Annotated in this window: 54 protein-coding genes (1 of these 54 running past the window's edge); 12 read left to right on the top strand and 42 right to left on the bottom strand. The window is 49.4% G+C overall.

What is annotated here, in order from left to right; all coding sequences use genetic code 11:
• Together dapA and yidD are read left to right on the top strand one after the other, a co-directional pair.
• Positions 1-468 carry the 3' portion of a 4-hydroxy-tetrahydrodipicolinate synthase gene (gene dapA / locus ACTTK6_RS02100; protein ID WP_094908062.1) on the top strand. 420 nt of this gene lie to the left of the window's left edge, so the window shows 468 of its 888 coding nt (coding positions 421-888); its start codon lies off the left edge, out of view; the stop codon is at positions 466-468.
• A gap of 106 nt (positions 469-574) precedes the next feature.
• The gene (gene yidD / locus ACTTK6_RS02095; RefSeq protein WP_079476524.1) at positions 575-817 is read left to right on the top strand and encodes a membrane protein insertion efficiency factor YidD; all 243 of its coding nucleotides are present in this window, start codon (positions 575-577) and stop codon (positions 815-817) included.
• Here yidD and ACTTK6_RS02090 read toward each other — a convergent pair.
• The 7 genes from ACTTK6_RS02090 to ACTTK6_RS02060 form a co-directional block, all read right to left on the bottom strand.
• Entirely contained in the window at positions 801-1,742 is a 942-nt protein-coding gene (locus ACTTK6_RS02090; RefSeq protein ID WP_094908064.1) for a DMT family transporter, read from the bottom strand. The two genes, yidD and ACTTK6_RS02090, sit on opposite strands and share 17 nt — an antisense overlap.
• A 21-nt stretch (positions 1,743-1,763) precedes the next feature.
• Entirely contained in the window at positions 1,764-3,137 is a 1,374-nt protein-coding gene (locus ACTTK6_RS02085) for a hypothetical protein (protein ID WP_462832504.1), read from the bottom strand.
• A 129-nt stretch (positions 3,138-3,266) separates the two neighbouring features.
• Positions 3,267-4,490: a M24 family metallopeptidase gene (locus ACTTK6_RS02080; RefSeq protein ID WP_079476527.1), complete on the bottom strand. Its 1,224-nt coding sequence runs from the start codon at positions 4,488-4,490 to the stop codon at positions 3,267-3,269.
• Between the two features lie 35 nt (positions 4,491-4,525).
• Entirely contained in the window at positions 4,526-5,965 is a 1,440-nt protein-coding gene (locus tag ACTTK6_RS02075) for an aldehyde dehydrogenase family protein (protein ID WP_462832503.1), read from the bottom strand.
• Positions 5,966-5,977: 12 nt separating this feature from the next.
• On the bottom strand, positions 5,978-7,018 hold the full coding sequence (locus ACTTK6_RS02070) for a homoserine dehydrogenase (RefSeq protein WP_079476529.1): 1,041 nt from the start codon (positions 7,016-7,018) through the stop codon (positions 5,978-5,980).
• A gap of 16 nt (positions 7,019-7,034) precedes the next feature.
• On the bottom strand, positions 7,035-8,249 hold the full coding sequence (locus tag ACTTK6_RS02065) for a M20 metallopeptidase family protein (RefSeq protein WP_462832502.1): 1,215 nt from the start codon (positions 8,247-8,249) through the stop codon (positions 7,035-7,037).
• A gap of 15 nt (positions 8,250-8,264) precedes the next feature.
• Positions 8,265-9,470 carry a cystathionine gamma-synthase family protein gene (locus ACTTK6_RS02060; RefSeq protein WP_079476531.1) on the bottom strand — a complete coding sequence of 402 codons (1,206 nt, stop codon included), beginning with the start codon at positions 9,468-9,470 and terminating at the stop codon, positions 8,265-8,267.
• 202 nt (positions 9,471-9,672) lie between these two features.
• Here ACTTK6_RS02060 and ACTTK6_RS02055 point away from each other — a divergent pair, with 202 nt between their 5' ends.
• A complete protein-coding gene (locus ACTTK6_RS02055; RefSeq protein WP_462832501.1) occupies positions 9,673-11,382 on the top strand; it encodes a PucR family transcriptional regulator in 1,710 nt (569 codons plus the stop codon).
• Positions 11,383-11,421: 39 nt separating this feature from the next.
• Here ACTTK6_RS02055 and kapB read toward each other — a convergent pair whose 3' ends face one another.
• The 6 genes from kapB to ACTTK6_RS02025 all read right to left on the bottom strand — a co-directional run bounded on the left by kapB (position 11,422) and on the right by ACTTK6_RS02025 (position 19,734).
• Positions 11,422-11,799 carry a sporulation phosphorelay system protein KapB gene (gene kapB / locus ACTTK6_RS02050; RefSeq protein ID WP_094908067.1) on the bottom strand — a complete coding sequence of 126 codons (378 nt, stop codon included), beginning with the start codon at positions 11,797-11,799 and terminating at the stop codon, positions 11,422-11,424.
• Between the two features lie 19 nt (positions 11,800-11,818).
• Positions 11,819-12,043 carry a hypothetical protein gene (locus tag ACTTK6_RS02045; RefSeq protein ID WP_079476534.1) on the bottom strand — a complete coding sequence of 75 codons (225 nt, stop codon included), beginning with the start codon at positions 12,041-12,043 and terminating at the stop codon, positions 11,819-11,821.
• Between the two features lie 123 nt (positions 12,044-12,166).
• On the bottom strand, positions 12,167-13,651 hold the full coding sequence (locus ACTTK6_RS02040; RefSeq protein ID WP_094908069.1) for a glutamate synthase subunit beta: 1,485 nt from the start codon (positions 13,649-13,651) through the stop codon (positions 12,167-12,169).
• A gap of 89 nt (positions 13,652-13,740) precedes the next feature.
• Complete coding sequence (gene gltB, locus ACTTK6_RS02035; protein ID WP_094908070.1) at positions 13,741-18,348, bottom strand: glutamate synthase large subunit; 4,608 nt, start codon at positions 18,346-18,348, stop codon at positions 13,741-13,743.
• A 191-nt stretch (positions 18,349-18,539) separates the two neighbouring features.
• Positions 18,540-19,349, bottom strand: coding sequence for an NRDE family protein (locus ACTTK6_RS02030; RefSeq protein WP_094908071.1), 810 nt, complete (start codon positions 19,347-19,349; stop codon positions 18,540-18,542).
• Positions 19,309-19,734, bottom strand: a complete 426-nt coding sequence (locus ACTTK6_RS02025; RefSeq protein ID WP_462832500.1) for a DUF2203 family protein — start codon at positions 19,732-19,734, stop codon at positions 19,309-19,311. The genes ACTTK6_RS02030 and ACTTK6_RS02025 overlap by 41 nt, the downstream gene beginning before the upstream one ends.
• Before the next feature lie 267 nt (positions 19,735-20,001).
• Between ACTTK6_RS02025 and ACTTK6_RS02020 the strand changes: the two genes are divergently transcribed.
• Genes ACTTK6_RS02020 through ACTTK6_RS02010 form a run of 3 tightly spaced genes read left to right on the top strand, consistent with a single transcriptional unit; the run spans position 20,002 to position 22,988 of the window.
• Positions 20,002-21,057, top strand: coding sequence for a toxic anion resistance protein (locus tag ACTTK6_RS02020; protein WP_462832499.1), 1,056 nt, complete (start codon positions 20,002-20,004; stop codon positions 21,055-21,057).
• A gap of 35 nt (positions 21,058-21,092) precedes the next feature.
• Positions 21,093-22,004, top strand: a complete 912-nt coding sequence (locus tag ACTTK6_RS02015; protein ID WP_462832498.1) for a hypothetical protein — start codon at positions 21,093-21,095, stop codon at positions 22,002-22,004.
• A 21-nt stretch (positions 22,005-22,025) separates the two neighbouring features.
• Positions 22,026-22,988, top strand: a complete 963-nt coding sequence (locus ACTTK6_RS02010) for a DUF2777 family protein (protein WP_079476541.1) — start codon at positions 22,026-22,028, stop codon at positions 22,986-22,988.
• 36 nt (positions 22,989-23,024) lie between these two features.
• Here ACTTK6_RS02010 and ACTTK6_RS02005 read toward each other — a convergent pair whose 3' ends face one another.
• The 4 genes from ACTTK6_RS02005 to ACTTK6_RS01990 are packed head-to-tail and all read right to left on the bottom strand — an operon-like array spanning position 23,025 to position 26,387.
• Positions 23,025-24,503, bottom strand: a complete 1,479-nt coding sequence (locus ACTTK6_RS02005; protein ID WP_158219082.1) for a PH domain-containing protein — start codon at positions 24,501-24,503, stop codon at positions 23,025-23,027.
• Positions 24,496-25,017, bottom strand: a complete 522-nt coding sequence (locus ACTTK6_RS02000) for a PH domain-containing protein (RefSeq protein ID WP_094908077.1) — start codon at positions 25,015-25,017, stop codon at positions 24,496-24,498. Before ACTTK6_RS02000 ends, ACTTK6_RS02005 begins: the two co-directional genes overlap by 8 nt.
• A complete protein-coding gene (locus ACTTK6_RS01995; RefSeq protein ID WP_079476544.1) occupies positions 25,014-25,223 on the bottom strand; it encodes a hypothetical protein in 210 nt (69 codons plus the stop codon). The genes ACTTK6_RS02000 and ACTTK6_RS01995 overlap by 4 nt, the downstream gene beginning before the upstream one ends.
• Before the next feature lie 24 nt (positions 25,224-25,247).
• Positions 25,248-26,387, bottom strand: a complete 1,140-nt coding sequence (locus tag ACTTK6_RS01990; protein ID WP_462832497.1) for a conserved virulence factor C family protein — start codon at positions 26,385-26,387, stop codon at positions 25,248-25,250.
• Between the two features lie 165 nt (positions 26,388-26,552).
• On the opposite strand from ACTTK6_RS01990, the gene ACTTK6_RS01985 reads away from it, so the two are divergent.
• Positions 26,553-27,278 carry a metallophosphoesterase family protein gene (locus ACTTK6_RS01985; protein ID WP_462832496.1) on the top strand — a complete coding sequence of 242 codons (726 nt, stop codon included), beginning with the start codon at positions 26,553-26,555 and terminating at the stop codon, positions 27,276-27,278.
• Positions 27,279-27,324: 46 nt separating this feature from the next.
• Here the strand turns inward: ACTTK6_RS01985 and ACTTK6_RS01980 are convergent, their stop codons facing one another.
• From ACTTK6_RS01980 to ilvA, 5 genes are all read right to left on the bottom strand, one after another.
• Positions 27,325-27,750, bottom strand: a complete 426-nt coding sequence (locus ACTTK6_RS01980) for a TlpA family protein disulfide reductase (protein WP_079476547.1) — start codon at positions 27,748-27,750, stop codon at positions 27,325-27,327.
• Positions 27,704-28,093 carry a thioredoxin family protein gene (locus tag ACTTK6_RS01975; protein ID WP_079476548.1) on the bottom strand — a complete coding sequence of 130 codons (390 nt, stop codon included), beginning with the start codon at positions 28,091-28,093 and terminating at the stop codon, positions 27,704-27,706. The genes ACTTK6_RS01980 and ACTTK6_RS01975 overlap by 47 nt, the downstream gene beginning before the upstream one ends.
• A 78-nt stretch (positions 28,094-28,171) precedes the next feature.
• The gene (locus ACTTK6_RS01970; RefSeq protein WP_079476549.1) at positions 28,172-28,696 is read right to left on the bottom strand and encodes a type 1 glutamine amidotransferase domain-containing protein; all 525 of its coding nucleotides are present in this window, start codon (positions 28,694-28,696) and stop codon (positions 28,172-28,174) included.
• Between the two features lie 31 nt (positions 28,697-28,727).
• Positions 28,728-29,474 carry a DUF3891 family protein gene (locus tag ACTTK6_RS01965; protein WP_462832495.1) on the bottom strand — a complete coding sequence of 249 codons (747 nt, stop codon included), beginning with the start codon at positions 29,472-29,474 and terminating at the stop codon, positions 28,728-28,730.
• Positions 29,475-29,507: 33 nt separating this feature from the next.
• Positions 29,508-30,755, bottom strand: coding sequence for a threonine ammonia-lyase IlvA (gene ilvA / locus ACTTK6_RS01960; RefSeq protein WP_079476551.1), 1,248 nt, complete (start codon positions 30,753-30,755; stop codon positions 29,508-29,510).
• A 285-nt stretch (positions 30,756-31,040) separates the two neighbouring features.
• Between ilvA and ACTTK6_RS01955 the strand changes: the two genes are divergently transcribed.
• Positions 31,041-31,349 (top strand): phasin family protein, encoded by a 309-nt coding sequence (locus tag ACTTK6_RS01955; protein WP_079476552.1) that lies wholly within the window; start codon positions 31,041-31,043, stop codon positions 31,347-31,349.
• 32 nt (positions 31,350-31,381) lie between these two features.
• Positions 31,382-33,058 (top strand): ABC1 kinase family protein, encoded by a 1,677-nt coding sequence (locus ACTTK6_RS01950; protein ID WP_079476553.1) that lies wholly within the window; start codon positions 31,382-31,384, stop codon positions 33,056-33,058.
• A 60-nt stretch (positions 33,059-33,118) separates the two neighbouring features.
• On the opposite strand, the gene ACTTK6_RS01945 is transcribed toward ACTTK6_RS01950, so the two are convergent.
• Genes ACTTK6_RS01945 through ACTTK6_RS01935 form a run of 3 tightly spaced genes read right to left on the bottom strand, consistent with a single transcriptional unit; the run spans position 33,119 to position 34,658 of the window.
• The gene (locus ACTTK6_RS01945; RefSeq protein ID WP_462832494.1) at positions 33,119-33,961 is read right to left on the bottom strand and encodes a sulfurtransferase; all 843 of its coding nucleotides are present in this window, start codon (positions 33,959-33,961) and stop codon (positions 33,119-33,121) included.
• A 15-nt stretch (positions 33,962-33,976) separates the two neighbouring features.
• Positions 33,977-34,336: a DUF1798 family protein gene (locus ACTTK6_RS01940; RefSeq protein ID WP_079476555.1), complete on the bottom strand. Its 360-nt coding sequence runs from the start codon at positions 34,334-34,336 to the stop codon at positions 33,977-33,979.
• A gap of 55 nt (positions 34,337-34,391) precedes the next feature.
• Complete coding sequence (locus tag ACTTK6_RS01935; protein ID WP_079476556.1) at positions 34,392-34,658, bottom strand: DUF370 domain-containing protein; 267 nt, start codon at positions 34,656-34,658, stop codon at positions 34,392-34,394.
• Positions 34,659-34,804: 146 nt separating this feature from the next.
• Between ACTTK6_RS01935 and recU the strand changes: the two genes are divergently transcribed.
• Positions 34,805-35,407 (top strand): Holliday junction resolvase RecU, encoded by a 603-nt coding sequence (gene recU / locus ACTTK6_RS01930; protein ID WP_079476557.1) that lies wholly within the window; start codon positions 34,805-34,807, stop codon positions 35,405-35,407.
• 87 nt (positions 35,408-35,494) lie between these two features.
• The gene (locus tag ACTTK6_RS01925; RefSeq protein WP_462832493.1) at positions 35,495-38,032 is read left to right on the top strand and encodes a transglycosylase domain-containing protein; all 2,538 of its coding nucleotides are present in this window, start codon (positions 35,495-35,497) and stop codon (positions 38,030-38,032) included.
• A gap of 40 nt (positions 38,033-38,072) precedes the next feature.
• On the opposite strand, the gene ACTTK6_RS01920 is transcribed toward ACTTK6_RS01925, so the two are convergent.
• From ACTTK6_RS01920 to ACTTK6_RS01840, 17 genes are all read right to left on the bottom strand, one after another.
• The gene (locus ACTTK6_RS01920; RefSeq protein WP_462832492.1) at positions 38,073-41,615 is read right to left on the bottom strand and encodes a dynamin family protein; all 3,543 of its coding nucleotides are present in this window, start codon (positions 41,613-41,615) and stop codon (positions 38,073-38,075) included.
• 14 nt (positions 41,616-41,629) lie between these two features.
• The gene (locus ACTTK6_RS01915) at positions 41,630-42,154 is read right to left on the bottom strand and encodes a YpoC family protein (protein ID WP_462832491.1); all 525 of its coding nucleotides are present in this window, start codon (positions 42,152-42,154) and stop codon (positions 41,630-41,632) included.
• The gene (gene nth / locus ACTTK6_RS01910) at positions 42,148-42,810 is read right to left on the bottom strand and encodes an endonuclease III (protein WP_079476561.1); all 663 of its coding nucleotides are present in this window, start codon (positions 42,808-42,810) and stop codon (positions 42,148-42,150) included. The genes ACTTK6_RS01915 and nth overlap by 7 nt, the downstream gene beginning before the upstream one ends.
• Positions 42,811-42,821: 11 nt before the next feature.
• Positions 42,822-43,553 (bottom strand): DnaD domain protein, encoded by a 732-nt coding sequence (locus tag ACTTK6_RS01905; RefSeq protein WP_079476562.1) that lies wholly within the window; start codon positions 43,551-43,553, stop codon positions 42,822-42,824.
• A gap of 33 nt (positions 43,554-43,586) precedes the next feature.
• Positions 43,587-44,876 carry an asparagine--tRNA ligase gene (gene asnS / locus ACTTK6_RS01900; RefSeq protein ID WP_094908083.1) on the bottom strand — a complete coding sequence of 430 codons (1,290 nt, stop codon included), beginning with the start codon at positions 44,874-44,876 and terminating at the stop codon, positions 43,587-43,589.
• Positions 44,877-44,914: 38 nt separating this feature from the next.
• Positions 44,915-46,084, bottom strand: coding sequence for a pyridoxal phosphate-dependent aminotransferase (locus tag ACTTK6_RS01895; protein ID WP_079476564.1), 1,170 nt, complete (start codon positions 46,082-46,084; stop codon positions 44,915-44,917).
• A 90-nt stretch (positions 46,085-46,174) separates the two neighbouring features.
• Positions 46,175-46,651, bottom strand: coding sequence for a PepSY domain-containing protein (locus tag ACTTK6_RS01890; RefSeq protein ID WP_462832490.1), 477 nt, complete (start codon positions 46,649-46,651; stop codon positions 46,175-46,177).
• Positions 46,652-46,662: 11 nt separating this feature from the next.
• On the bottom strand, positions 46,663-46,836 hold the full coding sequence (locus ACTTK6_RS01885) for a YpmA family protein (protein WP_022792243.1): 174 nt from the start codon (positions 46,834-46,836) through the stop codon (positions 46,663-46,665).
• Between the two features lie 21 nt (positions 46,837-46,857).
• A complete protein-coding gene (locus ACTTK6_RS01880; RefSeq protein WP_179124125.1) occupies positions 46,858-48,165 on the bottom strand; it encodes an amidohydrolase in 1,308 nt (435 codons plus the stop codon).
• 13 nt (positions 48,166-48,178) lie between these two features.
• Positions 48,179-50,983, bottom strand: a complete 2,805-nt coding sequence (gene dinG, locus ACTTK6_RS01875; RefSeq protein ID WP_462832489.1) for an ATP-dependent DNA helicase DinG — start codon at positions 50,981-50,983, stop codon at positions 48,179-48,181.
• A gap of 21 nt (positions 50,984-51,004) precedes the next feature.
• Positions 51,005-51,988, bottom strand: a complete 984-nt coding sequence (locus ACTTK6_RS01870; RefSeq protein WP_462832488.1) for a biotin--[acetyl-CoA-carboxylase] ligase — start codon at positions 51,986-51,988, stop codon at positions 51,005-51,007.
• Positions 51,985-53,139, bottom strand: a complete 1,155-nt coding sequence (locus ACTTK6_RS01865) for a hypothetical protein (protein ID WP_462832487.1) — start codon at positions 53,137-53,139, stop codon at positions 51,985-51,987. Before ACTTK6_RS01865 ends, ACTTK6_RS01870 begins: the two co-directional genes overlap by 4 nt.
• Positions 53,139-54,266 carry an N-acetyl-alpha-D-glucosaminyl L-malate synthase BshA gene (gene bshA, locus ACTTK6_RS01860; protein WP_462832486.1) on the bottom strand — a complete coding sequence of 376 codons (1,128 nt, stop codon included), beginning with the start codon at positions 54,264-54,266 and terminating at the stop codon, positions 53,139-53,141. Before bshA ends, ACTTK6_RS01865 begins: the two co-directional genes overlap by 1 nt.
• A gap of 2 nt (positions 54,267-54,268) precedes the next feature.
• A complete protein-coding gene (gene bshB1 / locus ACTTK6_RS01855) occupies positions 54,269-54,979 on the bottom strand; it encodes a bacillithiol biosynthesis deacetylase BshB1 (protein ID WP_462832485.1) in 711 nt (236 codons plus the stop codon).
• Positions 54,969-55,388, bottom strand: coding sequence for a methylglyoxal synthase (gene mgsA / locus ACTTK6_RS01850; RefSeq protein WP_079476572.1), 420 nt, complete (start codon positions 55,386-55,388; stop codon positions 54,969-54,971). Before mgsA ends, bshB1 begins: the two co-directional genes overlap by 11 nt.
• Before the next feature lie 12 nt (positions 55,389-55,400).
• Positions 55,401-56,204, bottom strand: coding sequence for a 4-hydroxy-tetrahydrodipicolinate reductase (gene dapB / locus ACTTK6_RS01845; protein ID WP_079476573.1), 804 nt, complete (start codon positions 56,202-56,204; stop codon positions 55,401-55,403).
• Positions 56,201-56,542, bottom strand: coding sequence for a nucleotide pyrophosphohydrolase (locus ACTTK6_RS01840; protein WP_079476574.1), 342 nt, complete (start codon positions 56,540-56,542; stop codon positions 56,201-56,203). Before ACTTK6_RS01840 ends, dapB begins: the two co-directional genes overlap by 4 nt.
• Positions 56,543-56,669: 127 nt before the next feature.
• Between ACTTK6_RS01840 and ACTTK6_RS01835 the strand changes: the two genes are divergently transcribed.
• The gene (locus tag ACTTK6_RS01835) at positions 56,670-57,539 is read left to right on the top strand and encodes a YitT family protein (RefSeq protein WP_079476575.1); all 870 of its coding nucleotides are present in this window, start codon (positions 56,670-56,672) and stop codon (positions 57,537-57,539) included.
• The last annotated feature ends 132 nt before the right edge of the window (positions 57,540-57,671 follow it).

The following is a 57,671-nucleotide window of genomic DNA, read 5'->3' as shown; positions in this document are numbered from 1 at the left end:
GCGGCCGGCATGACCCCGGAAACGATTGTCCGTCTTTCCCATGTCAAAAATATATGCTCTATTAAAGAAGCTAGCGGCGATCTTGAAGCTGCTGCCTATATTCTGCAGCATGCGCCTCAGGACTTCACTTTGTACAGCGGTGATGACAGCCTTACACTTCCACTGCTGTCCGTCGGAGCTACAGGCGTCGTTTCTGTCTCTGCCCATGTAGCCGGAGAAAGCATGCAGGACATGATCCAGAGCTTCTTTAACGGCCAGCCGGTATACGCCGCTTCCCGGCACCGGGACCTGCTGCCACTCATGAAGTCCATGTTTGCAGCTCCTAGTCCGACACCGGTAAAAGCAGCCCTTGAAATGCGCGGCATCATTTCCGGCGATGTCCGTCTGCCGATGGTCCGTTTAAATGCCGAAGAAGAAGCGCAGCTTCGCCAGGTAGTGGCGCCAGCAGCTTCCTTTTATGTTGGCTGATACTGGCCAACAGCCTTAAACCCCGCTGTTTTAAGCGGGGTTTTTCTGTTTTGTTTCTATTTATGCTACGATGTAGAGGCAAAAATGATTATAGGAGTGCGTATGGATGAAAAAAATAATAATCGCGCTGATTCAACTGTATCAACGATATATTTCCCGGTTCACTCCACCTTCGTGCCGCTTTTATCCTACCTGTTCACAGTACAGCATCACCGCCTTTGAAAGGTTTGGATTTTGGAAAGGGGCCTTTCTAACAATTCGGCGCCTCGTCAAATGCCACCCTTTTCATCCAGGCGGTTTTGATGAAGTGCCAGAAAAAAAACAAGCGCCTGCTAAGAATGATGCTTAACAGGCGCTTGTTTTCGTTTTTTTAACAGCAGCTGGTCCACCCAGCCGGTACCAAGCAGCACGCCAGCAACAATAAATACGAAGCCTCCAAGCTGCGCTGGTGATACGTTTTCTCCGAGGATAAGCGCAGAACTCAATAAACCAAAAAAGGGAACGAAATTATTAAATATAGCGGTTTTCCCCGGACCGATTTTCGAAATTGAGGCGTTGTATAATATCTGGCCAAGGCCGGTGGCAAATATCCCGGAAAGCAAAAACACGAGCCATACCCAGCCGGGCGCCGTGATGTATGATTCCCAGCCGGACGGGGCGAGGATAAAGCTGACGGCAAACAATCCGACAGAACCGACCATCAGCGTATAAATCGTCAGCACTCTCGGGGCTACCAGCTCGGAGGCTTTTTTTATAAACAAAAAGCTGATAGCCTGTGCTGCCATTGCGGCAAAAATAAAAGCGTCTCCTGTAGCTGCGCCTTGAACTGCGCCCCCATCTTCTCCAGTAACATTGATGAGCACTGCCCCGGCGAACCCGGCAAATACACCGAGCCAGCGAAGCTTCGTAAAGGCATCACCTAAAAAAATCATAGCTAACAGCGATGTGGTAATAGGAAGAAGAGCCAGAATCAGGGAGCTTTTCACAGCGGTTGTTTCACTCAGCCCTACAGCCAAAAAGGTATGGTGGCCGGTCATGCCAAACACCGCAGCCAGCAGAATATACTTAATGGCGGCCCTTGGGACCCATTCAAACTCCCTGCGCAGAAAAACAAACAGAGCTACGGAAAGACCGGCGAGCAGGATGCGTGCTGCCTGCATGTAAACCGGGTTTATTTCCGCCACCAGCACCTTCAATGCCACCACGTTAAGCCCCCACATCAGCATAACAAGCATGACAGATCCATATAATTTTCCGGCTTCAAGTGGTCGCATTCCTGATTCTCTCCTTCTTTATTACATTATTGTTTCGCCTAGTATAAATAACACAAGACTCAATACTACGGCAGCGCTTAAAATAAATGCAGCATTTTTTCTTATTACCTGGATGGTGGTTGTCCCCATTAGATGAGAAGACATGAGGATGGCGCCTGTGAATGGAGACACCTGGACACCAAGCATCCAGGACATCAAAAGCAGTACAGCCATAAACGAAGCCTCCACCCCAAAAACTTCTGGAGAGAGAGCCCCGCCAAGTCCTGTAACGATGATCACTGGGTGAATCCCTAAGGTGGAGAGACCCATTACAATAGCCACCACCCAGGCAATCAGCAGAATCATATAGCCCTGGGATAAAAAGCTGACAGCCTCTGAAAGCCAAGCCCCGGCATCACTGCTTCGGAGCGCAACGCTAAAGAAACCGGCCGTTACAAAAATACCAATTTCATTATACAGGCGTTCAAACGACCCGCTCACGTGTTTCCAGGTGGACTGGGCAAATGAAGTGGCCTGTTTGAGCGCAAGAGCCCATGTCCACGGATACAATAGAGCCAGTATAGAAACAATTGTCAGCATATTATAAGGTAGAAGCATTTCAAGCAAAAAAGAAGCCCCAAGCAGTATGCCCAAAAATAGTAAAAACGTACGCATCGAAGTCATCGGAGGTCTTGCTTCTTTGTTTTTTTCTGGCGACGTCCAAGTATCATCAGCAAATGCGGAGGCCCGGAAGAATACAATAACCAGGGTAGTCAACACGGCAGCCATTATGATGCCGTATGGACCGACTTCGCTCCAGCTTAAATCATAGATACTTAAAATAAGGGCCATGTTTACAAAGTATGGCGACCAGAGCATACAGGAACCGAAGCCCCGCAGCACCGTCAATGCCATTCTTTTTTGTTCAAAAGATGGAAAGCTTTCCTTGGCAATACCGTACACAAGTGGCATGGAGCCGAGATTAAGTATGGCACCGATGCTTGCTGTTACTCCGTAGCCAAGCTGATGCGGAGGGACCGCTTTCTTTTCATTTCTCCGTTTAAGGTACTGCTGAAAAGCATGCAGGTGACCCGCTTCAGACATGTACGTGCCGATGAGAGGCACTGTTAGAAAAAGCGCCAGCAGTGAAAGGTTCTCCCCAAAGCTTGTCCATACAATATGCCAGGAAACTCCGTAAATCCAGAACAAAGCAATGCCGACAGCAAGCAGCACATAAACGATGCGGCGGTTCAATGCAGGCATAACAGGCAAGGAGGCCACAAGCAGTACTCCGGCAATAAAACTGTACGCGTATTCGACGTAAGGCACGTGTAAAAGCACTTCTAAAAAATAGCAAAAAACAGCCACAAAGGCAGCGGCTCCGAGTGTAGTTTTTATGCAGGCCTGATGGTTCATGTTCATACCTCTTTTTAGTCAAGTCATCGTTGCAAACATCTTTTATGCTATCACTATCCGGAAAAAATAGCCAACACCTGCCTCTCACAAAAAAGCAGGCCCCTTTAAAAGGAGCCCGCTTCCTGTATACTATCTGTAATTGGCATTCATCCTGCTTTCCGCAAAACCATCACCAAGCACTCCGGGTTCTTTAATATACATCTCCCTCGGCACGTGGCTTAGTAATTCACACCCGTTTTCCGTAATACGGATTGATTCCGTAATTTCCACGCCGTGGTCATCCAGCCATATGCCAGGCATGAGATGAAATGTCATGTTCGGCTGCAAAATAGTGTGGTCGCCTTTCCGGAAGCTGACGGTATGCTCGCCCCAGTCCGGGGGATAGCTGAGTCCGATGGAATAACCGAGACGGGATTCTTTAAAATATCCACGTCTTGCAATGGTCCGGCTCCAGACATTTTCCACTTCTTCCGCCGTCATTCCAGGCTTAATTGCGTCCATCGTTGTTTCGATCCCTTCAACCACTGTTTCCGACAGGTCGTACATTTTCTCCGGAGCCTGTCCGATCGCCATCGTCCGTGCCATCGGAGTATGGTAGCGCATATAGGCTCCGGCGATTTCAACTGTCAAAAAATCCCCATAGTTATATTTCCGGTCTGTCCATGTCAAATGAGGCGTTGCTGTGTTTTCATTGGCAGGAATCATCGGCACAATGGACGTATAGTCACCGCCGAATTCCTTCGTACCAAGAATTTGGGCGTTAGTAATGGCCGCGGCCACTTCATTTTCCCGAACGCCGACATCCACTGTATCAAACCCTGCCTGCATGGCATTTTCAAGTATTCGGCCGGCGCGGTACATACATTCGATTTCCGCGTCTGACTTCACGAGCCGGACCCAGTTGACGAGCGTGCTGAAATTACGGAATTCTGCATTTGGGAGACCAGCCTGAATTCGCTCGTAGCACATCGCGGTAAAGTAGAATGCATCCATCTCCAGGCCAATTTTCCGGTTGCCCTGTCCAATTTCTGTCAAAATATTCGCCGCGAAATCCATTGGGTGCTTGATTGTCGACTGTACAAATTCATCAGGGTACGGGATGATATGATCGTCATCGAGCCAGGTGGTGACTACTGCACTATGGGCATCCATTTCCCTGCCGATCCATAGCGGCTGATCTTCATCAATCATTACAATCACCATCTGATGCACATAAAACGACCAAGCATTGTATCCCGTTAAATAATACATATTGGACGGATTAGAGACCAATAGTACTTCAATCCCGTATTCCATCATTTTCATTTTTGTCTGGTTCATTCTCATCAGGTACTCATCTTTTTCAAACAACATGAGCTGATCCCCCCTTTTATCCCGTCTACATTTATTTATTCATCGATGGCAAAGCATACGAGCCGTTTTTCCGACATTTCCTCGATGGCAAAAGCCACGCCTTCCCGGCCGATCCCGGAATGTTTGACGCCGCCAAACGGCATGGCATCAATGCGGAAATCGCTGCTGTCATTTACCATGACGCCGCCGACATGGAGTTTACGTACAGCCTTCAGCGCAATATTAACATCTTTCGTATAAATGCCGGCCTGCAGACCGAAAGGCACGGCGTTTGAGCGGGTGATTGCTTCATCAAATGTGGCAACAGAAGCAAGTATGACGACCGGCCCGAACACTTCTTCTTTTACTATCGCCAAATCCTCCGGAACATTCGACAGGACGGTCGGTTCGATAAAGGCACCGTGCCGGTTTCCGCCGGCGAGTACTTTGGCTCCCGCCTCCACTGCTTCTTTTATCCAGCTTTCAATTCGCTTAGCCTCTTTTTCATTGATGACCGGCCCAATATCGGAATCCTTATCCATTTTCCTTCCGGCACGTACCTGTCTGGCCTTTTCCACAAATGAAGTCTCAAAAGCGTCGTAAATATCTTCATGAGCGTATACCCGCTGCACACTCAGGCAGTTTTGGCCAGCAGCCCCAAATGCTCCGTCTACGCCTGACTGGGCTGCTTTTTCAATGTCCGCGTCCTTCCAGACAATATATGGGGAATTTGATCCGAGCTCCATGGACAGCTTTTTCAGACCTGCTTTGTGGGCGATACTTTTGCCTGTTTCGTACCCACCAGTAAAGCTGATCATCTGTACATCTTCTGACTCCACCAGAATGTCGCCAATGTCACGGCCTCTTCCGGTAATCACCGTCATTACTTTTTTCGGCAGCCCGGCAGCGATAAATGCTTCGGCCAGCTTCAGGGCACTGAGCGGCGTTTCTGTCGCCGGTTTCACGATAACCGCATTTCCGGCAGCGATGGCCGGCGCTACTTTATGGGCCACTAGGTTCAACGGATCGTTAAACGGTGTAATAGCTGCCACGACTCCCACTGGAAAATGATAATAGTAGCCCATCCGGTGCGTATTGCCTTCCATCTGGTCAAAATTAATCGATTCCCCGGAAAGACGGCGGGCTTCTTCCGCCCCGAGACGAATAGTTTCGGCAGTTCTCCTTGCTTCACCGGAAGCTTCTGCTATCGTTTTGCTCCCTTCAAGAGCAATTATTTCCGCAAACTCCTCTGCATGGTCGAGCACGTAATCCGCCACTTTGTTTAATATATCCATACGTTCCCGTACACTCAAAGCTTCGGCAATCTCTTTACCTTCAACAGCAATACGCACAGCTTCGCGTGCATCGTCGCTGCTTGCCATCGGCACTGTGCTGATCACAGATTGGTCTTCGGGATTGACAACGTCCAGCGTCTGCTCACGGCCGACCCATTCTCCGCCGAGAAGCATTTTTTGCTCTGTAATTTTTGTGGTCATGTTATCCCGCCTTTATATAGTATTTCGATCCATGTTAATCAGGTCGATCAACAAGGCAAATCCTGTCTCCGGCACACCGGCTCCAGCCCCCATCAGCGTAATTGGACCGCTCAGGTCGCATTCATAAGTGACAGCGTTTACTGCACCTCCTACATTGGCGAGGGCGTCGTCTTCGGAGAGCAGCTCTGGTTTTACCGATCCTTTGATTGTGCCTCCATTGTTTTCAACACGCCCGATCAGCTTCCAGTGCTTGTTTTCATTTCTTGCCTTCTGCATATCTTCTGCAGAAAGAGCCGTAATTCCTTGGCGTTCCACATCGTCTTTTTTCAAATCCGCTCCCATCACAACATTGGCGAGAATAACTACTTTATACAGTACGTCATAGCCTTCGACATCGCTGGTAGGATCCGCTTCTGCATATCCACGGGACTGAGCTTCTTTTAAAGCTTCGCCGTACTCCATCCCCTGCTCCATCTGGGTGAGCATGTAGTTTGTTGTTCCGTTCATTATACCTTTAATTGAGGTAATCCGGTTCCCGGAAAGGCTTGTCAGCGGCATTCGAAGCGCCGGGGTGCCACTCATGACTGTCCCTTCGAATAAAAACCGTACGCCATTATCCTGGGCAAGTGCCTGAAGTTCTTTATAGGCAAGCGCCACTGGCCCTTTATTCGTAAGCACAGCATTTTTTCCAGCCTTAAAAGCTGTTTTGCAGTGATCAATCGCAGGCTGGCCTGTGTCCACATTGGTAAACGTGATTTCAATCACGGTATCTGCGTTTGACTGGGTGATTGTTTCGATGCTGTCCCAGCCGCGCACGAGCCCTTCGGTATCAGGGTAGTTTTCGACTGTTCCATCTCTTTTCAGACAATCAAGAACCTTCTGCATGTCAAGGCCTTCCGGGTGGTGAAGGGAGCCTTTATACAAATCGGACACGGAAACTACTAAAAAGTCGGAACCAAAGGTTTCTTTCAGCCAGCTCCCCCGTTCAAGCAGTATTTCTGCAAGGCCGCGGCCCACTCCGCCAAACCCGATAAAATCTAATTTATGCGGCATATTTTTTCCTCCCAGTCTAATCTGTCTTGTGCTTTGTCATATAGTGTACAGCTGCTCCTGCAAGCAAGGAAGCGCCAATTGGTAAAATGGTTTCTTCAATATCAAACTGGGGCATGTGCAGCCCACTGTCTGCACGATCATGATAACCTGCGCCGAGAAACATCATGCAGGACGGCACCTGGCGGGCCATGTAACTGAAATCTTCTCCGCCCATGCCGTAGGATTCTTCGTGGATCATTGTTTCCGGGTACAGTTCTTCAAGCACCGCCCGGTAAACCTTTACCGCTTCGGGACTGTTAACGAGTGCCGGCTCGCCTTCAGCAATCGTTACCTCCTGGGAGGCGTTCATTGATTCCGCTATGCGAAAGGCCTGCTGAAGCTCCTCGCGAAGCCGCTTACGGGTAGCATCTGAATAGCTGCGCATTGTGCCCCGGATACGGACTTCGTCCGGTATGACGTTGGTCGACGCTCCGGCCTTTAATTCACCGATACTTACAACCGCTGGTTCAAGCGGAGATGTCCGCCGTGACACGATTCCCTGCATCGCCTGCATCACAAACGTGCTGATCCATACCGGGTCAGTCGCAAGATGCGGATACGCCCCGTGGCCGCCGCTTGCGCGGATGATCCCTTCAAACGTATCAATGCCTGCCATACTCGGACCTTCCTGCAGCCTTACATGACCCGGTGTGAACTCAGGGTCCATGTGCAGCGCAAAGGCTGCTTCGGCTCCTTCGAGCCATCCACGGCTGATTAAATAAGGACTGCCGGTGCTTCCGTATTCATCCGTATCTTCTTCAGCCGGCTGAAAAATAAACCGGATTGTTCCTTTTAAATGCTCCTGCTGCTTGTGTAGCATAAAGCAGGCACCGAGCAGCATGGCCGTGTGAGCATCATGCCCGCACGCATGCATTTTCCCTGCACACGTAGAAGTGTAATCACAGTCGTTTTCTTCCTGAATCGGAAGGGCATCAATATCAGCACGCAGAATGACGAGAGGGCCGTCACCGGCCCCGAGCTCTGCGATCACGGCCGTGTCGAGACCTGTGTCTTCTCTTCCGCTGTATACTGTTAAATGGGGGAGTCTTGCAAGCGTCTGTTTAATAAATGCTGCTGTCTCATACTCCTCAAAGCTCAGTTCCGGATGGCGATGCAGGCTGCGTCTCCATTCCACCAGCTGCTCTTTGATCGCTTCTGCTTCTTCCTTAATCGTTTTTGTCATTATCGTCATCGCTCAAACCGTCCTTTAGTTTTGCACGCTTTCAGCTTTTGGCAGCGAAGCCAGCGCCTGTTCCAGATCGTTAATGAGGTCATCTGCATCTTCAATGCCGACCGAGTAGCGCACAAGGCTTTCGGGGATACCGAGCGCTGCCCGCTCTTCCGGCGTATTTTCTACGTGGCTCGTCGTTCTTGCCGGACCGACCGTTGTTTCCACCGACCCGAGGTTTGCCGCCCGGTTGGCGTACTCAAGCTTTGGCAGAAACTGGCGTACAGCATCCATTCCACCTTTTAGCGAGAAGCTGAACATGCCGCCAAACTGGTTCATCTGTTTCGCCGCAATATCATGACCCGGATGAGTTTTAAGCCCTGGGTAGAAAACCTGGTCGACCTGCTCATGATTTTGCAGATGTTCAGCGATTTTCATCGCGGATTCACACTGCTGGCGCACCCGGAGATGTAATGTTTTCATGCCCCGAATCATCAGGTAGGCAGCCATTGGATCCATTGTAGCTCCGTTAATTTCGCGGTAATGAAAGATTTTTTCCACCAGGTCTTTCCGTCCGCATACTGCTCCGCCGAGGGCGTCTGCGTGTCCTCCTAGAAACTTCGTCGCACTGTGAATAACAAGATCCACACCAAATTCGAGCGGGTTCTGGTTGATAGGGGTTGCGAACGTATTGTCAACAAACACAAGTGCGCCTACTTCTTTTGCTACCTTGGTCATTCGCTCAATGTCAGTAATTTTCACTGTAGGGTTTGTTGGCGTTTCTAAATACAAAACGTCGCAGCCTTTCCGCACTTCTGCTTCAATTTCTTCGTGGTTGCCTGTTTCACAGAGTGCAACCTCGATGTCCATATGCGGAAGAAACTCAGTAAAGATTTTATTGGTGCCTCCGTACGTATCTTTCATCGATACTACCCGGTCGCCAGGGCGAAGGAACGTAGCCAGGGAGTTGCTGATTGCCGCCATGCCGGTTGAAAAACTTGTAGCCGCTTCAGCGTCTTCCAAAATACGGATTTTATCTTCGAACGACTGCAGGGTTGGATTGGTGTTCCGGCCATAGATATGCCCTTCTTTTTTTCCTGTTGCCACATCATACCAATGGTCTAAATCATCGTAAGTATAGGCAACACTGTGGACTACCGGAACCTGGGTAGCTCCAAAAGCGCGGTATTCTTTTTCTCCTGCCCATACTGCTTTCGTTGAACGATTAATGTGTGTGTTTGCCATGATTGAACACAACCTTCCCTGTTACTATTTTTTCTCTATTTTTAGTGTATAGATTATTTGGTTAAATTCCATTCACACAATTGTATGAAGTTTCGCACTTTTTTTGCACAATGTGCATGACACATTATCTTCCATGCAAATATGGTAGAATAAAACTAGAAGAAAAATTTACGTTTTTGGTACTGTAAAGGGGTGTCTCGCGATGATTTCCATGCAACAAATATTACAGCTTCCGATTATGAACACGGCCCTTCCATTGACGTCGAATGCCGATTCAAGCTCAATTACAGTCTACTGGGCATCGGTCATAGAAACACCTGTAGAAAATTTTGTCCGGCCTCGGGAATTAATTTTAAGCTCGGGGATTGGCTGTCAAAATGACCGGGATCTGCTGGAATTTATTGAAGAACTGATGGAAGCGGGAGCGAGCGGCTTAATTTTGTCGGTCGGCCACTATATTTCGTCTATTCCTGATGCCGTAATTGATTTTTGTGAAACAAAAGCGTTTCCGCTTGTGGAAGTTCCGTGGGAAGTTCGCTTTTCGGACATTACAGAAGCGATTTCTGGAGCTCTTCATAAAAGCTCTCTGCGCTCCATTGATGTGTCAAATAAAATCCGTACAGACCTTCTCGAAATTATTCTCGAGGGCAAAGGTATGGAAGCGATTGCTTCTTACGTATACGAACAGCTGCAGATCCCGATGCTCGTAGTGGATAAACGCGGCCGCCTGAAAGCCCAGACGGAGCAGTCAGCCGGGGCAGCTGAGTGGTGGAACAAGTATTTAAGCCAGGGGGGCAACCCGCTTTTTCCCCCTTTTCAGCAGCCGGATCCGGAAAAGACCCTGCCGGCAAATATGGAATGGATGGACACTGATGCCGGCACTCTGCTGCGTTTAACTGTGCAGACGACCCAGGATATCCAGGGCTATATGATTCTTCAATGGCCCAGCAATAAAGAAAAGCATGACGTGTTTGAAGAATACACCCTGCTTCTTCTTGAGCACTCGGTCACTACTTCTGCTCTCTGCTTTCTGCATGACCAGACAGCGCTTGAAACCGAGATGCGCTTGAAGGATGATTTTGTCTGGAGCCTGGCCAAAGACAATTACGAATCCCGGGACCAGGCGTTATCCCGTGGAAAATCATTAGGCTATAACTTAGAGCTTCCTTACATCTGCTTTGTGGCAAAGCCCGAAAATGTTGAACGGGTTTTTCACGCAGAATCTCCACCGCTGTCGTATGACCACTGGCTCGAACAGATCGGCTATACGTTTGAAGAAGAAGTCTCCCATGCAAGTCGTTATTTAAAAGCCCGGGTGATGAGCACTTTTCAAAAATCCGAACTCATTGTCTATTTGGAAATGCATCCGACCATGATGTATGATACCGTTTATTATTTCGCTGAAACGGTGCAGTACCGTCTCGAGCAGAAAATCCCTCACCTTGTCATCTCCTGGGGTGTCAGCAAAACAGCCGCCCCGTGGGAATTTGTGGCCAGCTTTTCGGAAGCTTCCTCTGCGCTTGATGCCGGCCGCAGACAGCGGGGCTTCGGCTACATTCATACGTACGAAGACACGCGTTTCGACCGGGCTCTGATGTCTCTTGCCAAAAATGAAGAAATCCGCCAGATTGCTGAAGCTACAGTTGCCCCCCTTCATCATTATTCCATTGAACGGGGCATTGATTTAATGAAAACGGTCCGCACCTATAACGAATGCAAAGGGAACGTCAGCCAGACCTCGCGGGAGTTAAACCTGCACCGCCAGTCCCTTTTATACCGCCTAAAAAAAATTGAGTCGCTTACAAGCTGTGATTTAAATAATTCCGACGATTTGTTTTTAATCGAGCTTTCCATCCGGCTTCATACGGCCGGAGCACTGTTTGTTACCGATGAGCGTACGTCTCACGCATAAAAGAACAAAACACGAAAATAACTCTGCCCACGGGCAGAGTTATAATAATTTTTGCCGCTCGTAATCCGTTTTTACGTCACGAAGCGTTTTCAACGATTTTTGGGAAAATTCATCTTCTTTACTTTCAAGTTCCTGCTCGTAAGCATTAAATGCCTGCCGGAGAGATTCTTTATAAGTCATGTCAGGCGCTGTGTCAATTGGCTTCACGGCTTTTTTCTGTACCCAGATTTTTTCCTTTTCCGCAAGCGCCCGGCGTTCATGAAAAATTGGCACATTCGTCTTTTTTGGCTGGTGCAGATCTCCCTGCTTAGGATGCTCTAGTACCATCTGTACTTCCATCAGCCACTGTTCTGGATTTTCTTTCACAGGGATTCCAACATAAATTCCTGATTTGTAAGGAAATCGATACTGTTCCATCTTTTTTCCACCTTTCCTGTCAGCCTCCCGGCGTTATCGCAACAAACCATTCCCACAACATCTCTGCCCACGGCACAAGATGCGTGTTTGTCCATTCATTGTATTCGCTCCATCCGAAAAGCACCTGAGCCATTTCCCCGGAAAACGAAACCATTACAAACAATAACGCCGTTGCCAAAATTAGTACGATGATGACTGCATAAACAATTAGTGCTGTTAAAATCCCTTTCGCAACTTTTTTCACTATAAACCCTACTCCAACAAAGTTTTAATCTATTGTATCAGATTATTTATAAAAATTCATTACAGTACGTGAAATTTAAATATTTTTTCTTAAAAAAGCCCGGAGTTACCGGGCTTTTTTCTACTACTGCAAATTGGTCGTTCCCATCAAAAATCGATCGCACTCGCGGGCTGCTTCGCGTCCTTCGTGGATAGCCCAGACTACAAGGCTTTGGCCACGACGGTTGTCGCCTGCTGCGAATACTTTTTCATTGTTAGTCACATAACTTCCGTACTCGGCATTCACTGTGCTTCTTTCAGTACGCTCGATTTCCATCTGCTCAAGAAGCTCCTGTTCCGGGCCGGTAAAGCCAACAGCTAGCAATACAAGGTCTGCTTTCCAGACACGCTCGGTCCCAGGCACTTCATGGCGGACCTTTTGGCCATCCTCAAAGACAGTTTCCACTTCCACCGTATGGATTTCTTTTACCTGGCCTTTTTCGTTTCCAACAAATTTCTTAGTCATAACTTTGTATGCACGCGGGTCATCACCTTGAAGAGCAGCCGCTTCTTTGTGACCGTCCTCCTGTTTATAAACAAGTGGATACAGCGGCCACGGGTTATCTTCTGGACGGTCGTTGTCTTTTTCTTTATTAATATCAAATTGTGCCAGGGAGGCGCAGTTGTGACGGAGGGAAGTCGTAATACAGTCCACACCGGTGTCCCCGCCGCCAATGACGATTACATGCTTGTCTTTTGCGCTGATATAGCGTCCGTCTGCGAGATTCGAATCCAGCAGGGATTTTGTGTTTCCGCGAAGAAAGTCCATCGCGTAGTGGATTCCTTTTAATCCGCGTCCTTCTGCTGGCACATCACGGTGCTTCTGGGCTCCGGTACAGAGAATAACCGAATCGTATTCTTCGTCAAGCTGCTCGGATGTAATATCTTTTCCGACATCGACGCTTGTCCGAAATTCGATGCCTTCTTCTTCCATAATGTCTGTTCGCCTGGTAATTGTTTCATTTTCCAGTTTTACTTCCGGGATACCGTAGGCAAGCAGTCCGCCAATGCGATCGTCCTTTTCGAAAACTGTAACCGTATGACCGGCACGGTTCAGCTGTTGTGCTGCTGCAAGTCCAGCCGGTCCGGAACCAATCACTGCCACTTTTTTGCCTGTTCTCGTTTTTGGAGGCTCAGCTGTAATCCAGCCTTCCTTAAACCCTTTTTCAACGATATGATACTCAATTGATTTAATGGTTACAGGGTCATCGTTGATAGCTACCGTGCAGGATCCTTCGCACGGAGCCGGGCACACTCTTCCGGTGAATTCCGGGAAGTTGTTCGTTTTATGCAGGCGTGTTAATGCTTCCTGCCATTTCCCGCGGTAGACAAGGTCATTCCATTCTGGAATTAAATTGTACACCGGACAGCCAATTTCATCGGAACCCACCATGGAAGTGCCGGCCTGGCAGAAAGGAATTGCACAGTCCATACAGCGGGCGCCCTGTTCCTGGAGTTTGTCTTCCGGCATCATGATTTGAAACTCCTGCCAATTTTTCACCCGTTCGAGCGGATCCAGCTTGCTTGGAGCTTCTCTTTTATATTCTAGAAAACCTGTTGGCTTCCCCATTTCCTTCACTCCCACTTTTAAAATCGTTGCACGCTGTTCGCACAACGCCTTTATTTGAAAAGTCAGGAAGGCTCTAAAAGCCCCCCCTATTAATTTCCAGTGACTTTCTCTTTATCTTTATCTCCCTCAGTTGTTGCCTCCTGGAAGGCTTCAAGTACAGCGTCCGCTTCGCTTAAACCGTTGTCTACTCTTTCCTGAATCGACTGCAGCATCGCCTGGTAGTCGTATGGAATGACTTTCACAAAATGCTCTTGTTCGGTTTCCCAGGCAGCGAGAATGCGTTCTGCCACTTCACTGCCTGTCTGTTTTCCGTGCATTTCAATCATCTGACGGACTTCCTGCTCGTCCTGTGCGGATTCGAGCGGCTCCAGGCCTACCATTTCGCTGTTGTATTTGCTTTCCAGTGTACGGTCGGGGTCGTACACGTACGCTACGCCACCAGACATCCCTGCTGCGAAGTTCTTTCCAGTAACGCCGAGATTGACGACCACGCCTCCGGTCATATACTCACAGCCGTGATCCCCGACGCCTTCGACTACGACTTTCGCTCCGCTATTTCTGACACAAAACCGTTCTCCGGCTACCCCACGGACATAAGCCTCTCCAGAAGTAGCTCCGTAAAACGTGGTGTTTCCGATGATAATGTTATCCTCCGGCTCAAACGTAGACGTATCCGGCGGCGTAACGATCAATTTCCCGCCTGAGAGTCCTTTGCCGATATAGTCATTGGCATCACCAATCAGGCTTAGCGTCATGCCCTTAGGGATAAACGCCCCGAAGCTCTGTCCCGCGGAACCGTAGAAGGTAAATCTGATGGTGTCCTCCGGCAGGCCTTCGACTCCGTATTTCTGGGTAATTTCGCTTCCGAGCATCGTTCCGGCCACCCGGTTCGTGTTTTGAATATCAAATTCTCCAAATACCGGTGTCCGGGATTCAAGAGCGTCCTTGGCCGCGTGCTTTAGCGTCGTTTCATCAAGAGATATATTCAACTCATGGTCCTGTTTAATGTGAGCCACGTGCTTCGATTGATTTTTCGCTTTCGGCCGGTGAAGCAGGTTAGACAGATTCACGGTCTGTGCTTTTTTATTATTGACTGATTCTACCTGCTTCAGCACCTCGGTATGTCCGACCATATCGTCGACACTGCGGAAACCGAGCTCTGCCATAATTTCACGCAACTCTTCAGCCACAAAAGTCATAAAGTTTACGACATTGTCGGGCTTGCCCATGAATTTTTTCCGCAGTTCAGGATTTTGTGTCGCCACACCTACCGGACACGTATCGAGGTGGCAAACACGCATAATGACACAGCCGAGCACTACGAGCGGTGCCGTAGAAAATGCATATTCTTCTGCGCCGAGGAGTGCGGCCACCGCTACGTCCCGGCCTGTCATCAGCTTGCCATCCGTTTCCACTGAGATCCGATTCCGCAGATTATTCATTACAAGCGTCTGGTGTGTTTCCGCCAGGCCAATTTCCCAAGGAAGGCCGGCATGCTTAATGCTTGTCCGGGCTGCTGCCCCTGTGCCGCCATCGTAACCGCTGATGACTACGTGGTCTGCGCGTCCTTTTGCGACTCCGGCAGCAATGGTGCCGACCCCGGTCCCTGAAACAAGCTTTACGCTGACACGGGCATTCGGGTTGGCATTTTTCAAATCATGGATCAGCTCCGCTAAATCCTCAATCGAATAAATGTCATGGTGCGGCGGTGGAGAAATCAAGCCGACACCTGCTGTCGTACCACGCACTTCCGCAATCCATGGGTACACTTTTTTGCCGGGAAGCTGTCCGCCTTCGCCTGGCTTTGCCCCCTGAGCAATTTTGATTTGTATCTCATCGGCGTTCACCAGATAGTGGCTTGTAACACCAAAACGTCCTGAAGCTACCTGTTTGATTGCACTCCGGCGCAGGTCGCCGTTTTCATCCGGCGTAAACCGCTCTGGATTTTCCCCGCCTTCACCCGTATTTGATTTCCCGCCAATACGGTTCATCGCAATTGCGAGTGCTTCGTGGGCTTCCTCGGAGATAGAGCCAAACGACATTGCTCCGGTTTTAAAGCGTTTAAAAATGTTTTCCACCGGTTCCACTTCATCGATACTGACAGGTTCACGTACGCCTTTGTTAAATTCGAGCATCCCGCGAAGAGTTGTCTGCTCCTGTTCCTGTTTATCAATAGCATCTGAATATTTTTTAAACAGGGTAAAATCATTTGTTTTTGCGGCGTGCTGAAGCATATGGATGGTATGCGGATTATACTGGTGAGGTTCGCCATTTCGCCTCCACTGCAGATCATCTCCCGGGTCAAGCGTTGTGTCCAGGCCTTCCCGGTCATTGTAAGCCCGGAAGTGGCGCTCGAGGACGTCTTCAGCAATAATTTCTGTGCTTACACCACCGATTCTCGAGGATGTCCATGTGAAATAGCGATTGATCACTTCGTCATTAATGCCGACAGCTTCAAAAACCTGGGCGCCCCGGTAACTCTGTACCGTAGATATGCCTATTTTCGAAAGAACCTTCATGATCCCTTTCGTAGCCCCTTTAATATACGTGCTTACCGCTTCCACGTAGGAGCCTTCCATTAATCCTTCTTTGATCATGTCATCGACCGAATCAAAGACGAGATAAGGGTTGATCACTTCTGCCCCGTATCCGAGCAGCACTGCCAGATGATGCACCTCCCGTGGTTCAGCACTTTCAAGCACCAGGCTGACGTCTGTCCGACGGCCCGTGCGGATCAGGTGGTGATGCAGGCCGCTGACGGCAAGCAGAGCTGGTATTGGGGCAAAGGTCTCGCCTACATCGCGATCGCTTAAAATAAGAATGGTCGAGCCGTCATCGATGAATTGGTCCGCCTGCTCAAATAACCGTTCGAGGGCGTCTTCCATTTCATTAGCTCCTTTTGCAGCTTCAAAAACGATAGAAAGCGTTGAAGCAGCAAACCCTTCCTGTTTATTGGATCGCAGCTTGGCTAAATCCTCGTTGTTGACTATTGGCTTTTTTAAATACAGCTGCTGGGCATGCGAAGGTTTCGGGTCGAGCAGGTTGCCCTGTTTACCGATAGTCGTGCCAACAGCAGTGACTATTTCTTCACGGATGGCATCTATTGGCGGATTTGTCACCTGGGCAAACAGCTGTTTGAAATAGTTGTACAAAAGCTGCGGCTTTTTCGAAAGCACTGCAAGCGGAGAGTCGTACCCCATTGAACTTACCGGGTCGCCCGCTCCGGTTGCGAGCGGCTTAACTACTTTTTCCAATTCTTCATACGTATAGCCAAAAGCAAGCTGGCGCTGCTCTAATTTTTCAAAGTTAGTATTGTAGACGTCCTGACTTTCAAGCACATCCTCTAAATCCGTCAGGTATTCATCAGTCCACTCCTGGTATGGATGCTCACCAGCAATTTTGTCTTTGATCTCTCCGTCAGGAACAATACGCCCTTCTTCAAGATCCACAAGCAGCATATGCCCCGGATGCAGGCGCTCTTTGTACAGAACGTCTTCCGGAGCGATATCAAGTACGCCCACTTCCGAAGACATGACAATCTGATCGTCTTTAGTGACATAATACCGGGCAGGACGAAGTCCGTTGCGGTCGAGGCAGGCGCCGATCTGGCTGCCGTCAGTGTAAGCTATGGCTGTCGGCCCGTCCCACGGCTCCATTAAACAACTATGGTACTGGTAAAATGCACGTCTCTTTTCATTCATTAACGGGTTATTTTGCCACGGTTCCGGAATCATCATCATCGCTGCATGAGGCATTTTATGTCCCGACAGCGTCAAAAATTCAAACGCGTTGTCAAACATCGAAGAGTCGCTGCCTTCGGCGTCCACCACCGGATGCACCTTCTCCATATCGCTGCCAAAGAGCTCTGATTCAAACTTTGGCTCTCTCGCATGCATCCAGTTAACGTTCCCTTTGATCGTGTTGATCTCTCCGTTATGGATAAGGTAACGGTTCGGGTGCGCGCGCTCCCAGCTTGGAAATGTGTTCGTGGAAAAGCGGGAATGCACAAGCGCCAGTGCCGTTTCAAACTGGCGGTCATTCAAATCTTTGTAAAACTGATTGAGCTGCTCGGTCGTAAGCATCCCTTTATAAACAATTGTGCGGGACGACAGGCTTGCAAAATAAAAGCTGTCCTGGTCATGAAGCTTAACTCCATGCTCATGCTCAGACCGTTTTCTGACAATATACAATTTTCGCTCAAAATCTTCTCTCGTTTTTACATTTTCCGGGCGTTTAATAAAAAGCTGCCGGATGGCAGGCATTGCTGAGAGTGCAGCATTTCCAAGCATGGAGTCGTCAGAAGGCACTTCGCGCCACCCAAGCAGGGGGAGGCCTTCTTCCTCCACCATTTTTTCAATAGCCTGTTCGCATTGGGCCCGCCTGGTCTGGTCTATAGGCAGAAACAGCATCCCCACTCCGTAATCGCCTTCTTTCGGCAGCGAAAAACCGAGCTCGTTTTCTTTATTTTTAAAGAAACGGTGCGGAATCTGCAGAAGCATTCCTGCCCCGTCTCCTGTATTCACTTCATCTCCCTGGCCTCCGCGATGATCCAGGTTTCTTAAAATTTGCAATCCTTTTTCAACAATATCATGTGATTTTTTCCCTTTAATATCCGCAAGAAAACCGATCCCACAGTTATCCTTCTCAAACTGAGAGTCATACAAGCCTTCTTTATAATGTTTTCTAGGCAATAACATATACCCCTCTCCACCTCTCTCCATGGTGTCCAAATTTAAATTGGTTTGCATATTATATCATTTTTCTAAACATTCGACAAATTAAGATTTGAGTTCCACAAGTCATGTAAACGCTTATAAACGGATATACACGTTTTCATTCTTTGAGCGTATTTTTATATTCATACGCATCAAGGAATAAATATTCACGTTTATACATGCCATTCATAACGGCCTGTGCCAGTACGGGCGTCTGTCATCCGCTCGATCATCGTAATTTTTCCGTCTTTTCGCACCGTGAACAGTGTCTGGCATCTCGTTTTGTATTCAGGCAGATCAATAAACATTGAGGACAGCTGCTTTTCAAGCTGTTTGTCTATTCCCGTGTCCGGCAGGTCCTGGTCGGCAGCAGGCTCTGCATTCCGCATCGCCGTGAAAAAGCTTTCAGGGTGGAGCGTGTTTTCTGAAGAAGCAAGCAGCGTTTCTATTTGTTTTTTCGCTTTTTCCACCTTTGGCCACGGAGTGTTCAGGGAGGCGTTACTGAGAGCGTGCACTCCGGGAGTAAGACGCTCCACATGCGGGCCGTCTTTGTGGTTATGTAAATAAAAAACTTCTTTCCCAGAGCCGGCGATCATGTTGAACCCTCTGTATTCATTCCGGTCCTTCTGTACCGCTTCAAGAGCCTGTTTCGTTTCATTCCGCAAGAAACGCAGCGGCAGATGGCCCCGTGATTTTTCCCCGGCTTCCATTCCAGGTCTGCGGATATTTGTTACTGCTGCGAACCGTCCGGAAAGGCTGCCCCCCATCCATGTTCCGCCCTGCTTTAAATCTTTGCCTGCAATAATGCCTTCCCCCTGCCACTTATGAAGACGTTTGGTCGGCCTTTCTAAAAATTCATCCCGGTTAGAAACCACGACAAGCGGAAACCACGGGTGTGCCTGGTGCGCCAAAGCAATTAAACACATGCCATTCGTTCCTTTCTTATTCCAGCGGATACTTTCTCCACTCCGGATCTGCATCATCGTCTGTCGCTTCGATTCTTTTTCTTTTCGTATACACCGCAAATAATTCCCTGTACCTGGAAATAGCGGACTCCCCGAATTTCCAGCTGAGCATAACTGTACGCCCGTTCGCTTTTGCCGGGAGATCAATTTGCCCGTTCTGAACGCTGCGGACAAACACGTATTTCGTCTCGAGCTGTCTAATAAGATCCCGTGTCTGCCATTCTAAAAAATCAATGGCTGCCTCGAGCAAAAATACCTCTTTTTCCCCGGCGTCCGCTGCAGCCCGTCTCTTTCTGTATGTACGATGAAGAGTGTCCTGCAGGTATTTCAGGTAAATTATTTCTTCGTGGAACCATGGAATTAATGTATTTGCTTCTTCCAGTGAATAGTATTTGCTGAACATGGCAATTCTCCTTGGACACGCTTTCCTGCTTCTGCTCCCTAATTTATATACTGCTTCTATAATATGTTACAAAAAATTTTCAAAATTGCAAAGGAAAATGATTTGTTTTACATGCCCGGGCCCGCCTATATTAACGAACATTTTTTTACTATTGCCCGCTCTAATGCTAAACTATAAGTATTATACTTCCTGTTCATAAACTATTGTTAATGACATACGATATATAAATAAAGGCCCCGTGGAATTAACTATTGAGGAGGAATCTGCATGACTGATGCATCCAATACGAATCAAGAAGATTTAACCCCCTCCACAAGCGAAGGGAAAAGCAGGGTAGAAGCTGAAAAGTTTATCGAGCGTTTCAAGAATGAAAAGGATTCAGACCAGCTTGTCAGCACACTCGGCGGCCTTGGGGAAACGGAACAGCGCAAGGCTGGTGATTCTCTTGAAGCACTAAAGCGGCCTGTCCGTGAAATGATGGATCAAAAAGACAATGAACTTCCTGATAAACTTCATGAATTAAAAACGGTGGTAGGCGAGCTTGAACCAGAATACCTGAAGGAAGGCCGTTTCCAGAAAACGCTGAATAAAATTTTGCGCCGGGACCCAGTAGAGCAGTATGCAAAAAAGTATGAAACTGTGGAATCCCAGGTGGACAATATTATTCATGGCCTTCTCGCCGGCAGGGATAAGCTGCAGGAAGACAATGTCATGCTTGAAGAATTAAGAGAAACTGCCATCAAGCGTATTGAAGAGCTCGAAACACAAATTGAAACCGGCAAACAGCTGAACGCCATGCTCGAAGAAGAAATGCTTCAAGAAGAATGGCGGGATAATCCGGCAGCTATTCAAAAAGGCCAGCAGAAAGTGATCTCGCGGGTAAAAAACATGACGCAGGCAGTGATGGTTCTGCAGCAATCGATTGCCTCGATTGACCTGATCGTTGACAACAATGGAAAGCTCGAGGAAGCGATTTTTAATGCTATTACCATGACCAAAAACATTGTTACCGTCACCGCTTCCATCCAGCTTGCTCTCGGCAATCAGCGGAAAGTGATCAATGCGGTGCAGAGTGTCAACGAATCCACCGAAAATATGCTTACCAACAATGCACGCATGCTGAAAGAAAATACGGCTGACACGCTGAAAACACTTGAGGAACCGGCTATTGCCCTTGAAACGTTTCAGCAGGCTTACCAGGATGTGTATGAAGCCATCCAGATGACCGAGCAGTCCAATGAGCGTATTGTCGCATCAAGCAAACAATTTATTTCTGAAATGGACGAACTGAATAATCAAATGAAACACAAGCTGTTAAACTAATATGATAGACACCAATGTATAGGACGGTGAATCACTTGGCTAACAAATGGTTCGAACACCCCTGGATCGAGCGCTTCCTGCCGGACCATATGCGACCGGTGGATGATCATATCTTCTCCGACAGCCACGGACTGTTTATCGTGGAGGAAATGGAAGCAGCGATCGACCGGGTGATTGCCCGGGCGGAGGAACTCCGTCAGTCAAAGCGCCTAAAGCGCGAAAACGAACTTTTTTTGTTCCGCATGAAGCTGACAGCCCGGCGCATCCGCATAACGAGCTCCGAAAAAGAAAGGTCCCAGGCGGCCATTCAAAAAACAGTGACGATTGATTATGTAAGAAGTACTGATGGGCATACCCCGGCTTTTTTGCGGGAAGCGCTGGTGCATTATATGAAGAATGGCAAAATGCATGCCCGGAACATTGAAAAATCTTCCTATTTTCAGCATATTTTTCGAAAGCTTGAAATGCTTGATTATACCCTGCAGGGCCGGGCTCCCCGTGATATTCAGCTGCACACGGCCGAGCCGGTCCAGACAGAAAAAGCCCCCGAAGAAACACCGGTGAAATGGCATGCAGCGCTCGACCGGTTTTACCAGCACTATGTAGTTCAAGACGCTAGTATCCCGCCAGACATCCAACAGGAAATCCAGCAGATTGCTCAAGAGCTTGAAGAGCTGCGCTCCACGTCTTCCCTGCAGTTTGACGTGGAGGAGGAGTACCTGGTAGAACGTATGCTCAGCCGAGAAATACCGGATTTAATCGAAACGTACCGGCTCCTTGAACCGAATCACCGGCACGAGCAGCACGATGCGCTCCTGCAGGCGCTTGAAGCGATGCACAGACGAATTGGCTCACTTCGCATGGAACAAAACGATGTCCATGCCCGGAAGATGCGCCAGCTGTTGAAGATAAACGAAAAAAGATACCGGCAGGAAAAGAAATTTTAAAGGAATAAAGCGAGGTTCACTATGAAACGACAAGAAGCATTTGAGCACCAAGGCCGCCCCGTGGTTGTCGATTACGGCAGATCCGGGGCCTATTATGGTATTTTGGAACAAACTTCCGCCGCTCCCCGTAAAATATGGGAAGGCCGTGTCCGGATCCAGCAGGCCCACCGTCTTCCAGAAGTAGAAAAAAAAGAAGCAGTCCATGAATTTAATTTAGAGACTATCACCGCTCCAGGCACTAAAATTTACGCGGCTGATGAGCGTACTCCTGCCTCCTATGAGCATTCCGTCGTCCAACTGCTGGAAAAAGAAATCTCTTCCCCGCTCGTATCCTACAGCGATAAAAAAGAGTGGAAGCGCCTTTTGCACTCACTTTCCGTTACCTTTACACCGGAGCCGAAAGAACCACAGGAAGAGTCTTATATTTATTACGAAATTCACCGTTCGAGAGGAAATGTGTTTCTGCGGGAGGCGCCAAACGGCCAGGCCCTCGACATTGAAGACTGTCCATTCGAACTTGAGATTTCTCCGGCAGGTCTTCCGTGGCGCCGTGCAGTACATTATTACGATATGTATTTCCGCAACGATCACGGACAAATTTTCGAACTCCAGGAGCACGACCATGTCCGTATTCACAGTGATCAATTCCGCCCGTTTGCTATCTTTCTGAATGAGCTTGAAGACCCTTCCCGCTATAGCCTGGTTAAAAATATACACTCTAACGGCTTCAGCAAAGAGGATCTGATTGAGTGTCACAATCACCTGCTGTATCAATTGATGCAGGAGCCCGAAGAGACTTCTTTTACCGGAGTGAATTTTTTGTATTTCCGGAAACAGCAGTCCGTGCTCATCGTCCAGCACCATTATGAGCGCATTCTGCACGCAGAGGATGAGGACTATGTGTTCGACCGTTTTGAGATTACCACCGATAAAGGAGCCCGTAACCTGTTTATTTACACTAACTCGTTTTCCTGCAGGCAGTAATTATAACCATGCACAAAAAGGCTTTTGAACTGTGGTTCAAAAGCCTTTTCTTTGTGTTTTAGCAGCAGCGCTATCGCATGCCTTCTGGTACCAGGAAAAATAGGCCGCTTCGTCTTGTTCATCTACATCCCGTAAATAAACTGTCCTTCCGGTCACGCTGCTGATAACCGAAGCTGAAATTGTATACAGCTTCCGTTTCCGCTGGAAAAAGGACTGGGTGTTTTCCAAATATTGAATACGCCGCTTCGGTACGAAGTTATATATAGCACTCCAGGCTCTTTCCCGGACAATCAGCTGCTTTTCTTCCACCTTCATGCCGGATCCTTTGTAGCACATCCATCCCCACCAGGTGAAAAAGAACGGCACTACGGCTGCTGTCCAGCCATAAGGCACCCAGATGGCTGTTGGAATGAAGACCAACCACCAAAAAACCGAGGCCCGGAACATGTATCTTCTTGCAGCCCGTTTCGGCAGTTTGTTTACCTTTTCCGGAATCAATGCCGTATCGTCAATCTGCTTCATAAAGGTATGTAACTGCTTTTGGTGAATAAGCGGCAGCAGCATGATCGAATTCTGGCCCCGTTCGGTACTTCCACCAGCACTGTCTATATACACCGCCCACATCCCGAGCGCCTGCCTGGCTGGATTACTGATAAAACGAATACACGTTATCCGGTGCATTTGAAGCGTAATCTGCTTTCTTTCGAGAAGCCCCCATGTGATTTCAAGATCATTTCCGGTTCGGTTCACTTCGAAATTTCCGTGCTGCACGAGCGTCCATGCAGACGAGACGAGCCAGCTGAGCAGTGCTGTCCCTAACAGTCCCCCGATAATAAACCAGTAGCTCAGATCAATTAACACACCAATCGACTGCTCCACCCACGCATCGGGAAGAAGATTTCCCACTTGGGAATACAAGCCGGCTAAAGCAGCAAAAATGAGGCCTGCGCGCCCGGAGGTGAGCCCGGCTATGAAAATGGCCCGCATCGGCACTTTCCAGGAAAATGCCGGTGAAGCCGGCTCCGGGGCTGCCTCCTCCCCTGAATAATCTTCTTTTTCTTCTTCCGCCGAAAGCGGGGATTTTTGGATGAGGGCTGCCTGAATCATATCTGCCTCTTCCCGACGGATCGCCTGGACCGACGCTTCCGCTTCTGCTCCACCGCCCGCTGTTTCAATATTAAGGCGGACAAGGCCGAACATCCGCTGAATGATGCCTGCAGTAATGTCTACCGATTGGACACGCTGGCTGCGGATAAAACGTTCCTTTTTCACAAAAATGCCGTAGTGAATCTGAAGCTCTCGTTCTATTAAACGGTAACGAAAAAAAACCCATTTCATGATGCTGCTGATGATGATAAACAGAACTAACAGCAAAAAAATCCAGTTAACTGGAAGCGGTCCGGAAGCCGTGCTTCCAGCAAAAAACGTAATAATCAGCGGAAAAAGAAAATCTTTCAACTGACGAAAAAAAACGGTTACAATAGCTGCCGGGTGCATGCGTCTCCATTCATTCATCGTCATCATCCGTTCCAGCTAAAAAGGCTATGCGATTTCGCAGCTCCGGCGCCGTCTCTTCTTTAAGAGCCGGAATTTCATGCATACCGGCTGCGGTGGAGATGGTGACGGTGGAAAGCCCGTAGCGCTTGTAAATCGGCCCCTGAGCTGTGTCTACATGCTGGATGCGCACCATCGGAATCAGCACGTGCTTAGAGATAATGACGCCGTACTGAAGCTCCACTTCCGTTTCGTATACCTCGTAGCGCCAGCGCTGCCATTGCCATTTCGGCAGCGCCCAGGCGTACCAAACAGAAATAACAATTAAAAACCCAAGGACTCCGCCGAGAGACCAGCGGAGCCATTCCGGCCACCCGAACCAAATGGCGATCACAAGTAAAGCAAGAGGGATGAAAGAAACTACAGCCATTTCAATCATCCCCTTGAAGCGCCAGACCGTCAGCGCGTCTTCAGATATACGCTGTGACGGAGCCGGCCTCGTTGCATTTTCTTCCTCATAGATGCCATCATTCATTCCTCATCCTCCACGTAAATAATCGTGACTCCTTCGTCCTGCAGCACTTTCAGCACTGCGTTGTTCAGCGTTTCATCACGAAGAAGGCCAAGAGAAGCGGCCAGCTCAAGCTCTTTTAAATCGCCATTTTCAGCGTCCTCAATCAGCTCGAGCACTTCCTCCATATTTCGTTCTTCAAGCTGCTGTCGTACTTCTGCTTTTGTCATCGTTCAGGCTCCTTCCCTTCTCTATTACGACCTGGGTTTTCGCTCCTGCTCCATTTTCTCACTCATCTGCTTCCAGATGGACCCTTTTGCTTCTTTCCCGCCTTCAATTCGTTTTAGTGCGAGCTTAATCTGCAGATCCACTTCAAATTCCGGGTCCCCGCTGGCTTCTTTTAAAGCCTCCACGGCGGAACTGTCACCTACTTCATATAAAAACATTGCCGCACGCCAGCGCACCAGCTTGTTTTTGTCCTTCAGCGCTTCAATCATGTCGGGGATGCCCGCAGGGTCCCCCAGATCAGAATACGTGTCTGCTGCTGTTCTTCGCACGGTGACAGACGGATCCTGCATCGCCTTTTGCAGATCCGGAAGTACCTGAGGATCTTCAAGCATGCCTAAATACACGACGGCGAGCCGGCGAATCGCCGGTTTTTCATCTGCAAGCCCTTTTTGGATGACCGGAAGATCTTCCATGGAAGGATCCATCTGGTCAAAGGCTGCATAGCGCTGTTTCCAATCCGGCTCCTCCATCATCTCCATGGTCACTTTTTTAAACTTCGGCTCTGTTTCTTCCGCTTCCGGCGTATTCGCGATTCGCACCAGCCGTTTCAGCCGTTCATCGGGATAAGCAGCAGCAATCTCTTCTGCCATGTCGCTGCCTATCTGTTCCAGATCCTGGCCGTAACGAACCCCGTAATCCTCCCATTTGCGCTGCATCACGATGTTATCGTCTTCAAGCTGGGCTTCAAACGCAGCGGTCTGAAAGCGTTCCGGCAGACCCTGGCGTTTTTCTTCCTCGCCAGCCAATAGTTTTATCTGCATCGGGATGTTTTTAAACATCTGTACCTGTGCCTGTACTTCCCCGAACGCTTCCTGCGGCTCCTCCGGCTCTTCGGCCGGCTGCTCCACCTCTTCGCCGAATGCCTGGCGCACCTGAGGGAGCAGCTGCTCCCAGTCGGCTTTTGGATAACGCTCGAGGGCCATAAAATCAGCGACGTGATACACACCTTTAATGCCTTCGATCTCCAGCAGCTGCTGGATCGGTGCCGGTGCGTCTTCTTTATTTTCCGGTTTATAATTGCCTGTCGTTCCAGCAGGCAGCGTTTCGTTAACATTCAGCTTCATCGTATGAGGACTCGGTGTTGGCTCAATGGATGTAATATGCATGATTAATCTCTCTCCTTTAAAATAACGTCCCGATTTGCACGTCTGATTATAGCACAGGAGAAGCCTCTCCTGCCAACCGGCTTGTGCATTTGCATTCCAAACCAGCCCGCTATTCTGATACACTATAATAAGATTGTTTTAAAAGCTCATGAGGAGGTTATTACGTTGCAAATTGCACTTCTTTCCGACGTCCATGGCAATGCACGAGCGTTAAAAGCTGTATTAAACGACCTGCATGCCTTATCAGTAGACCATATGTATATGCTTGGCGATCTTGCTTTTCGCGGACCGGAGCCGAAAAATTCTATTGAAACCGTTCAGTCCCTGCCTGCAAAAGTACTGAAGGGAAATGCAGACGAATGGATTGTCCGCGGCGTGCGCGAGGGGGAGGTGCCTGAAGCTAAGCGCTCTATTATGAATCAGGAGAGAGATTGGGCACTCGAGCGACTCTCCAGCAATGACATTAAATACTTAGAAGAACTTCCTGAGTCATTTCTCGATGACTATGAAGGCTTCCGCTTATTCGCCTTCCATGCGGTGCCGGGCAGCCTGTTCCCTCCAGTGCCTGTCGACAGTGATGCTTCTGTTTTTGAAGAATCATTTTTCCAGAAGCAGGAGGCAGACATTTATGTATACGGCCATGTGCACACTCCATCCATTCGAAAAATAGGAGCGAGATGGGTAATCAATACAGGGAGCATCGGCCTGCCCTTTGACGGGGACCCAACACCGTCCTACATTCTTTTGACTATCGAAGACGGAGAAATCATCCCGGAAATCCGCCGGGTGCCTTATGATACTGATGAAGTTTTAGCACAGTTTGATGCTAACGATTATCCAAACAGCGACCAGGTAAAACGCATTATTTCTTCTGGACGCCCGCCAAAATGAAGCTTATCCAATATATGCAAAAAGCCCGCCGTCCGCGGCGGGCTTTTTATATGCTGTTTACCTTCTGCAGGCTTTGCATAATATCAATAAATGATGCTTTATCTCCGTATTGGGCAACAATGTCGCCTTGTTCATCAATAATAAACGTACTCGGCACACCTTCGCATTTATAGCGTCTGTACGTATCCACGCCTTCGTCCTGAAGTACCGGGAAACGATAATTGTTGTTTTCCACATACATTTCAGGATCTTCTTCCCGCCGTTCACGGCCGGTTACGTTAATTGTAACAAACTGCAGCGGACTGTCTACGTTCATTTGTTCATAAAACCGGTTTTTCTGCACCAGATCCGCGGAAGAATCCGGGCACCAGGATGCCCAGAACGTTAACAGTACCGGCTTTCCTTTCAGCTGTTCCAGCGACCATTCAACGCCGCTCGACATTTCTTTGAGTTGAAACTGAGGGGCCTGCATGCGAATCCTCCTTTGATTCTGTCAAATCTTTTTTCAAGTATGAATGCAGCTGCTCGAGCAAATATGCGCCCGACTGCATTTTGTACAACCGCTGCTTTTCTTCTCCACTAGCAAAAACCATTAAGCACGGCACGCTCTGGATCTCGAGCTGCCTGGCCCGCTCAGGAGCGGTGTTAATATCTACTTCCAGAAAAGAAGCACCGGCATACAGTTTTTCTATCGGTGCAAGCATCCGTTTTGCCAGCTGGCACGTGCCGCACGTCGGGGAGGTGAACAGGACCACCTGGCGTCCCTCCCGCGCTTTTAGCATCTGCTCAAGCTGTTCGCTCGTTTTTCGTTCCAATTAGTCCTCCCCGCTTTATCTCCCAGACTTTACCAGCTGGCTTCTTATAAAATGCCCGGCTGGCGCGGCCTGGTCTTTTTACTGCGCACGAAAAGCTTCGACAAGCGCCTGATTGTAAGCTGGAATATCCGGCGGGCGCTGGCTTGAAACGATATGGCCGTCTACGACTACCGGGTCGTCTGACCATACTGCGCCTGCGTTGGTCATGTCGTCCTTGATGCCTGGCGTGCTTGTTACATGAACACCCTTCAGAATCCCTGCTGAAGCAAGTACCCACCCGGCATGGCAAATTTCACCAATGATTTTTTTATGGTCATTCATATACCGTACAATCGAGAGCACTTCACTGTAGCGGCGGAGTTTATCCGGTGCCCATCCTCCGGGCACCAGCACACCGTCGTAGTCTGCCGGGTCCACGTCGGCGAGCGCTGCTTCAGCTGCCGCCGGCACGCCGTGTTTTCCCGTGTACGTTTTGCCGTTTTCTTTTCCGGTAAGGAGCACCTCAGCGCCTTCTTCACGCAGCCGCATGACCGGCACCCACAATTCTAAATCTTCAAAGTCGTCTTCTACAAATGCAATAATTCTTTTGCCCTGCAGTGTCATGATGATTCCTCCTTTATCGTACTTTTAACAGCTAGTCCGCAGGCTGCAAAGTTACCCGGCGGATGTCCGGCTTCACATCCCACAAATCCTTGGCCGCCTGAAGCGGCTGTTTTACGCAGCGCCGTTTTACCTCAACGGTAAAAGGTTCCGTAAACGGAAACGGCTGCAGAACTACCGTCTCTTCATCTTTCCAATGGGCCTGGATCGTTTCATGATTGAGCGAGTCGAACGTCTGGCGGAGGCCGTCCCGAAACCAGGGAACCTCCTGTTCTTTGGAAGCCCCCGGCGTATTCATGCATATATAAAGAGATAAGTCGTCAAAAAACTGAAGCAGATGAAAATGCTCAGCTGCCATCAGAAAATTCCACTGCCAGCCGACAATCAGCCGCTGCTGGCGGGCAATTTCTTCCTGCATAAAAGCGATTTCCTCCGGCACCTCGGATTCTTTAAAAAACGAGCCGTAATGGCTGCTGAGCAGGTAAGCCTGGTACGGATCTTCCTCTTCAAGAGCATTAATAGTATTTCGGTAGGCGCCAAGCTTCGGCGGCACCGGGTAATGCACAAACGATACCGGCCACCCGTTTTCATCAAGCATCGGTTCTTCATCCAGTGTTTTCCAGGCATCGTCGTGCCTGGAGGTGGCCTGAAGCGCTGAAGGCCAGGATGGCTGCTGTTTGAATGTTTCATGGTGCCAGTATTTCATGCACTCTCCCGAAAGAGCCGCGTGCTCCTGCTGCATCATAACCTCTACCCAGCCGTTCCGATTCTCGCTGATCATTGTATCCGCTCCTTTTCTGCCCTTGTACCGTTTTTAAATTAGGAAATTAAACAGTGTTTCTTCTTTATTGATTTCCGTATATTTGATGCCACGGTCTTTCATCCTTGTCAGCAGCTTGTCGTAGTCCGAAGGGTAAGTCACTTCAATACCGACAAGCGCCGGCCCGTTGGACTTGTTGTTTTTCTTGTTGTATTCAAAGCGGGTAATATCATCATCCGGCCCAAGCACGTCGTGTAAAAATTCCCGTAAAGCGCCCGCACGCTGCGGAAAATTCACAATAAAGTAGTGCTGCAGTCCTTCATAGATCAATGATTTCTCCCTCATTTCTTCCATGCGGCCGATATCATTGTTCCCTCCGCTGACAATACAAACGACCGTTTTTCCTTTGATTTCTTCTTTATGGAAATCAAGAGCTGCAATCGACAGGGCGCCTGCCGGTTCAGCCACCACCGCATTTTCATTGTACAGTTCCAGAATAGTGGTGCATATTTTGCCTTCAGGCACGAGCGTAATGCTGTTAAGAAGATCCTTACATACATCATATGTCAGTTCTCCCACCCTCTTTACTGCAGCTCCGTCTACAAATTTGTCGATGTAGTCGAGGGAAACGACGCCCTGATTTTCAATGGAGGCCTTCATTCCAGGTGCACCGGCCGGCTCACAGCCGATGATCTTCGTGGAAGGAGAAATGGAGTTAACATATGTGCCGACCCCGGACACAAGCCCTCCACCGCCAATACAGGAAAATAAATAATCGATCGGCTCTTCAATATCATTCATAATTTCCATCCCGACCGTGCCCTGTCCGGCGATCACTTTTTCATTGTTGAACGGGTGCACAAATTCCATGTCGTGCGCTTCCCCGTAAGCATTCGCTTCGTAATAAGCGTCGTCAAACGTGTCTCCTGTAAGTACTACTTCCACATACTCCTTCCCAAATAACTTCACCTGGGAAATTTTCTGGCGCGGAGTCGTATTAGGCATGAAAATATGGCCCTTTACCTTCAGTGCCTGGCAGGAATACGCCACCCCCTGGGCGTGGTTACCAGCGCTTGCGCACACGACGCCATTTTCAAGCTTATCCTTAGGAAGGCTGCTCATCATATAGTACGCTCCGCGAATTTTAAATGAGCGCACCACCTGAAGATCCTCCCGTTTTAAATAAATATTGGCCCCGTAACGTTCAGAAAGCACCTGGTTTTTCTGCAATGGGGTATGCGTTACCACGTCTTTCAGCGTTTGATTTGCAATGATAATGTCTTCAATGTGTATATTCCCCATACAAGCAACGTTCCTTTCTACTAAGCGCGCCTTCACTTTAGGTGTGAATGCCCGGTTAACATGATTATTGTAAATGCTCGAAAGCGGCAGAGATCTTCTCCGCCGCTTGTTGCTCTCGTTCAAACCCTTACTATTATAACATGAATATGCACACTGAAAAGCCGTGCGTTTTCAGGCTTTGCCTGCAGGGTACATAAATGATAATTCCGGCATTTCTTTATCCGTCCCGATCTTTGGTATAATGTATTTAGTGCAATTCTTTCAAATCATAAAGGGGGATTTTTCATGAACGATATGCTGAAAAAAGGATTTTTTCTCGGACTCGGAGCGGCCTCATATGGACGGGAAAAAGTCCAGACATACCTTGATGATCTGGTGACCAAGGGAAAGATTACCCCGAGGGAAGCAGACGAATGGAAAGAAGAAATGATTCAACGAGGATCGGTGCAGAGCGATTCCTGGAACAGCCAGGCGAAAAACTCCTTCGAAAATCGGGTGGAAAGCATGGGCATCGCAACAAAACGGGATATTGAGCGGCTTGAGCTAAAGCTCGATGCCATTGAAAGGGCGATGAACAATTCTGACCGCGAATAACCGCAAATTTTAATTAAAGGAAGGAACGCTTCATGGCCATAACAAAAAGTATCCGGCACGCAAATCGATACAGAAAAATTGCTACCACTCTTGCGAAACACGGCTTCGGATATATTTTGCAGGAAGTGGGACTTTTTCATATTCTTTCTCTTCCTAAGCGGATCATGTCGGATCCCAACGACTGGAATACCCAGTCTATCGGGGTCCGCCTCCGGCTTGTGGTGGAGGAGCTTGGCCCTGCATTCATCAAACTCGGCCAGCTTGTAAGTACCCGGAGGGACATTTTTCCTCCGTCCATTGTCGATGAACTTGCAAAGCTGCAGGATCATGTGCCGCCGTTTCCGTATGAAACAGCCAAATCGGTAATCGAGCATGACCTTCATGAACCTCTTGGCAACATTTATTCCTATTTTGATGAAATTCCTATAGCCGCTGCATCAATTGGCCAGGTACATAAAGCAGTACTTCATGACGGACGGGATGTTGTTGTAAAAATCAGCCGCCCGCATATTAAAGAGATTATCGAACAGGATATCGATATTCTGCGGGATCTGGCCCGTCTCCTCACTCAACGATTCCAATGGGCCCAGTTTTATCAGCTTCAGGATGTTGTAGAGGAATATGTTGCTGCCATACGGGACGAATTTGACTATTTTACCGAAGCACGCAATGTAGAAAAAATGGCACGGGCCCTTCAGCACTTTGATTCCGTTCAGGTTCCTGAAGTTTATGAAACCTGGTCATCACGCCGCGTGCTGACTATTGAATATATCGAGGGGTATAAACTCTCCGAGCTTAGATACGCCACTGTTGAATTTGATAAAAAGAAGCTCGCTCACCATCTGGTGGACTCTTTTTTACACCAGGTGCTGCGTACCGGTTTTTTTCATAGCGACCCCCATCCCGGGAATCTGCTTTTTAAAAGGGGAAACATTGTTGCCTACATTGATTTCGGGCAGGTCGGCCGCTTAAGCAAAAGCATGCGCAGACAGTTCATTAACTATGTTATTGCCATGACGAGGCAGAACACCCGGGATGTAGCGGCTGCGATCTATGAAATGGCCGACTTTCCGGAAGATATGGATACAGAAATTTTTGAAGAGGACGTAGAATACCTTTTATCCAAATATTACGAAACACCTTTTAAAGAGATTGAAATCGGCGCAGCCATCAACGATGTATTTTCCACCTCACACCGATATGGCATCAGCATCCACAAAGAATTTACGATGCTTGCCAAAGCCATTATTACGATTGAATCCATTGCTACTGAGCTCGACCCGGACTTAAGCATTGTGGAAATTGCCGAGCCTTACGGCAGGATGCTTGTAAAAGAACGGCTGAACCCGCAGGACCGGATCGAGGATGTATTTCGCGAAGGCAAAGCACAGTTTGGCTATATCCGCGAGCTGCCGAAGGAAATTCGTTCTGCATTGAAAAAAATTAATGATGATGAACTCGGCGTCGATGTGCGCATGCCCCGCATAAATATTTTAATGAACAAGCTTGATCGGATCGGCAACCGCCTAAGCTTCAGCGTCATCTTACTTGCGTTTAGCATCGTGATGGTCGGCTTGATCGTCGGCTCTACGTTCGGGGATAACAATTCAATCCTCGTTCAGCTCCCAGTCATCGAAATCAGCTTTATTGTCGCGTTCTTTTTGTTTGTCTGGCTGCTGTACGCAATTTTCCGATCGGGGCGTTTCTGATGCATTTATATAAAGCAAAGCTGCCGGCTTCCTGCCGGCAGCTTTATTATTTCATCCACCTTATAAAGTATTTGGCTCTTTTTCAATTGGAAGGTCCGGATAGGAAATCCAATCACTCCAGCTTCCATTATAAAGACGCACCTGTTCGATTCCAGCCTCTCTCATGCCGAGTACGTTGACGCAGGCTGTAATACCCGAGCCACAGTAAGAAATAACTTCATCAAATCCCTCGAGTCCCCGGAAGTGGTCACGCAGCTCACCCTGGGATTTCCATGTGCCGTCTTCGCGAAGTACATCCTTCCAGAAATAATGATAGGCACCGGGAATATGACCAGAAACTGCATCCACTTCTTCATTTTCTCCAGCATAGCGCTCATAGCTTCTCGCATCCACGAGGGCCACGTGTTCGTTTCGCAGCTGCTGCTTTACTTCTTCGAGATGGACCAGCTGGTTCGGCTCGCGGTCTATTTTCATCTGCTTCATAAGCGGCGTTGGGATTTCCTCTGTTGCCGGGAACCCTTCTTTCACCCAGTGAGTATAAGAGCGGTCGAGGACATATGTATTCGTATGGCCTGCATACTGCATCAGCCACCAAAATCTAGCTGCCCCCATGCCTCCCTGGTCGTCATAAGCTACCACGGTCGTCTGCATGTCTATTCCACGCTCTGACAAAACCTGGGCGAAAAAGTCCATATCCGGTAATGGATGGCGCCCTCCGTGAGTACCTGCCTGGGCAGATAGATGCTTATCTACATCGATAAAGACAGCACCGGGAATATGATCTTTAACATACGCTTCATGCCCCGCGGCTGCATCTTTCAGTTCAAACCGGCAGTCCACCACCCGGACGTGTTCATCGCGGCGGTGTTCATCCAGCCATTCAGAAGAAATTAGAAAGCTCAACTTACTCTCCCCTTTCTAGGATTCCTGTTTTAACTGCGTTTGAATGCTATTTAGAATAAACTCCACAGCCTGCAGCGTTTCCTTGAACTGTTTTTCTTTTGTTGTCCGCTGGTAGGCCTGGAGAGAGGCATTCATAATGTTATCGTACGTATCCTCCATCTGGGATTCGTGCAGGTACGGATAGCTTGTCGTCTGCACCCAGGCAGAAGCCTCCTCTTTCCATACATCTGCTTCCCCTTTTACCTTGTCGACAAACGGCTTCACTTCCTCGTAAAAATCCGGACGGTCGTCCCGTTCCTGTACCTCGTAAAAAACCTGTTCCGCTTCGTCCATCCGGCGCTTCATCTGGTCGCAGCTTTCGAAAAGCCCTGGCATCGAAAAACCCCCTTTTGATACAAAGAACGCTTCCCTTTTCAGGAAAGCGAATATTTTATGAAGTGCTCTCTTCCTGCTCCTGCTGATTGCTTACCCTTTGAGCAACTGTTTCCGGCTGAATGGCCGACAGCAGCACATGGTCGCTGTCCGACAGGATGATGCTCCTTGTTTTCCGTCCGTTGGTTACATCGATAAGCATTTTTCTTTCACGTGCTTCCTGAATCAAACGTTTTGTCGGGGCAGAATCAGAGCTCACAATTGAAATTACCCGTTCTGCCATCACCATATTGCCAAATCCAATATTAATCGGTGTATCGCTCATGCTATCCCCTTCCTTTCTCATTCTTTTCTATCCTAACACGAACAACCAAGGCTTTGTCTATCATTGTAAGCACAGGAAACATAATTCCCGGCAGAAATTATGGTAAAATAGCAGAAGGCAGTAATTTTTAGAAAAGGAAGATTCCTATGGCTTACCGCTACCCCAATGGAAAAGTATACCGCCCGAACAAAAACACTCCCTCCCGGCAGAGCCCGCCGGCGGAAAAAAGCTTTGCCAACCGCGGCATGACACTTGAAGAAGACATTAATGAATCCAACGATTACTACATTGCACGTGACATCGGAATCATACATAAAAAGCCAACGCCCGTACAGATTGTCGATGTGCATTATCCGAAGCGAAGCGCTGCACGCATCACCGAAGCATATTTCAAACAGGCTTCCACCACAGATTATAATGGTGTTTTTGCCGGGCGTTATATTGATTTTGAAGCGAAAGAAACGCGCAATAAGACAGCCTTTCCGCTGCAGAATTTTCATGATCATCAGGCGGAGCACATGCATAAAGTCCAAAAGCAGGACGGTATCGCATTTGTGCTTCTCCGTTTCACTGTACATGGGGAGACGTACCTGTACGACGCTTCCCGGTTTCTTCACTGGTATTACGGCCAGTCGAAACGAAAATCCATTCCTTATAAGGAACTTCAGGAACACGGGCATCCGATCCCGCTCGGCCTTCATCCAAGACTCGACTATTTAAAGACCGTGAAGGACGTTTATTTTCACTGAACATACGTGTAACAAAATAAAAATTTGAACGTCTAATGCCTGGGTACACAGAACTAGATGCTATGCACAACGAAAGGACGAACGTCAATGAGTGACAATTACCGGTCCCGCCGGGAAAAACGAACGGCCGACCAGAAGAACCCTAAAAATAAACAAAAGAAAAAGCGCAAACGGCCGCTTTGGCAGACATTCATTATATGGGCGCTTTCGCTCATGCTTGTCTTCATGACTGCCGGTGTCATTATTGTCGCTTATATGATCAATCAGGCCCCGGAACTAGACGCGGAAGCGATCGTTTTATCGGAGGCTGCTACGGTATACGACCAAAACGATGAAGAGATTGCCCAGCTGCAGAACAGCAGCAACCGGGAACTCGCCGACATTGAAGAAATGCCCGACTATGCGAAGGAAGCATTTATCGCGGTAGAAGACGAGAGGTTTTACAGCCACTTCGGCATCGACGTTCAGCGGATTTTCGGTGCATTATGGGCAAATGTTACTGACGGTTTCGGCTCCCAGGGGGCTAGCACTATCACCCAGCAGGTTGTGAAAAATGCGTTTCTTTCCCCTGATAAAAATATATCGCGTAAAGTCCAGGAGCAGTATTTAGCCATCAAACTTGAGCAGCAGTACAGCAAGGATGAAATTCTCGAAATGTACGTCAATCTAATCTATTTCAACCAGGGAGCCTACGGCATCACCCAGGCCGGGCAGACCTATTTTGGAAAAGAGGATCCAGGCGAGCTCACGATCGCAGATGCTGCTCTTCTAGCCGCTATTCCGCGCCGGCCTACGTATTATGACCCGGTGCAAAATCCGGAAAATGCCGAGGAACGAAGAAACCAGATTATTTCTATGATGAATGAACAAGGCTACATTACCGACGAGGAAGCGGAAGAAGCTTCTAGTACCCCGGTAGATGAACAGCTTAACTACCAGCCGCCGGAAAACGGCGCCGCCTATGACTCCTTTATGTCTTACGTCCAAAACGAGCTTGAAGACTTTGACGGCATTGAGGCATCTGATATATACACAGCTGGCCTGAAGGTCTACACGACGCTTGATACTGAAGCACAGGAACAGGCGGAGGAACTCATTCAAAGTTCAGATGCGCTCGACAGCTTTCCAGACAATGAACAGTTTCAGATCGGTTTTACACTGCTTGATACCCAGACCGGAGCAGTGAAAGCCATTGTCGGCAACCGTCAGAGCCCTGATACGGCAATGAGCTATAATTTCGCTACCGACCCCAACCAGCCAGGCTCCACTATCAAGCCTGTCCTGGATTACGGTCCGGCTATCGAAAATATGCAGTGGTCTACGTACCATCAGATCGAGGATGAAGAATACCAGTACCCGGACACAGACACCGACGTACGCAACTATACCCGGGACTACCGGGGCAGTGTCAGCATGCGTGAAGCGCTGACGGATTCCCTGAACGTCCCTGCAGTAAAAACGCTTGAGGAAGTCGGCCTTGATAATGCCAGGTCGTTTGCCAACGGTCTTGGCCTTGGCCTTGAGGACGTCTACTATGGTTCAGCTCTCGGCGGGCTTGAGCAGGGGGTTTCCTCTGAGCAGATGGCCGGGGCCTACGCCGCTTTCGGAAATGAAGGGGTTTATAACGATCCTCACTCTATCCGGCGGATTGAGTTTCCGGATGGACGGACGATTGACTTTGAACCAGAGCAGGAGCAGGCGATGGAGGACTACACTGCCTATATGATTACAGACATGCTAAAAGACGTTATATCTGAAGGCACCGGCACCGGCGCTCAGATCGACGGTCTCCCGCTCGCCGGCAAAACTGGCACAACCAACTTTACAGAGGACGAAATGAACAGCCTGAATATCCCTGATGGCGGTGTACCAGACGTATGGTTTAATGGTTACACTACAAATTATACAGCTTCTGTCTGGGCGGGCTTTGAAAGCCGGTCGGAAAATAATTATCTTGTAGACGGGCAGACTGAAGCTGCCAAAGATGTTTTCCGCGAGATCATGCAGCAGGTGAGCAGCGGCATCGACACTCCTGACTTTGAACAGCCCGATTCTGTTGTGACAGTACAGTTGAATGAACAAACGGGGGAACGGGCTACATCCAGCACCCCGGACGCTGAGACAATTACGGAGCTGTTTGTAGAAGGTGAAGTGGACGTCCAGGTTACTGAACCATCCCCTGAGAATGAATCGGAAAACGGGAGAGCACCAGAGAATGAAGAGCCAGCTGAAGACAACAGCTCTGACGAAACTGAAGACAGTCAGAGTGATCCCGAACCGGCAGAGGAGCCAGCTGAAGAAGCTGATGAGAACCCAGAAGACACACCAGAAGACACACCAGAAGAAAACCCAGAACAGAGCCCGGAAGAAAGCGGTGGAACTGAAGAGGGGACGCCGGCAGAGGAAGATTCCGGCACCACAGAAGAAGGCCGCGAAGAAGAAACAGACACAGGCAGCGAAGCCCCGGCCGAATCTGAATCAGATGCCGGCGGGGAAAGCGGTACCGGCGGCAATAACGGGGACGAGGACACCGGAGATTCCCCACCGGAGTCAGAGACCTCCGAACCTGCGGAGCCAGAGGATAGTGCGTCTGAACCGGAAGAAGAAGCCCAGACAAACGAATAATAAACAAGAACCGCACGCCTTGTGGGCTGTGCGGTTTCTTTTATATATGAACCTCATTTTCTCTTTTAACCAACGGCGCAAGTTTTTCCCATTCTGCCTGCAGCACGGTGTAATAGCTCTGGTCATACCATGTGGACAGTCGCTCGAATTCCCTATTGAGAGCCTGGCTGTGTTCAGCATAAATATATTCAGAGGCCGCCCCGATGCCGGCTTCAATGTTTTCTTCAAGCTCCTGGACTATTTCTTTCGTTACTTTTGCTGCTTCATTTTGAACTTCTTCTCCGTAGACCTCTTTCAGGTTTTTTATTTCCTGATGCACAAAGAAATCCTTTGCTGAGCGAAAATACGTTTCAAATGCTTTAGGCTCCACCTCGATACCGAGCGTTTTTTCTGCTTTCGGAATAAAAGAGCGGCTGGCATCGGGAACCTGAAACATTGGGAAATCTTCCCGGACGTTTCTGTACTGTTCTTCTATTTCCTGCTTCAACTGCCGCTTCATTAATTCTTCAAGACGGATAAACGCTGTTTCTCTTTCCTGGCCGGCCTGCACCAGCAGCTCCTCTTTAATTTCAGTCAGCCGTCCGGCCAGCTGCCTTCGCTGTTCTTTCCGGGTAGCCCCGTCGATAGTAACTGGGTTCACGGCTTTGTTAAAGTAGTCCTGATAAAATAGATAGAGACGCTTACGCACATGAATCAGCCGCTCTTCGGTGTCTGAGGCGAGCTCTTTTCGCAAACGCTCCATATGAAAGCGCTCCGGGACTTCTTTGTACTGCTGAAGCTTTTGCTTTAGCCGTTCTGCTTCTGCAGCGACACTTTTTGCATCGTGCTTTTGTACCTGCAACGCCCGCTCGAGCTGTTCTTTTAAATTGAGCGCCTGCTCGACGACATACTGCTGCTGCACCACAAGCAGCTCCTGCCAGATCTGTCCGGACAAATAATTTTCAAAGGCTGAAAACATCTCGTCTTCTTCGCCCTGCTGTTTTGCCTCCAGGCCGCGCTGGCTTGAAACAGGCAGCAGAAACGGGGCCTCAAACCCGTTCCGGCGCAGCTGTCCGCGCACATGATTGACGACCTGCCGGCGCTCATTGTCATCTCTTGCCAAGTCGGCGGCATTGATCAGGAAGTACAGTTTATTTTGTTCAAATTCCTCATTTGCCCGCGAAAGCTGCTGGATAAATCGTTCATCGGCATCTGAGAATGCATGATTGAAGTACGTAACGTAAAAAATAGCATCCGACCGGCGTAAATGATCAAACGCGACATTGGTATGGCGCCCGTGGATGGAATTAACCCCTGGCGTGTCGGTTAATACAAGTCCCCGGTTCGTCCAGTAGCTCTCATAATAAAGCGTTACCTGTTTGACGAGACATGCTTTTTGTTCATCCGCCACCCAGGAGCTCCAGTCCTCCATATCGATGGTACGAATTTCGCCGAGCGAGGAATGATGTTTTTTGATGCTTTCCTGCAGGGTGTACATATACTGACTATATGTTTCCATCCGGGCGTCGCGGGTCCGGTTTGGCTTTTTCCATTTTTGAATGGAGGCAAGCGAATACTGTTCCCCAAGCTCTTTTGATACAGCCTGGATTTCCTCGTCCAGAAAATCTTCATCTTTCAGCTGCAGAATAACCGTGCCATGCGTGTAATCATTCTCCGGCGCACGGACAATATTTACAGCAGCCGTTGTCGGATGCGGTGACACGGGGAGCGCCGGAGCGCCAAGAAGCGCGTTGATAAAGCTCGATTTACCCGCACTGAAAGCGCCAAACACTGAAACATGAAGCTCCTGGTGCTGCAGATTCTCACATAGACGCTGCAAATGCTTCTTTTCTTCTTCAATTAACGGAGAATCAGAAGAATCGGCTGCGAATGCTTCCACCATCTGAATTTCTTCTTTGTACGAAGGAAGTTCCTTTTGTACTGGAGAAATACTCTCCTGTTCTTCTGTCGTTTCTTCCTCCTGCGATATAATAATTTCCGGAACATCGAAAGGCGCCTCTTCGCTCATCATCTGCCGGATTTCCTGCTCCCATTCCCGCCGGGAGGCTACGCTTTCCATCTGGCGTTCGAGCCGGGTGATTTCCTGATTCAGCCGTTCTTTTTCCTCTTGCCAGCCTTTTTGCAGTTCATTTAGTTTCGTTTGCTCCTCTTCCGACAATACCGGGCCTGCAGTTGAGGTAAGCACCCGTTCTTTTTCTTCGAGCAGTGCCTCCGCCTGATCTTTAAAGCGCCGGGTAATTAAAGCGGCGAGCTGATCGGTCACTTGAAATACATACTGCCTTCCCGTTTCCCCATCCGGGATAAACGCTTCCAGGTCTTTACGTCCGAGTTGAACATCAATATCCTGCACACGATCTGTAAAAGCAGCGCTATAGGAAGAAGCGTCCTGCTTCTCAGGCTGCAGCAGTTCACGCACGTGAAACGTCAGTGACGCTTTAATGTTCTCATTTATATCTGCCAGCAGTGCTTCTGCCCGCTCCTCTCTGGCTTGTTCCGTTTTCCGTTTTTTATTAAACAAGGACCCTGCTTTGAATCCGGGCTGCCAGCTTTCAAGCCAGTCTCTTGCTTTATCCACAGTGGATGCTGGAAACAAATGTGCCTGGTCCAGTGTTCGTTTCCATTCCCTGAACCACTCGTTCCATCTTTCTTCACTGTCAGGCTGAGCGCTATCGTCAATAAGCTGTGCAGGAATTCCGGCGTGCTCTGTCCGTTCCTGCCAGTCTTCAAGGGCTGTCTGCTGTTCCTCCCGCAGCCTGTCGCGGATTCGTGACAGCACGGTCTGGCGCATCCGTTCCTCACTTCGTTCGAGCAGTTCGCTTCCGTGATACAGGAGGCTTCGCACGTGGGCGGCAAACGTCTCCAGCTCGTTATCCGGGTACTGCTCCTCGCGCATAGAAATATAATACGTCGCAAGCACGTGCACCTGATTACGTTCAAGCGTTGCGGCAATCTGGTTGCGGTACGCCCGCAGCGTTATTTCTTCTTCCCGGTGCTTGTCCATCTGGTTGACAACAAAAATAATCGGTTTGCCCTCTGCCGTCAGCTGCTGCAAAAACCGGATGTTTGTTTCCGACTGGGCATGGTTATAATCTGTAACATAAATAACAGCGTCGGTGGCCAGCAGTCTCTCCATTGTCACTGCCTGGTGCAGTGGATCCGTCGAATCCACTCCCGGGGTGTCCACCATCCGGCTGTGAGGCCCTAAAAACGGCAGGGGGGCCCGCATACGGATAGAACGGATATCCGCTCCATCCCGTCCCCACTTTTGCACCTGCCCCCACGGAATATCGTCTTCCCAGGCTTGGATTTGACCTTCGCGCGTCTCAACTTCAAGGCCAAGCTCCCCGTTTTCAATCGATATAATATTGGCGCTTGTTGGAATCGGACTTGCGGGCAGCAGTTCGTTTTGAAGCAGGCCGTTTAATACAGTCGACTTCCCAGCTGAAAAATGCCCGCAAAACGCAGCTTCAAAATAAGGGCGCTCAATCTTTTCCTGCACCTCTTTAAGCATGGCGGTTTCTGCCGGATCCAATTGTACGTCTGTCTGCAGCCATTGTTGTTCCCAACCGCTCGTATATGCCATATTTTACTCCTTTATCATTCGTGATTTCGGGATCGTTTTGCCAGCGCTTCTTTTTTCTTCACTTCTGTATACAGCTCCTTAAGCTGCAGGTAGGAATGAAAATAATTCGGATACTCAAGCAGAAAGCTGAGCCTTTCCTCTACGTTGATCGGCTTATGGGCGAGCTTTCTGCTTTCTGCGATCAATTCTTCCGGCTCTGCAGAAGGCACCGGCCGCTCGTTCATCCAAAACAGCATGCACAGCCAGTGGGCGAGCCCACGTCTCATGTAGGGAGCCGCCTTTTCCTTGTCTCTTTCGTCCCAGCATTCATCCAAGAAAGGCAGATGCTCTTCCCACCACTGTATAAATGTTTTGATATGCTGGTTAATGTTTTCCTGCCACGGCGGAGTACCGGCCAGTCCATTTTCATAAGCAATCTCATACCAGAACGGGTGACGAAGCGCTAATATCTGCTGCCCTTCCGTTTCGTCTGCTTCGATTTGCGTTACGGTATAAAAAATTTCGTGCTGAAATGACGCTGGAATTTGTATGTTCACCATGCTGCACCTTCTTTCCGCATCCGTTTTTGTCCTTCCCTGCAGTACTCAAGCACTGGACAGGACGGACACTGTGGGGCCTGGGACTTGCAGTGATAGCGGCCGAAAAAAATAAGCTGGTGGTGCATCTGTGACCACTTTTCCTTTGGCAGCCGCTTCATTAATGTCTGCTCTACCTGGGTAACGTTGTCTTTCCATCTGCATATGCCTAAACGTTTGGCCACCCGCTCCACGTGTGTATCCACTGCAATGGCCGGCACACCGAAGGCTACCGATGCTACCACGTTCGCCGTTTTTCTTCCGACGCCGGCAAGTCCAACCAGCTCTTCCTGCGTTTCCGGGACACGCCCGTCATGTAACTCGAGAAGAGAGGCTGAAAGCTTTTTTAAATTTTTTGCTTTGTTACGATAAAGTCCAATGGAACGAATCGCCTGTTCAATATCCTCAAGTGGAGCATGGGCAAAATCTTCCGGAGAGCTGTACTGTTCAAACAGGCCGGGAGTGACTCTGTTTACCAGCGCATCAGTCGCCTGGGCGGAGAGCACGACCGCTACCAGCAGTTCAAACGGGTTGCGGTGATTCAGTTCACATTCCGCCTCCGGAAACATGTGCTCGATCCGTTCAACCACAACTTGTAAATCTTTATTCGTCAATGCCATTTTTTTCTCCTCTACTCTTTATCCAGCCAGTTAATATTAGGGTATTCGGGCAGTTTTTCCGACTGGGCCGCCTGCGTACGCCTTCCGCCTTTTTGTTTAAACTGTTCGGTCTGCGCTTTAGCGTCTTCTTTGGTTTGAATGCCTTTGCGTTTCCACTCGTGCAGCATCCTGTCCATGTAGCGAAGGCTGAATTTCTGATTCATGACCGCTTCTTTCAGCGCAATCTGAATCATATCCGGCGAATAATGATCCTGATCGAGCCAGACATTAATCGTTTCCCATTCCATTGGGGAGAGCGGCCGGGAAAATTCCTGCTCAATGTTTTGAAACAGATGCTGCTCTTCGATCTGCTCCCCTTCACTGGACGGAACTTCAGCCGTAAGAGCCTGGCGGAAAAAAGGGTAGAGCGAATATGATTCCTGGCGCACTGCCTCGCGTTCGTATTCGTCAATCTGCAGCAGGTTCCGCTTAATCATTGAGCGCAGGCAGCCGGCGCATTCATTTTCATCCATGCTCATTTTCTCTGCCAGTTCCTTCGGTGTTGGTAGCGGCACGTTGTTTTGGCCAAAACGGTAGATATGCAGGAGCATCATTGCTTCTTTTTCATTCAGCCCCACCTGATGATATTTGTCCAGAATAATTACTGGAATGGAAAGATGACCATGCATTAGTGCTTCTATTTCTTTATCCTTGTTCATCTGTTTGTCCTCCTCTTCACCCGGCCGGCCGTCGGCAAAGTGCATAAAGGAAAACCCCCGGGACGGGGGCTTTTTCTCTTATGGGTACAGCCTGTTCAACAAACGCGGAAACGGTATGGTTTCCCGGACATGTTCAGTGCCTGCAATCCAGCCGACTGTACGTTCAAGTCCAAGACCGAATCCGGAGTGCGGCACGGTGCCGTATTTTCTTAAATCCAGATACCAGCCATAGGCTTCCTCCGACAGGTTGTGTTCTTCGTACCGCCGTTTCATAAGCTCCAGGTCGTCAATACGCTGGCTGCCGCCAATAATTTCCCCGTAGCCTTCCGGAGCAATCAGGTCGGCACAGAGCGCGGTTTCTGGATAATCCGGGTCCGGCTTCATGTAAAAGGCCTTGATGCCGAGCGGGTAATTAGTAATAAATACCGGCTTTTGAAACTGCTCTGCTATATACGTCTCATGAGGCGCACCAAAATCCTCGCCCCAGCTTACTTCATAACCTGCCTCCTGCAGCATTTCAATCGCTTTATCGTACGTGATGCGCGGAAAAGGTGCCTGAATGGCTTCTAGCTTGGATGTGTCGCGCTCCAGCGTAGTCAGCTCCTGTCGGCAGTTGGCAAGCACCGCCTGCACGACATGGGAGACGTACTGCTCCTGAATTTCCAGGCTCTCATTATGATCACAAAAAGCCATTTCGGGCTCAATCATCCAAAATTCAATCAAGTGCCTTCGGGTTTTTGATTTTTCCGCACGGAATGTCGGACCAAATGAAAACACACGCTGAAAAGCGAGAGCCGCAGCCTCCATATACAGCTGGCCGGACTGGGACAGGTACGCGTCTTCATCAAAGTACTTCGTATGAAAAAGTGATGTTGTCCCCTCCGCCGAGCTTCCTGTCAAAATTGGGGGATCGACTTTAATAAACTGATTTTCCCGGAAAAAAGCGTAGGTTGCCTGAATAATTTCATCACGTATACGCAAAAGCGCGTGCTGCTTGCTCGAGCGCATCCAAAGGTGACGGTGATCCATCAAAAATTCTGTCCCATGCTCTTTCGGGGTAATCGGGTAAGGTTCTGCTTCCTGGATAACCTCGAAGCCGGTCACCTGAAGCTCCACGCCGGTTGGGGAACGATCATCTTCTTTCACCGCACCGTCCACATACAACGAGCTTTCCTGAGGAAGATTTTTGGCCTGGGCGAACAGCTCTTCCCCGACTTCATTTTTTACGATAACACCCTGCACGAAGCCGGTGCCGTCCCGCAGCTGTAAAAATGCGATTTTGCCGCTGGAGCGCTTATTGGCCAGCCAGGCGCCAAACCTTACCTCCTGGCCGATATATTGATTTAAACGTTCAATGGTTACTTTCACGTTAGTCCCTCCGGTTCGTCCTGTTTATACTCATTAAATTATTTTTCTACGAAACGGCGTATTCTTGCCACTGCTTCTTCCAGCTGTCCCAGGGACGTAGCGTAGGAGAGCCTCACGTTTTGCGGAGAACCAAATCCGCTGCCTGGAACAACCGCCACGTTTTCTTCTTCCAACAGTGCCTTCACCCATTCGTCCACGTCTTTATATGAGCTGGCTGCTTTTTCAACATTTGGAAATAAATAAAAGGCGCCTTCCGGCTTCACGCAGGTAATTCCCGGGATAGAGACGAGCTTGTCGTAAATCGTGTTCAGCCGTTCGCTGAATGCCTGGCGCATCGTTTCTACAGCACCGTCGTCTTGCGTATAGGCGGCGATCGCTCCGTACTGGGCATTCGTTGTCGGGTTAGACGTTGAATGGCTCGCAAGGCTCGTCATTGCCTTGACAATCGCACGATTGCCGGCTGCGTAGCCGATTCTCCACCCGGTCATCGAATGGGATTTAGAAACGCCGTTAACGACAATAGTCTGCTCTTTTAATTCCGGGGAAAGCTCTGCGATGGATGTATGCTGCTTGTCTCCGTAAATCAGTTTTTCATAAATTTCATCGGAAACGATCAGCAGATCTTCGGCTTTTGCTGCTTCTCCCAGGGCCTCGAGTTCCTCCCGGCTGTACATCGTGCCAGTCGGATTGCTCGGTGAATTAATAATGACGGCTTTCGTTTTGCTCGTTACTGCCTCGCGCAGCTGCTCCGGAAGGATTTTGAACTGGTTTTCTTCCTTGCCGTCGACAAATACCGGCCGCCCGCCGGCAAGCTTAACCTGCTCCGGATAGCTGACCCAGTAAGGCGTTGGAATAATCACTTCATCTTCCGGATCAAGAATGGTTTGAAACAGTGTAAACAGAATATGCTTGGCGCCGGTTCCAACGATGATTTCGTCGCGGGAGTACTCAAGTCCCTGATCCTGCTTGAATTTTTGAATCACTGCATCCTTTAATTCCGGCAGACCGCCGGAAGGGGTGTATTTCGTTTTTCCTTCCTGCATGGAGCGCACCGCTGCATCTATTACGTACTGCGGGGTATTAAAATCCGGCTCTCCGGCGCCAAGGCCGATAACGTCCTGGCCGGCAGCTTTTAATTCATTGGCTTTGGCTGTAATCGCCAGAGTTGATGAAGGGGTAATTTCTTTCACTCGTTGGGACAATTCCATACTTTTTCCTCCTCAATAATTTCCGTGCTCAATCTATCCATAGTTAGTGTAAAGAAAAGCGAAAAGGAGTTCAAGCGTGGTTTAGCGTACTTAGCCCCGGTCCAGGCTGAAGCTTTTCACAAATTCTCCCGTTTCCATATCAATGTACACATAATGCTGCTGGTTTTCCGTCCGGTATTTGCCTTCGTATACCGGACGGTCGTCTTCGTAGCCGGGCGTCACCTTCCGTACAGCGTCAATCCCCTCTATTTCCACTATACGCTCCTCAGCTTCCTGCATACTCAACGTATCAGCAGCGGCCAGGCGTTCGAGCAATTCCCCGTCGTGGAAAAACAGCCAATCCCTGCTGCCGTCATTAGTTTCGACGCGCACTGTTTTTACCGGCTGTTTGCCGTTATAAATAAATGTATTCTGTACTTCGGCAACATTATTTTCTTCAAGTGCCAGCGTTTCTGCACGCTCCTTGTCATCAGCAAGCGGCGCCCGGGCCTGAAAATAGCCGACGACAAGGCCGCCTACCACCAGAAAAACAACCAGAAAGGCTGCAAGCGTCATCCAGTTTTTCACGACATCTCCCCCTATGTGCGGTAAATGGTAAACACCATCTGCTCTTCGTTTTCCTTATCAAGAGAAAGGCCGAACATTAATTCCTCCTGCTTTAACGTGCGATTTAGTGTATCAACAATTTTATACAGATCCGACGACGCTTCGATTTTTACAGAGGCGACGACCTCAAGCTGTTCGTTTCCCATTATTTCACCTCGCCCGGCGTACTATAAGTACGCTTCATTTAATTTACGGTAATGGCGGTTGGCCTCGGCGTTAATTTTTTCTTCATCGAGCGTCAGAAGTTCGCCGTCTTTCATCAGCTGTCTGCCGTTCACAAAGCTGTCAGTGACATCTCTGCCGGAGGCCGCGTACACTAGGTGCGATAAAATATTATCATACGGCTGGAGCGCAAATGATGCACTGTCGAGTAGAATAAAGTCGGCTGCAGCTCCTGATTCCAGCTTGCCGCTGTTGTCAAATCCCATCGATGCTGCACCGTTCTCTGTTGCCATCTTCCAGACCGCTTCTGTTTCTATTGAACTGGGATCCTGAAAGGCAACTTTCTGCATCAAAGCGCCCAGGCGGAGCTCTTCAAACATGTCAAGGTTGTTGTTGGAAACAGCACTGTCCGTGCCAATTGTCACCCTTAGGCCGCGTTTTAGCATTTCCGGAACACGAGCAATACCTGAGCCAAGCTTGGCATTGCTCATTGGATTGTAGGAAATAGTCACTTCCGGCACGCTCATGTCGTCGAGATCCTCATCTGTCGCATGCACGACGTGCGTAAGCATCGCCGGGCGTGAATAAAATCCAATCTCCTTTAATTTCCTGGCCGGAGTCATGCCATAATCGCGCTGATAATCTGCCACTTCCCTGGCCGTTTCCTCAAGATGAATACCAAGCGGCAAATTGTAGCGGTGCCCCGCATCAACAATTTTTTCCAAAAAGTCCGGTGTGCATGTATACGGTGCGTGTGGGAAAAGCATCCCTGTTATTCTTCCGCTTGAATCCTGCTCCCACTCGTTCAAGTCACGGGCGGCCGCTGCAAGCTTTTCGCTCTGCTCCTCCGGCGTTCCAATACTCATCATGCCCTTAGAAATCATTGACTTGATGCCCGAGCTTTTCACGAGTTCATATGTGTTTTGCATGCCCATATGGTACATGTCGAGGAATCCAGTTGTGCCAGTGCGAATCATTTCCGCGAGAGCAAGCTCTGTGCCGGCCTTCGCTGTTTCGCTGGTAAACAGGCGCTCTCTTGGCCACACATGGTTGTTCAGCCATTCCTGGAGCACCACGTCATCCGAAACCCCCCGCATCATTGTCATCGGGGTATGGCCGTGGGTGTTGTACAGACCCGGGCTCAGCCATTTGCCCCGGCCATCCAGAATAATAGCTCCGCTTTCCCTATTCTGGTAGTCTCCCGGGGCTACAGTAATGATTGTGCCGTTCTTCACTTCAATATGGCTTTTGACCGCCCGGACGCCGCGTGCATTTGGGATTGGGTAAACATGCTCGATTACAAAGTGTTCCATTTCTGCACTCCTTTTAACGTTTTTTTGCTTCTTCAAAAAAATCAGCGATACGGTCCAGCACCGCATACATCGGTTCATAATACGTATTGGTGCGGGGAATCGAGTCAATGAATGAGGAGCCGTAGGAAGCCTCCATAATCCTTTTATCAAGGACCGTTACTACGCCCCGGTCATCAGAATGGCGGATCAGGCGGCCAAATCCTTGCTTGAACCGGAGCACAGCATGCGGCAGGGCCTCTGTATAAAATGACCTTTTTCCTTCGCGCTGCAATTTATCCGACACAGCTTCGTAGACGGGGTCTGTGGGCGGGGAAAACGGCAGGCGCACAATAATTACATGCTGCAGCTTTTCACCGGGGATATCGACACCCTCCCAGAAGGCATTGGTCCCAAGTAAAAGAGCATTGTCCTGCTGTTGAAACAGCTTGGTCAACTTGGCATGGGTGCCGCTTGTAATCCCTTGCCCGATAACACTCAATGTCGATTCTTCCGTCCATTCCTTGAGCTGATGATACACCTGTTTAAGCATATTAAACGAAGTAAACAGCACCATTGTTTTACCTTCCGTAATATTAACAGCATGGAAAATATATTCAGCCGCTTCCAGCTCAAAGTCTGCGTGTTTGTCGTTCACCCCGGAAATGTCTTTTGGAACGAGCAGCTGTGTCTGGGACGCGTAATGGTAAGGAGAAGCGATCAGGCTTGTTTGCGGCAGGAAATCATTCAACCCCATTTTTGATTTCATGTAATCAAACGAGCCATTAACCGCCAGGGAACCGGACGTAAGCACCACGCTGTCTTTTCTCATAAACAGCTGTTCACTCAGCTCCGATGCCACTTCCATTGGGCGGGCATAAACGTACGCGGCATTTTTGGCGCCGCTCTGCTCTGCTTCCACCCAGTACACATGCTCAGGCTCCCGTTCAAACAGCAGGTGAAACAGATTGTCCCCAAGTCCGTCCAGCTGTTCCATATATGCATTTAGTTCAGCAAGTTCATTTACACAACTTTTAGCTGATGGCTGGGTTTCCCACACTTTCTCAAACGTTTGCCATTCCTTGAATTCCTGTTCCAGCAGGGCGAGAAAACGACGGCCGGCTTCCTCCACCTGTTCCCATACCGGACCCGCTTCTCCGCCGGGAATAAAGCGCTGGCTGTATCTGCCCACCTCCGAACGACGACGGCCGGAAGACGTGCGGCACCAGCGGGTGAGAAGGCGGAACAGTTCGTCACATTCATACATGAGCACCGCGTGGTTATCCTCGCGTTCCTGGTACCAGCCTGACTCAAACGTGATTCCGGCTTCTTCGCCAAACCAAATGAGCGGCCGTACCACACTCTGCTTCGTATCCAGGCCAAATCTGCGGAGCAGGCGGTTCGCTTTTGTATAGTGCACGGATCTGCCTGCATATTTTCCTGCCGTGTCCGGCAGATGATGCGCTTCATCAATAATCACATAAGGGTAGGCGGCAAATAAATTCTTTCCCTGGTATATGTCGCTTAAAAGCATCGCATGATTGGTAACGACAATATCAGCATATTCAGCTTTGCGGCGGGCCCGTGCATAAAAGCAAAACGCCTCCCATCCTCTTTGGGCATGCTCCTCCTGGTAATGGTTTTGACGCAGACTTTCCCACAGGGCATTTCTGCGGCCGCCGGCCATATTTATTTCATCCAGATCCCCGTGCCTGGTTTCCGTCAGCCATACCAGCACCTGGCCGAGGCCAAGCGCTTCTTCGAGCGAAAATTGGCGGTGCTGCAGCCATTTTTCAAACCGCTGAAGAGAGATATAGTTGCTCCGGCCTTTTAAAACTGCCACAGAGATCCGGTCGTCAATGAGCTGCTCGAGCAACGGCAGGTCCTCATTCATCAGCTGCTCCTGCAGGGTAAGTGTCTGAGTGGAAATTAAGATTTTTTGGTTATATGTACGATGGTATTTTACTGCCGGAAGCAAATAAGCTAGCGTTTTCCCCAGGCCGGTGCCGGCTTCTATGACAGCATGAGACCGCTCCTTAAACGAAGCATAGACCATTTCAGCCATCTCCAGCTGCCCCGGGCGCTCCTCAAAGCGTTCCCAACCGCTTCGTTTAGCATGGCCTTTGCTGAGGGTTTCCTTAAGCGATACGCTTCTCTGCTCCGGCTTATCCGCTGGAAGCTCTTTACGGAACACAATGCCGTGGTTTTCCTCTAAATCGTAGGGAAGCTGCTGCGGTGCTTTTGCAATGCAGCGTTCAATATACCGGTGGAGATCACTGTGCAGAAAGCCAGCCAGCCGGTCCAGATGGTGGAGCACAGCCTTCGGTAGCATAGCAAGTTTTTTACGGATGGATATCCACAGTTCCGCCGTGACGAGGGCGTCACTGTCCGCCCGGTGTGGACGATCATGGTCGAGGTCCAGCCACGACGTGATCTGCGACAGCCGGAACCCCGGAGCTTCGGGATAGGCCAGTCTCGCACACTCCACCGTATCCACTACGGCTCCCTGAAACAGCGGGAATCCCGCTTCCTGCATGCCGGCATTGATAAATGCCAGATCAAACTGCACGTTGTGTCCGACAAAGGCGGCATCCTCGAGCCAGGCAGTTAAGGTGGGAGCTATTTCGTAAAACTCGGGGGCGTGCTCTACATCCTGGTCATGAATGCCCGTAAACTGCTGGATAAAAGGAGGAATCGGCATATGCGGCTGGATAAAGGTCGAAAGAGTGTCAAGCACTTGTTCATCCTCCATCAGCACTGCGCCGATTTCAATTATTTTTGCTCCTTTTCTTGGAGAAGTGCCGGTCGTTTCTACATCTATGACTACATATTTTTGTCCCATCTGCCTGCCTCCTTTCTTCCGTTACCCGGACGGCGGATCATCCAAAATTTCGCCGCTGTGCACCGTCTGGGTGTTTCCGTCTGACCTTTGAACCTGCAGTGCCCCTTCCTCCGTTATACGAAGAGCTTTTCCTTCTACTGTCTGCCTGGACGTCTCTACCTGGATAAAGCTGCCCAGAGTATCAGCCTTGGCGGTCCAGGCTGCTTTGACTGCACCAAATCCATTCGTTAAGTATTCATTATACCAGGTCTCGTAGCTTTTTAAGATAGAAGCGATAACCTGCGGACGGCTCTGGCGGACGCCTGCGTACTGACGGATAGAGCCAGCTTTTTCAGCAAGTTCTTCAGTGAAATCCCCGTCGTTTTGATTCACATTAATACCCATGCCGACAATGACCGTCTGTACTTCATCCATGTCTGCCTGCATTTCCGTTAGTATCCCTGCGACTTTTCTTTTATGAATGCGTATATCGTTCGGCCATTTAATCGTCGTCGGCTCCGGCAGATAATTGTCAAGCGCCTCGGCAAGAGCTACCGCTGACAACAGAGTGAGCTGCGGAGCGTAGCGCGGGGGCACCTGCGGGCGAAGCAGCAGGCTCATCCAAATGCCTTGTTCGGGCCTGCTCTGCCATACGCGCCCAAGTCTTCCGCGGCCCTGCATCTGTTCATTCGCGACCGCAATAAGTCCTTCTTTGGCTCCTTTTTCAGCTTCTTCCCTCACAATTTCCTGAGTGGAGGTAACGGTATCTTTATAAATAATCGGGCGGCCGAGACGTGCAGTTGTAAGATGAAGCATTATTTCTTCTGTGCCGACACGGTCGGGAATACGCACCAGCCGGTATCCGCGCCGGGACGCTGCTTCAATTTCGTACCCGTTTTTCCGCAGTTCTTCAATTTGTTTCCATACAGCAGTACGGGACACCTGCAGGTCATCGCTGATTTCCTGCCCGGACACCGGGCGATCCTGGTGAGCCATCAACAGCTGCAGCAATCGGTTTTTATTCATCGTTCTTTTTCCTCCAAATAGGCTAACAGCTTTTGTTCACTGTTTTCTACCTTTTCGTTCACAACCGCCTTTTCCAATAATGCTACTGCCTCTCCAATCTTCGCCGTGCCCTTGTAGGCCGGCATTAAAGCGATGGTCTTCGGCGGAAGCGCAAGCTCCTGACTGGAATGGATTGGAAGACCTTCCCATTTTCTTTTCCATTCTGACCTGGGGCGTCGGTGGTAAGCAAAATACTTCCACTGTTTAAGTTCTTCAAGATCCGCCACCTGCTGCGGCCCGAAATAATACAGCCACTGCAGCCACGTATCGGGGGAAGCGGGGACGTCGATCCGTTCCAACAGCCAGCGGCACTGTTTTCGTGCCTGGTTGGAAAACCTCCATCCATGCAGCATGTTCAAGCTTCTATGCCCATACAGGGCGTATAATAAAGCTGCCCACGAAGCCTCTTTGCCAGCAGGGAATTGTACAAGCGTCGAATGATAAAAAAAGGCGGACACCGTTTGTACTGCTTGCGGAAAATACGAAAACAGACGCAGCTCCCTCATGTTTTCCAGGGCGTCCAGCCGCTTTTGGCCCTCAAGCAGTCTGGTAATTTCATCACGTATTCGTTCCACAGCGGTATGTGCAAGACCAGCCGCAGCTGATTCTGCTGCCCGCTCGACTCCCGGGTCCAGCGAAAATCCGAGGACCGAACTAAACCGAAACGCCCGCACAACCCGAAGCGGATCAAGGGAAAAGGTCTGTTCAGCCGGGCCCGGCGTGCGCAACACCCGCTGCCGGATGTCTCTCCGGCCGTTAAATGGATCTATTACCATGCCCTGTTCATCTGCTGCTATCGCGTTACATGTAAAATCCCGCTGCTGCAGGTCCTCTTCAATTGTTTTTGCCCCTGCGCGGAATGGGGTAACCTCCACGATATTCTTTCCACTCTTCACGAGCAGGGTTCCGTGTTTTTCCGACGGCTTCACTGCGTGCGGAAATATAACCGAAAGTTCCTTCACAGTCGCGGCGGCTGCTATATCTATATCACTCGGCTCCCGGCTCATCAGCCCGTCGCGCACGGCTCCCCCTACCACGTAGGCATCGATGCCGCGCCGTCGTAACGTCTTGATAATATGCAGCCCTTCTTCCCACGTCTGCCCTTCGTTCATTATTCGTCCCCCATGGTCCGGCGGTACACTTCTTCGTATTGGGTTACGATGCGTGAGGAGGAGAAATGTTCTTCCACCACGTCGAGCGAACGCTGCTCAAACCGTTTCATTTTGTCTGGATCAAGTAGCAGATCCACCGCCTGCTGGGCGGCTAGTTCCACAGCCCCTAGCGGCACAACATAGCCGGTTTCATTATGAAAAACTACTTCAGGAATGCCTCCAACATCCGTGCCGATTACTGGCACTCCGCACGCCATTGCTTCCAGCGCGGCGAGTCCGAAGCTTTCTTTCTCGGAAAGAAGCAGCATCAGGTCAGCAATATGCAAATAGTCGGCGACCTCCCGCTGATTGCCTAAGAACAGCACATCCTGGTCAACGCCTAGTTTTTTTGCCTCGGCCCATGCCTTTTCCCGGTCCGGTCCGTCCCCGAGCATGACGAGCTTGCAGGAAACTTCGGTCTGTACTGCTGCAAATGTGCGAACGACGTCTACCACTCTTTTTACCGGCCGAAAATTAGAGACATGGAGAAGCACTTTTTCGTCCTCATCAATATTGTACGCTTTTTTTAAATCCTTTTTATCCTTTTTCGGGGCATACACCCGTTCATCCACGAAATTGTATATTGTATGAATATCACGGTCGACTTCAAGCATATGCCGGGTCTGGTTAACTAAAGCGTCAGACACCGCCGTTACTTCATCCGAACGCTGAATGGCGTAGCGGATAATGTCCCGAAGCGATGAATCATGTCCGAGAACGGTAATGTCAGTGCCGTGCAGCGTTGTTACTACTTTCACAGGATGGTCGGTCATATCTCTGGCTAAAATCGCACAGACAGCGTGAGGTACGGCGTAATGCACATGCAGCACGTCAAGCTGCTCCCGGTTGACCACTTCCGCCATTTTACTTGCGAGTGTTAATGAATAAGGCGGGTACTGAAACACTTCGTACTGATTCACGGAAACTTCGTGGTAATAAATATTCGGTGAGGTTTCGGTTAAACGATATGGGATGGCCGAGGTGATGAAATGGATCTCATGGCCTTGTTCAGCGAGCAGCTTGCCGAGCTCCGTCGCAATCACTCCCGACCCTCCTACCGTCGGGTAGCACGTTATTCCAATTTTCATGCTTAGTCACTTCCTTGTTTGCCGGGCACCTGTTGAAAAAGCATCGGAGTTTCTGCGATAAACCCTTCCGCGTAAGTCACTCCCGTTTCTTTGCCGAATAGTCGGTCTCTTGCCTGTATCGTTTCGAGGTACCCATCCGTAAGCGGCGTACTTGTGGCCTCTTCTCCCGGATTAAACTGGCTTTTATACGCCCGTAATGCCGCTTCTTTGTCACCGGCGGCCGTGGTGATATCCACATAAAAGGTCGGCCGGTGGTAGCCGTTAATCATGTAGTAGTACATGTCTGGCACCTTGTGGGCATTTTCATCCACACCCGGATAAAGCTTAACCCCCGCATCAAACAAAGCCCGCTTAACGATATTCCCGGCATCGCCGTGGTCCGGATGCCGATCGATATAGTAAGGGGCAAATATCGTGTCCGGCTGGATGCGGCGGATCAGCTGCACAAGCTGCGTGTACTCTTCCTGGGTTACTGCTGTAAGCATCCGGTCTCTCCAGGTAAGCTGCAGCCGCTGGGCACCGAGGATTTCCGCCGCACGCTCTGCTTCCTGCTGCCTTGTTTCCACCGTGCCGTTGGATGAAAGGTCCCCCTCTGTCAGGGAAAGCATATAGACATTGTCGGTTTTACTGTGCTGCGCTACCGTTCCGCCCATCCCGATTTCGATATCATCAGGATGGGCTCCCACGGTTAAAAGCGTTCGTTTATGTGTCATATTGATCTGTGGACTCCTTTAAAATCTCCCGAAAGGCAAACAATCCGTGTTCCAGGCCTTTAATCAGCACTTCAGCCGCAGCCATATTTGTTGCCAGCGGCACCCCATGTACGTCAGCAAGCCTCATCAGGGCCGTAATATCGGGTTCATGAGGCTGTGCAGTTAACGGGTCCCGGAAAAAAAGCACCAGGTCCACCTGCTGTTCCGCTATTTTTGCCCCGATCTGCTGATCGCCCCCGAGCGGCCCGGACTGATATTGTTTTACGTGCAGGCCTGCTTCCTTCTGCAGTCTTCCTCCGGTGGTTCCTGTTGCTGAAAGAGTATGACGCTCGAGAATATGTCTGTAGGCTTCGGCAAACCGAATGAGGTCGTCTTTTTTCTTATCATGGGCAATCAATGCGATATTCATAAAAAAGTCCCCTTACTCCAGAATATTTTCGAGGCCATACACAAGTTCTTTCATCGTGATTACCTGCTCGATTGCAAATTTAACTCCCGGCATAAACGACGCACGGTTAATCGAGTCGTGCCGTATAGTGAGTGTCTGGCCTTCACCGCCAAACATTACCTGCTGATGAGCCACCAGCCCTGGAAGACGGGTGCTGTGAATCCGCATCCCATCGAGCTCCGCCCCGCGGGCTCCCGGCATGGTTTCTTTTTCCTCCGGGTGCCCCTGGGTTTTTTTGGCCCGGTTTTCTTGAATCAGCTTTGCTGTTTTCACGGCTGTGCCAGACGGAGCGTCGAGCTTACGGTCATGATGGAGTTCAGTAATCTCTACATCCGGGAAGTAGGCCGCTGCCATTTGTGACATTTTCATCATCAGAACAGCACCAATGGCAAAGTTTGGAACAATCAGCACTCCCCGCTGCTGTTCCTTCGCTTTCTGCCGCAGGCGTTCAAGATCTTCATCAGAAAAACCGGTAGTCCCGACGACAGGTGCCAGTCCATAATCGAGCGCTTTCTCTGTATGTACCTTTCCAATTTCCGGAGTAGTCAGATCTACAAACACTTCTGCTCCAATCTCGCTAAGACACTGGTCGACGTTCGTATAGACGCGAGCTTCCACGTTGGGCATGCCTTCGATATCGGAAAGCAAAGCACCCTCGTATTTATGATCCACTACGGCAGCGAGCTCCAGGTGGTCTTCTCTTTCAATCATATGTACAGCTTCTTTGCCCATGTTTCCTCTTGGCCCGGCAACAATAACGCGGATTGATTCAGTCATTTGTCATTCTCCTTTTTCGTCCATCTATCCTGATCTCTTGTTTCAAACTTGTCCATTACGATACGAAAGGCTTCCTCTAGATCAATATCAAGTGAATTCGCAAAGCAAATAAGCACAAACAGCAGATCACCCATTTCTTTATCCAGAGATTTATGCTCTTCGCTTTCTTTTTTCGGCTTTTCTCCGTAGTAGTGATTAATTTCTCTAGCAAGCTCGCCCGTTTCCTCGGTCATTCTTGCAAGCATGGCCAGCGGACTGAAATACCCTTCTTCAAACTGGCCGATAAAGGCGTCTACCTTTTCCTGCATATCTTTCATTGTTATTTGTTCCTGTGTCATACCGGCTTCCTCCCCTCAATCGTATAAAAATCCTTTTGGTTTGACAAACATCGATTGCCTCCTGCTGCAGGCTTTACTATAATGTAACGGTTGATACGAGCTTTCCGGCCAGAGAGGAGGAATCATTATTAACGTTTGGATACATACCCGTAATATCTTTTTTGTCGTACTTGGCTCTGCCATTATGAGTTTTGGACTCGTCTATTTTAACATGCAAAACCAGCTAGCGGACGGCGGCTTTACTGGTATTACCCTAATTCTTTATAATTTATTCAATATCAACCCAGCCTTCAGCAACCTTTTTCTAAATATTCCAGTTCTGATTTTGGGCTGGCGGCTGCTTGGCCGGCACGTGTTTGTCTATACGCTTATAAGTACAGCCGCTGTCAGCTTTTTTCTATGGCTGTTTCAAAAAGTCGATCTCCTCCGTCTACCGCTCCAGGATGACCTTGTGCTTGTCGCCCTGTTTGCCGGAGTTTTTGTTGGTTCAGGGCTCGGCATTGTTTTCCGGTACGGCGGTACGACCGGGGGAGCCGACATTATCGCCAAGCTTGCAAGCAACGTATTCGGCTGGACGATGGGGCGGTCATTGTTTATGTTCGATGCTTTCGTAATCATTGCTTCCCTGTTGTATTTGGACTACCGGGAAGCGATGTATACACTTGTGTTCGTGTTCGTGGCTGCGCGGGTCATCGATTTTATTCAGCAGGGCGCATACTCCGGCAAAGCTGCCATGATCATTTCCGATCAGGCGCCGGAGGTAGCTGATGCCATTTTACAGGAAATGAACCGAGGAGCGACCATATTAAATGGAAAAGGAAGCTTCACCCGCCAGGAAAAAGAAATACTTTACTGCGTGGTCGGTAAAAATGAACTGATGCGTCTGAAGCATCTTGTCGAGCGGGTGGACCCCCATGCATTTGTTACAGTTAATGATGTACAGGATGTTATTGGCGAAGGCTTTACTCTCGATGAAAACAAAAACCCGCTGCAATGAGGAAATCCCCAGGCTCTCAGTGTCTGACAGACAAAAACACCTGCGCCGATCGTTATGAAGTGACCTAAATAAATGAGACAGATAAAAGCACCTCTCACGTCGTATTCGTAGTAGGATCGACAGATGGAGGTG

Source organism: Marinococcus salis, from assembly GCF_054971365.1.
The sequence above is the reverse complement of the archived record's forward strand: the minus strand, read 5'-3'. Positions and strand labels throughout refer to the sequence as shown.

What these genes read in the sequence shown, in the direction of transcription:
- yidD (WP_079476524.1), top strand. Translation starts at nt 575, where the DNA reads ATGAAAAAAATAATAATCGCGCTGATTCAACTGTATCAACGATATATT.
- ACTTK6_RS02090 (WP_094908064.1), bottom strand. Translation starts at nt 1,742, where the DNA reads ATGCGACCACTTGAAGCCGGAAAATTATATGGATCTGTCATGCTTGTT.
- ACTTK6_RS02085 (WP_462832504.1), bottom strand. Translation starts at nt 3,137, where the DNA reads ATGAACCATCAGGCCTGCATAAAAACTACACTCGGAGCCGCTGCCTTT.
- ACTTK6_RS02080 (WP_079476527.1), bottom strand. Translation starts at nt 4,490, where the DNA reads ATGTTGTTTGAAAAAGATGAGTACCTGATGAGAATGAACCAGACAAAA.
- ACTTK6_RS02075 (WP_462832503.1), bottom strand. Translation starts at nt 5,965, where the DNA reads ATGACCACAAAAATTACAGAGCAAAAAATGCTTCTCGGCGGAGAATGG.
- ACTTK6_RS02070 (WP_079476529.1), bottom strand. Translation starts at nt 7,018, where the DNA reads ATGCCGCATAAATTAGATTTTATCGGGTTTGGCGGAGTGGGCCGCGGC.
- ACTTK6_RS02065 (WP_462832502.1), bottom strand. Translation starts at nt 8,249, where the DNA reads ATGACGATAATGACAAAAACGATTAAGGAAGAAGCAGAAGCGATCAAA.
- ACTTK6_RS02060 (WP_079476531.1), bottom strand. Translation starts at nt 9,470, where the DNA reads ATGGCAAACACACACATTAATCGTTCAACGAAAGCAGTATGGGCAGGA.
- ACTTK6_RS02055 (WP_462832501.1), top strand. Translation starts at nt 9,673, where the DNA reads ATGATTTCCATGCAACAAATATTACAGCTTCCGATTATGAACACGGCC.
- kapB (WP_094908067.1), bottom strand. Translation starts at nt 11,799, where the DNA reads ATGGAACAGTATCGATTTCCTTACAAATCAGGAATTTATGTTGGAATC.
- ACTTK6_RS02040 (WP_094908069.1), bottom strand. Translation starts at nt 13,651, where the DNA reads ATGGGGAAGCCAACAGGTTTTCTAGAATATAAAAGAGAAGCTCCAAGC.
- gltB (WP_094908070.1), bottom strand. Translation starts at nt 18,348, where the DNA reads ATGTTATTGCCTAGAAAACATTATAAAGAAGGCTTGTATGACTCTCAG.
- ACTTK6_RS02030 (WP_094908071.1), bottom strand. Translation starts at nt 19,349, where the DNA reads ATGATGCAGATCCGGAGTGGAGAAAGTATCCGCTGGAATAAGAAAGGA.
- ACTTK6_RS02025 (WP_462832500.1), bottom strand. Translation starts at nt 19,734, where the DNA reads ATGTTCAGCAAATACTATTCACTGGAAGAAGCAAATACATTAATTCCA.
- ACTTK6_RS02020 (WP_462832499.1), top strand. Translation starts at nt 20,002, where the DNA reads ATGACTGATGCATCCAATACGAATCAAGAAGATTTAACCCCCTCCACA.
- ACTTK6_RS02010 (WP_079476541.1), top strand. Translation starts at nt 22,026, where the DNA reads ATGAAACGACAAGAAGCATTTGAGCACCAAGGCCGCCCCGTGGTTGTC.
- ACTTK6_RS02005 (WP_158219082.1), bottom strand. Translation starts at nt 24,503, where the DNA reads ATGAATGAATGGAGACGCATGCACCCGGCAGCTATTGTAACCGTTTTT.
- ACTTK6_RS02000 (WP_094908077.1), bottom strand. Translation starts at nt 25,017, where the DNA reads ATGAATGATGGCATCTATGAGGAAGAAAATGCAACGAGGCCGGCTCCG.
- ACTTK6_RS01995 (WP_079476544.1), bottom strand. Translation starts at nt 25,223, where the DNA reads ATGACAAAAGCAGAAGTACGACAGCAGCTTGAAGAACGAAATATGGAG.
- ACTTK6_RS01990 (WP_462832497.1), bottom strand. Translation starts at nt 26,387, where the DNA reads ATGCATATTACATCCATTGAGCCAACACCGAGTCCTCATACGATGAAG.
- ACTTK6_RS01980 (WP_079476547.1), bottom strand. Translation starts at nt 27,750, where the DNA reads ATGCAGGCCCCTCAGTTTCAACTCAAAGAAATGTCGAGCGGCGTTGAA.
- ACTTK6_RS01970 (WP_079476549.1), bottom strand. Translation starts at nt 28,696, where the DNA reads ATGACACTGCAGGGCAAAAGAATTATTGCATTTGTAGAAGACGACTTT.
- ACTTK6_RS01965 (WP_462832495.1), bottom strand. Translation starts at nt 29,474, where the DNA reads ATGATCAGCGAGAATCGGAACGGCTGGGTAGAGGTTATGATGCAGCAG.
- ilvA (WP_079476551.1), bottom strand. Translation starts at nt 30,755, where the DNA reads ATGGGGAATATACACATTGAAGACATTATCATTGCAAATCAAACGCTG.
- ACTTK6_RS01955 (WP_079476552.1), top strand. Translation starts at nt 31,041, where the DNA reads ATGAACGATATGCTGAAAAAAGGATTTTTTCTCGGACTCGGAGCGGCC.
- ACTTK6_RS01950 (WP_079476553.1), top strand. Translation starts at nt 31,382, where the DNA reads ATGGCCATAACAAAAAGTATCCGGCACGCAAATCGATACAGAAAAATT.
- ACTTK6_RS01940 (WP_079476555.1), bottom strand. Translation starts at nt 34,336, where the DNA reads ATGCCAGGGCTTTTCGAAAGCTGCGACCAGATGAAGCGCCGGATGGAC.
- ACTTK6_RS01935 (WP_079476556.1), bottom strand. Translation starts at nt 34,658, where the DNA reads ATGAGCGATACACCGATTAATATTGGATTTGGCAATATGGTGATGGCA.
- recU (WP_079476557.1), top strand. Translation starts at nt 34,805, where the DNA reads ATGGCTTACCGCTACCCCAATGGAAAAGTATACCGCCCGAACAAAAAC.
- ACTTK6_RS01925 (WP_462832493.1), top strand. Translation starts at nt 35,495, where the DNA reads ATGAGTGACAATTACCGGTCCCGCCGGGAAAAACGAACGGCCGACCAG.
- ACTTK6_RS01920 (WP_462832492.1), bottom strand. Translation starts at nt 41,615, where the DNA reads ATGGCATATACGAGCGGTTGGGAACAACAATGGCTGCAGACAGACGTA.
- ACTTK6_RS01915 (WP_462832491.1), bottom strand. Translation starts at nt 42,154, where the DNA reads ATGGTGAACATACAAATTCCAGCGTCATTTCAGCACGAAATTTTTTAT.
- nth (WP_079476561.1), bottom strand. Translation starts at nt 42,810, where the DNA reads ATGGCATTGACGAATAAAGATTTACAAGTTGTGGTTGAACGGATCGAG.
- ACTTK6_RS01905 (WP_079476562.1), bottom strand. Translation starts at nt 43,553, where the DNA reads ATGCACTTTGCCGACGGCCGGCCGGGTGAAGAGGAGGACAAACAGATG.
- ACTTK6_RS01895 (WP_079476564.1), bottom strand. Translation starts at nt 46,084, where the DNA reads ATGGAATTGTCCCAACGAGTGAAAGAAATTACCCCTTCATCAACTCTG.
- ACTTK6_RS01885 (WP_022792243.1), bottom strand. Translation starts at nt 46,836, where the DNA reads ATGGGAAACGAACAGCTTGAGGTCGTCGCCTCTGTAAAAATCGAAGCG.
- ACTTK6_RS01880 (WP_179124125.1), bottom strand. Translation starts at nt 48,165, where the DNA reads ATGGAACACTTTGTAATCGAGCATGTTTACCCAATCCCAAATGCACGC.
- dinG (WP_462832489.1), bottom strand. Translation starts at nt 50,983, where the DNA reads ATGGGACAAAAATATGTAGTCATAGATGTAGAAACGACCGGCACTTCT.
- ACTTK6_RS01870 (WP_462832488.1), bottom strand. Translation starts at nt 51,988, where the DNA reads ATGAATAAAAACCGATTGCTGCAGCTGTTGATGGCTCACCAGGATCGC.
- ACTTK6_RS01865 (WP_462832487.1), bottom strand. Translation starts at nt 53,139, where the DNA reads ATGAACGAAGGGCAGACGTGGGAAGAAGGGCTGCATATTATCAAGACG.
- bshA (WP_462832486.1), bottom strand. Translation starts at nt 54,266, where the DNA reads ATGAAAATTGGAATAACGTGCTACCCGACGGTAGGAGGGTCGGGAGTG.
- bshB1 (WP_462832485.1), bottom strand. Translation starts at nt 54,979, where the DNA reads ATGACACATAAACGAACGCTTTTAACCGTGGGAGCCCATCCTGATGAT.
- mgsA (WP_079476572.1), bottom strand. Translation starts at nt 55,388, where the DNA reads ATGAATATCGCATTGATTGCCCATGATAAGAAAAAAGACGACCTCATT.
- dapB (WP_079476573.1), bottom strand. Translation starts at nt 56,204, where the DNA reads ATGACTGAATCAATCCGCGTTATTGTTGCCGGGCCAAGAGGAAACATG.
- ACTTK6_RS01840 (WP_079476574.1), bottom strand. Translation starts at nt 56,542, where the DNA reads ATGACACAGGAACAAATAACAATGAAAGATATGCAGGAAAAGGTAGAC.